Raw genomic sequence first — 57,008 nt, 5'->3', positions numbered from 1 at the left:
TCGATGATCTCTCCCGTCACAGGATCGATCATCACCCCTGTCATCTCGGTCGTGGACTCTGACACGGCCGTCTCCTTTCGGATCAGGCCGGACCCTCACACACCGTTTTTCTTACAGTCCCGGCGGTTTCGACGGTGTATTCTCCGGGCCCGATTCGGGTCACTCTGATGCCGTGATTATTGCAAGGGCGTCAGGGATGAGGCTTTCAACTGTTGAACTCAGTAAATCGTCAATCTCGGCGGCGTCTGTCGCTGCTACATGGAGGATGGTGTGAATCGCGTGAACCATTGCTCTTCCTCAAAGTGAAATGCGCGTAGGGCGGGTGCTGCCTATAGCTCCTTCAACAGGGGCCGGCGGGGCTATTAGTTCTGCATGAACACCCGTGCATGCAGTAAAGGGCGGGAGAAGGAGCTTCTCGCTGCTTCTTCATATCCCGCAGGTTGCACTGGGGAGCCAGCGGACTGACTTCGTCCTGGGTCGTCCGCTGGCTCTCACCTTATTGGCTAACCAACGCCCTAGCTGTGGTTGGTGTGGAATTGTTCGACGTTCTGGTTGGAAGCCTCTGTTGCTTCGTTATTGGCGGGGCCTGCGATGATCGAGTCCACTTCAACTTTTTCATTGGAGCCCCATGTTTCGCGCGTGGTCAGTACGCCGAGCAGCCCGATGACACCCACGAGGACGTACAGGGAGGCGCCGCCGGCCCATCCGAAGTTTGCTGCCAGGAGTACTGCGAGGAAGGGGGCAAGCCCTGAGATTGAGGCTGCTACCTGATAGCCGATGGAGGCGCCGGAGGTCCGTGTGTTGGTCCGGAAGAGTTCTGCGAACCAGGCTCCTTGCGTTCCAGTGAAGGTGGCGTGGATAAGGCCGATGCCTATGACGAAGGCGAGCACTATGAGAACGGGGTTGCCGGTGTTGCTAAGCATGAACATCGGGAAGCCGAAGATGATCACGGCGATTGCGCCGCCCAGGTAGAGCTTGCGGCGGCCGATGTGGTCGGTCAGGCTGCCTGCGAGCAGGGTTACGGGGATCGCGATGAGGCTGGCGACCACGATGCCCGTGAGGCCTACGGCGCGGTCAGCTGGGTTGTTTTGGGTGATGTAGGAAAGCAGGAACGTTGCGGTGACGTAGTAGGCGCAGCTCTCGACGATGCGCAGTGAGATCACGCGCAGGATGTTGCGCCAGTCGTTCTTGAATACTGTTGCCAAGGGATTCTTCACGATCGCGCCGTGGTGCTTGGCGTTGACGAATTCCGGGGATTCTTCGAGTTTCATCCGTACGACGAGCCCGACGACGATGAGGACGGCACTTGCCAGGAAGGGCAGCCGCCACGCCCAGTCGGTTTGCAGGGATGCGGAGAGCAGGAAGGCTGCATTGGCCAACGTGATGCCGAGCGGATTTCCGGCTTGAGGGATCGCGGCGAAGCGCCCCCTCTTCTTCCAAGGCGCGTGCTCGAACGTCATCATGACTGCTCCGCCCCACTCGGCGCCGAAGGCCAGCCCCTGGATCATTCGAATGATGATGAGCAGGATGGGAGCGAGAACGCCGACTTGGTCGTAGGTGGGAAGGCAGCCAATGAGCACGGTGGCGATGCCCATAGTCAGGAGCGCTCCTACGAGCACGGGTTTGCGTCCGTGCTTGTCACCGAGGTAGCCGCCGATGGCGCCGCCCAGGGGTCGCATGAAGAAGCCCACTGCGAGAGTGGCGAAGGCGAGCAGTGTCCCGACGACGGGGTCGGTGTTGGGGAAGAAAACCTTGCCGAAGTACAGTGCGGCAGCGGTGCCGTACGCGACGAAGTCGTAGTTCTCGACGCAGGTGCCGGCGGCGGACGCGATGGCCGTCTTGAATTTACCTGGGGACCCATGCGCGGCTTGCTGGGAGCGGTCGGAAAGTTGTGCCGTCATCGTGATATCTCCTTTGATATTTCCATTGTGTCTTTTGGGTTTGGGGTGTGCATGGTTAGATTTCGTGCGCCAGCTTCCTGGCTCCCAGGAGTTCGAGTTCCCGGAGTTTCGCTACCCGCCGTTTGGTGTCTTCGTCGTCGTCGAACTTCGCGACGAGGAACGCCTCGAGGACTTCCTTGGCTGTGGCGCGGCCGATGAGCCAGGCCCCCATGGCGATGACGTTCGCGTCGTCGTGCTCCACGGACTGATGCGCTGAGTAGACGTCGTGTCCCAACGCGCAACGTATGCCCGGGATCTTGTTGGCTGCCATGACTGCCCCCACGCCGGTTCCGCAAACCAGGACGGCTTTGTCGGCTTCGCCGGTCAGGACAAGGTCGCAGGTGGCGCGTGTGATGTCAGGAAAGTCGACGGGCGACTCGTCGGGTGCGCCGCGGTCAATGACGTCGTGGCCGAGGCCTTCCAGGACTGAGCGAACAAAGTCCTTCAGTGGGAAGCCAGCGTGGTCATTTCCGAGAGCGATTTTCATGTGACTCCTAAGGGTGGGAAAGAAAAGGGGCTGCGGATTGGGTGTCGTGGTCTTGCAGGGTTGGTAGTTCATGGCGCCAAGGAATGGATTCCACGGCCCCGGGACGGGTCACGGCGATGGACGCCGCGCGGCCGGCAATGGCCATCGCGGCAGGGAGTTCGCGATCAGCAGCCAGCGATGCGGCGAGATAACCGACGAACGTGTCGCCCGCGGCGGTCGTGTCCGCGACGGATACTTCAGGTGCCGATATATGGACAGGCCTACGGCCAAGGAAAGTGACGGCGCCTTGCGCTCCCGCTGTGCACAGCACTGCCGGGCCCAGAACGGACGGGAGGGTCTCCGTCAGCTCGGTGAGGTCGCCCGATGCATCGGCCAGACGGGCGAGGTCCTGGATCTCCTGCTCATTGACTACGAGCAGGTCAATGTCATCGAACAGCCCTTCAATCTCCAGTGGAGAGGGGGCAGCGTTGAGAATGACAAAGGCGCCGCAAAGCTTGGCTGCACGCGCGGCGTGCCGAACGATGTCCCGGGGAATTTCCAGTTGGAGAACCAGCACATCATTGGGGGTCAAAGTCGCCAGCCCCGCGTCTATATCGGCGAACGACAGTGCCGCGTTCGCACCGGGGCTGAGGATGATCTGGTTTTCACCCTGGTCATCTACGGCGATGACTGCAGTGCCAGTGGAAGCGGAATCTGTCAGCTTCACGTGGCTGCTGTCGATGTTGGACTCGGCCAGCACCTGCAGGATGGCCACCCCGTGGGCATCCTGACCAACACGTCCCACCAGCCTTACGGCGGCCCCCGCCCGGGAGGCCGCCACGGCCTGGTTGGCTCCCTTGCCGCCCGGGCTGAACGTTGCGTCCGATCCTCGGATTGTTTCACCGGCCCGCGGAAAGGACGGGACCCGGATGGTCTGGTCGATGTTCAGGCTTCCGACCACGAAGACCGTGTTCATAGCTTTGCTCCTTGCTGGCTTCAGGCGATTTACGACCAACAGCCTTGGAGGATGGTCGTTGCTGATGGAAAGGTTTCCATGGAAAGGTTTCCATGAGTATGCAGACACGTATTCTGAATGTCAACGGTGCCGTCTTGCCTGCAACCTTTTTGACGCGGCCAACCCCCTCTCGGCTCCTTGCCTTGGTTACCGCGCTCCCATTAGGGTTGAAACGTTTCCACAGGAGGTGAGCCAAGTAGCTACCATCAAAGACGTCGCAGAGCGCGCAGGTGTTGCCTTGGGCACGGCTTCGCGCGTGTTGAGCGGCAGTAGCCAGACTTCGCAGGATTCCCGCACGCGGGTCCTGGCAGCAGCTGCTGAACTCAAGTACATAGCTAATGGGCCGGCCAGGTCCTTGCGTCGCTCGAAGACGGACGTCATCGGCCTTCTTGTGTCCGACATTCGCAATCCGTTTTTCTCTGAGCTTGCCCACGCCGCTGAGCAGGAGGCGCGGAAGCGTGGCTACACAGTGCTTCTCGCGAATGCCAATGAAGATGCTGCCCAAGCCGACGAGTACCTTCGAATCTTTGCCGCTCAACGCATTGACGGGCTTCTCTTGGCCCCGCAGGGAGGTCGGTCCGGGCAGCTGGATGTCCTCTTAGCCTCGGGTCTTCCGGTTGTTCTGCTCAACAGAGAAATGGAGGGGGTGGACGCGCCGCTTTTTGCCACAGACAATGCCGGAGGCGTTGCTAGCGTCTTGAATTGGCTCCAAGCCAGGGGGCATCGTGACGTGGCATTCGTTGGTGGGCCGCAGGGGTTCTCGACCGGTTCCGAACGAAGGGCCGCGTATCTGGCTGGCCGTGAGGCGCATGGCATCAGCTTGGATGACCGATTGCTTGATGCCGGCGACTTCCTTGCTGATGGTTCTGAGGCGGCCATGTATCGAATTCTGGATCGGGGTGTCCGCCCGACAGCAGTTTTCGGTACGAACGGACCCACAACACTTGGCGCGATGCGGGCGCTGAGGCGGAGGCTCGGGCCAGAACAGGCATCACATATTGACATCGTCTCTTTTGACGATCTCGATTGGTTCGAGTTTGCCGTTCCCGCCGTCAGCGGGGTCCGCAACGATGCTGCCGCCATCGGGCGGCTAGGGGTCCAGGGACTTCTGGACCTGCTGGCCGGGCGTACCGTTGCTTCCCAGCGAGTAGCTACTTCGTTCGTTGACAGGGCAGGACCCCTCAAGGGGCCGTTCGAACCCGGACAAGCGCGATCCAGCACGCTACCCGCGCGCTAACACCAAACCGGCAACCCGAAGCACTCCTCAGCGCCTTTCCCGTAATTCGACGGTTTCAGAAGTAACTCAGGAACTTGCAGTGGTCGAGGCCTAAGAGCCAGCTCTGACACTCGAGAGCACACCCAGGGCGCACTACTTGTACTATAAGTTGCTAACTTGTATCCTAGGTGGGCGGGCGATGTTGCCCCTACTTCCAAGGAGAACCTATGAGTACCGTCGACCTCATCCGGCACGTCAAACTGTCCACCGCCCGCCTTCCGCTGGCCGTCCCGATCAGCGACGCCAAGGTGTTCACGGGCCGCCAGAAGCCGATGACGGAGGTCGTCTTCCTCTTCGCCGAGATCACCACTGAGCAGGGGCACACCGGCCTCGGCTTCAGCTACTCCAAGCGCGCAGGCGGCCCCGCCCAGTACGCGCACGCCAAGGAAGTTGCCGAAGGCATCATCGGCGAGGACCCCAACGACATCGGCAAGCTCTACACCAAGCTGCTCTGGGCCGGTGCCTCCGTGGGACGCTCCGGCGTCGCCACCCAGGCCCTTGCCGCCATCGACATCGCCCTGTACGACCTCAAGGCCAAGCGGGCCGGCCTCCCCCTGGCCAAGCTCCTGGGCTCCTACCGCGACTCCGTCCAGACCTACAACACCTCCGGCGGCTTCCTGAACGCCACCCTGGACGAGGTGAAGGCCCGCGCCACGCAGTCCGTCCAAGAGGGCATCGGCGGCATCAAAATCAAGGTCGGCCTTCCGGACAGCAAGGAAGACCTGCGCCGCGTGGCCGGCATCCGCGAGCACATCGGCTGGGATGTGCCGCTCATGGTGGACGCCAACCAGCAGTGGGACCGCGCCACGGCACTGCGGATGGGCCGTCAGCTCGAGGAATTCAACCTCATCTGGATCGAAGAGCCGCTGGACGCCTACGACTTCGAGGGCCACGCCCACCTCGCCCAGGTCCTGGACACCCCCATCGCCACCGGCGAAATGCTGGCCTCCGTGGCCGAGCACAAGGGCCTCATGGCCGCCAACGGCTGCGACATCATCCAGCCCGACGCCCCGCGCGTTGGCGGCATCACCCAGTTCCTCCGCCTGGCAGCCCTCGCCGACGAACGCGGCCTGGGCCTGGCCCCGCACTTCGCGATGGAAATCCACCTGCACCTGGCCGCCGCCTACCCCCGCGAACCGTGGGTGGAGCACTTCGACTGGCTGGACCCGCTGTTCAACGAGCGCCTCGAAACCAAGGACGGGCGCATGATCGTTCCGGACCGCCCGGGCCTAGGCGTCAGCCTCAGTGACCAGGCCCGCGCGTGGACCACCGAAACGGCGGAATTCGGCGCGTAACCTTGAATCCATGAGCCGGAACCTGACCGCGGACCTCGCCGCCGACCTTCGCACCCGCATTGTCGACGGCGTCATCCAGCCCGGTGAGAAGCTTCCGAGCGAAAACACCCTCATCGGCGAGTTCGGCGTCAGCCGGACGGTGGTCCGGTCCGCGCTCACCCGGCTCCAGGCCGAGGGACTCGTGGAAACCGAACGCGGGCGGGGCAGCTTTGCGCTGACCCCGCCCACTGGAAGTCCGACGTCGGGCCAGCCCACCAGGGCTGTGGTCACCGCCGAGGACAGGCTGCACCTGCTGGAATTCCGGATCGGCGTCGAAACCGAAGCGGCAGCGCTTGCCGCCGGGAACCGGACAGAGCGGCAACTGAACGCCATGCGGCAGGCGCTGGCGGAATTCACGGACAGCGGCGAGCACCCCGCACACGCGATGAAGGCGGACTTTGAGTTCCATAAAAGCATCGCCGCAGCTTCCGGAAACCCGTTTTACACGGACTGCCTAACCTCGCTGGGCCAGACGATGATCGCGATGCCGCGCACCCGGCTGATGACCGGCGTCGAGCATTATGCCCGGGACCACTTCGAACAGGTGGTGCACGAACACGGCTCCATCTTTGCCGCCATCGCGGACAGCGACAGCGCCGCGGCGTCCGCAGCGATGCGCAACCACTTGGCCAACTCGCGACGCAGGCTCCGGGCCGGACGCGAATAAGCGCCCGGCAGTGGTTCCCTGCGGGTATCACGCCATGCAATATGCGTGTTGGACGGGCATGAATCACAGTGTTTACAGTTAATACGTGCTGTGGCGAGGACCACAACGGCCTCCCCGTAGTCCCCACAGCGTGATCTTGCTGCTCTATCAAAGAGGATTCCCCCATGCAGTCTGTAGACACCGCTGTCACGGATCTGGCTTCGGCCACGAAGAAGTTTTTCCGGCGCGTGCTGCCCGTCATGCTGGTCATGCTCGTGTGCAACCAGCTGAACCGGTCCAACATCGGCTACGCCCAGGACCATCTGCAGGCTGACGTCGGCATCGGTGCCGCAGCCTACGGCTTCGGCGCCGGGCTGTTCTTCATCGCCTACGCCATTTTCGAGCTTCCGAGCAACGTCATGATGGAAAAATACGGCGCCAAGATCTGGCTGACCCGGATCATGGTCAGCTGGGGCATCGTGTCCTTCCTGATGGCCTTCGTTCAGAACGAGATGATGTTCTACGTTCTGCGGTTCCTGCTGGGTGCTGCCGAAGCCGGATTCTTCCCCGCCGTCATCTTCTACTTCGCCCGCTGGGTGCCCGCCGGCCAGCGTGGCAAGGCGACCGCTGTCTTCATTGCCGGATCCTCGGTGGCTGCTGCCCTGTCCGGCCCCATCGCGGGCCTGCTCCTGAGCCTGCACGACGTCCTCGGCCTGCGCGGATGGCAGTGGCTGTTCGGGTTCGAAGGCGTGCTCTCCGTCGTCGTCGGCATCACCGTGTTCTTCTTCCTCGACGCAAAGATCCAGGACGCCAAGTGGCTCACGGCCGGCGAGAAGTCGGCTCTGACCGCAACAATCGACCAGGAAGACGCGCAGCACACCAAGGCCGGCGACGGCAAGGTCAACCGCTGGAAGATGCTCCTGAACCCGCAGATTCTCCTGCTGTGCGGCATCTACTTCTCGGTGCAGCTCTCCATCTACGCGAACACGTTCTGGCTGCCGACCATCGTTAAGCAGATCCCCGGCACCACCGACCTGAGCGTCGGCTTCCTCTCTTCCATCCCCTGGGTGTGCGCCGTCTTCGCCATGTACTTCGCGGCCAAATGGCAGGACAAGGCAAAGTCCAAGCGCCCGCTGCTGGTCGCGGCACTCCTCGTGGCCGCCGTCGGCACCCTCGCGGCGGCCGTCGCCACTCCGGTCCTTGCCCTGGTATTCCTGGCCATCGCGGCCATGGGGTTCAAGAGTGCATCACCGCTGTTCTGGACCATCCCGCAGTCGGCACTGCACCCTCTGGTCCTGGCTCCAGCGATCGCCATCATCAACTCCCTGGGCAACCTCGGCGGCTTCGTGGCACCGTTCGGCTTCGGCATCATCAAGGAGCAGACCGGAAGCGTGGTGCCCGGCCTGTTCGCCCTGGCCGCAGCGTCGACGGTCGCTGCCATCCTGGTGTACTTCCTCAAGGAGCGGAAGCCGGCATCGGGCGTGGCAGAGAAGGCCTCCGCGCCAGCCGCACCGCGGATGGAACCATCAACGGCGAAGTAGTCTGACGATGCTGCGGGGCTCTGGTGTTGACCGGCCCGCCGTCGTACGCTCGAAGCAACCGTGCGGCTGGGGGAATCGGCACGGCCAACTTTCTCGTCACCGGTCCCCTGACTGGCGGTTTCCGGGATAAGCCCGCCACAACCCGCGGGTCAGCCGGCACAGGGAACGGGGATCCACTCATGCACCGAAGCATCGCGCCAATCTCCCTCGCCGCGGCAGCGGCCATCTTCCTCGCGGGCTGCAGCGGGCCGGCACCCTCAGGCACGGCGGCGCCGTCGGGCAGCACATCCGCTCCGGGCGACGCGGCGCCCTCCAGCGCCTCACCCGAAGCAAGTACGACGGCGGATCCCTCCTCCGCGTCCGCCGCACCGACGTCAGCGGCGAAGACCTACACCAACGAGGACCTCACCGCGATCGTTACAGAGCTCAAGGACGCGCAGGGACAGGCCCTGACCGTGGTTCCCGCCGCCCAGGTGGACCAGGGGCTCATCGTCGCCCGGGAACTGCTCAAGAACGCCGTCATCACGCCGAAGGCCTGTGGGGTGCTGGCGGACAACAACACCCAGGTTCCCGAAGGCAGCACCTACGCCGCGGGTGCAAGCCTGGCGGCAGAAGCCAAAACTGCAACGATCGTGACGGTATTCGCGGTCAAGGATCCCGCCCTCATGACAACCCAGTTCGACAAGAGCGCGGCAGCGGTCCGCGGCTGCTCAACTTATACGTTCGAATTGAAGGGGCAGAAAATCACGAGTGCAATGAAGCCGGTCGACGTCGCGGTGGAAGCTGACAAGTCGGTAAGCGCCCTGCAAACCCAAACCCTTCCGACGGGCCAGAAGCAAGCAGTGCTCACCGTTACGGGAGTTAAGGGCACGCTGGCAGCCACCGTGGTGAAAACCGGAGCCGCCGGGGCCGTCACCGCAAGTGCGGCGCCGGAACTCGCCAAGCTCGTCAACGCCGCGCTGGCCGCCGGCTGACGCTCTGGCCCCACGAGCCCGGCTGATCGCACATAGTCGTTGAAACAAGAAAGAACCCCGGGAAATCATCGATTTCCCGGGGTTCTGATGCGTGCGCGAGGGGGGATTTGAACCCCCACGCCCTTTCGGACACTGGCACCTGAAGCCAGCGCGTCTGCCGTTCCGCCACTCGCGCGCAACTTCTTCCACTTGGCCCTACCGGAATCCGGTTTGCGACCTTGTAAAAGCAGCGAGATCAAGCATAACGGACACTCGCCGCAAATTCCTAATCGAGGCATCGCAGGCACTTTGCCGCGTGATTTTCCCCGCCGCGGCCACAGATGCCAAGATCCCCAAAGACACGGCAGGGCGCAGTTTCCGGGCTGTGATCGCGCCCACATTCACTGGGGGAACGTGAACGAATCGGGTTTCCGGCGCGTTGTGGATTAAGGTCTTTCGCAGACGTGGCAAGTAGTATCGGATACATAGGGGCCCGCTTCCGGCGGGCACGGTGATTCGTTGTGACTGCGTTGCCAGAATGACTTCCACGGGACGTGCTGTCCCTCAGCAGCAAGGAAAGGAGAAGACCATGGGTTTGCTTGACAAGGTCGAACGCGGCATTGAAAAGGCCGTCCGCGGCGTCTTCTCCACCGGCTCCAAAGCCCAGGTTGAGCCCGTGGAAATCGCGAGCCGCCTCCGCCGCGAAGTGGACCACAAGGCCATCACCATCGCTGCCGGCCGCACCCTGGTGCCCAACGTTTTCGATGTCCTCCTGAGTGACGAGGATTTCCAGCGCGCCCAGGAATGGGGAACGCCGCTGGCCGAGGAACTCTGCGACGTCGTGATCAACCATGTCCGCAGCCAGGGGTACATCCTCCAGGGGCCGGTCCGCATTTCCTTCCGCCGGGACGAATCCCACCGGGCCGGCGACTTCGAGATCACCTCAAAGACCGAAAAGTCCTCCGGTTCGGCGCCGGCCGCCCCACGGTCAAACGTGCCCGCAGCGCCGAGCCGCCAACCAGTCCGGCTGCAGCCTGTCCTGGACATCGACGGACAGCGGTATTCACTCAATGCGCCCTCAGTCGTCCTTGGCCGTTCATCAGAGGCTGACATCCTGGTGGACGACACCGGAGTCTCCCGCCGGCATCTGGAAATCCAGACCCACGGCGGAACCACCACCGCCGTCGATCTGGGCTCTACCAACGGCAGCTACGTCAACGGACACAAAGTGGCCGGCAGCATGGAGCTCACCGACGGCTCCACCATCACGATGGGACGGACCAAAATCATCTTCCGCCTCCTGCCCGCCAACAATGGCGGCCGCCCATGAGCGAACTGACCATCACGGCCCTGCGCTTCGGCTTCCTGCTTCTTCTCTGGGTCCTCATCTTCAGCATCGTCTCCGCCATGCGGCGCGACCTCATGATCGGCCGCAAGGCCGCCACCGGGGCCCCCACGGCACGGCAGGTGCGGAAGAATCCCGAACTCGCCGAACCGGCCCCCGCGCCGGCCAAGCAGCAGGCCCGCCAACTGGTGGTCACCGAAGGCCCGCTCAAGGGCCGAACGGTCCCCCTCGCCGCCAGCCCAATCCTGCTGGGGCGCGCGCAGGAGGCCACGCTGGTACTCGAAGATGACTACGCTTCCGGCAGGCACGCCCGGCTCTTTCCACAGGGAAGCCGCTGGTTCATCGAGGACCTCGGCTCCACCAACGGCACCTATCTGGCCGACCAGCAGCTCACCAGGGCCCTGCCCGTGGACCTTGGTGTACCCGTGAGAATCGGCAAGACGGTCATTGAATTGAGGCCGTAGCCATGGCCGCTCCGGACATGCCCGCGGGCGAGGTACCAGCCTCGCCTCGGCCCCTCATCCTGCGCTATGCGGCGCGCTCCGACGTTGGCCGCATCCGCGCCAAGAACGACGACTCCGCCTACGTGGGCCGGCACCTTGCCGTCGTGGCGGACGGCATGGGCGGCCACGCCGGCGGCGATGTTGCTTCCGCCGCCACCGTCCTGGACATGATCCACCTGGACACCGACGAATACGACGACGACGCCGGCACCGTGCTGGCCGACGAAATCCAGACCGCCAACTCCCTGCTCTCGGAACTCGTCCACATTAATCCCAAGCTGGCCGGTATGGGCACCACCGTGACCGCCCTGCTGCTGGCCGGGGGCAAGCTGCATTTCGCCCACATTGGCGATTCCCGCGCCTACCGCCTGCGCGACGGCGAGTTCGAACAGATCAGCATTGACCACACGTTCGTTCAGCGCCTCATCGACGAGGGCCGGCTGCGCCCCGAAGAAGCGGAAACCCATCCGCACAAGAACGTCCTGATGCGCGTCCTCGGTGACGTCGATGCCAGCCCCGAACTGGACCTCGCCACGATCGATGTGCGGCCCGGAGAGCGCTGGCTGCTCTGCTCCGACGGTCTGAACTACGTCGCTGGCCACGTAGTGGAACGCACCGTGCGGGAAACGCCCGATCTCCGCGAATGCGTCGAGACACTCGTTGACCTCACCCTGCAGGCAGGCGCGCCGGACAACGTCACCGTTGTCATGGTGGAAATCGTGGAGGAAACGCCCGACGACGTCAGTACCGCCGCCGTCGACATCGTGCCTGACGCCGGACAGACGGAGGCGATCACCGGGACAAAGGCTGCGGCTCCGGCTGAATCTTCCGATGCCGCCAAGCCCGCCACCGGGGCACCGGGTGCTGCGCCGGGCGCCGTGCCAACAGCTTCGGGGCCAACAGCTTCGGGGCCGGCTGATTCAATGCCCGGCTCCACGCCCCCACCCGCCCCGCCGGCCGCAGCACCCGCGTCTGCCGGCTCCCTGCCTGACCTGGCATCCGGGCCGGAGGCGGCAGGAGAGGATGCCGGCAAGCCGTCTAAGGAACCGACGACCAGCACCGATCCCCATCTGGGCGAACATCTTTCCGCGGAGGTGCTGCGCGAGGAGCTTTCCTCCCGGCCGCACATCCTCGTCGGTGCAGCCGTCGCTGCAGCCGAGACCGGCTCCATCCCCACCATTGCCGGCCGGACCGTCGCGCGCCGCGCGGCCACAGTGCTGACCCACAAGTCGGACCAGGCCCGCGAGGAAGCAGAGGAGTTCACGACGGCGGGGCGTCCCCGCCGCTGGCTCACCCTGGGCATCGCCGGCGCCGCGCTCCTGGTTCTCGCCGTCGGTCTCTGGCTCGGTTATGCCTGGACCCAGACGCGCTACTACATTGGCGAGTTCGACCAGCGGGTGGCCATCTTCAACGGGGTATCCCAGCGCCTCGGGCCCATACAGCTCTCCACCCTGGAAGCGGTCACCGACATCAAGATGGACACGCTGCCCCAGTTCTCGCAGCAGCGGGTCCGCCAGACGGTCCCCGCGCGGGATCTCTACGATGCCCAGCGGATCGTCAAGAACCTCGAGCGCACGGGAAGCACCGCGCCTTCGGATGAGTGCCTGACACCATCGCCCACGGCAACGGCTTCGGCCACGCAGAAGGCGACAGCCACGGCCAAGGCCACTGCCACCCCGAAGCCAACGGCCACGGCCTCCCCGAAGGCGACCTCAACCGCCAAACCGACGGCTTCACCGACCGCAACAGCCGGAGCCTCGGCCGTACCCACCCCAACCGCAACCTGTGAGGGGGGCCAATGAGCCACGCCGACACCATGCCCAAACCCCGGCGCAACGTGGAACTGCTGTTGCTCGTGCTCGCCCTGTCGGTCAGCATCGGCGCCAACGCACTGATCAGCATTGATGAGCAGACGTCACTGGACACCGACTTCTGGTTCCAGTCCAGCCTGCTCGCCGCGGCATCCCTCGTGTTCCACATGGTCCTGCGGCTCCGGGCCAAATATGCCGATCCGGTAATACTTCCCCTGGTGGTTGCCCTCAACGGCCTCGGCCTGGCGATGATCCACCGCCTCGATGCCCCGGGCGACGACACCGGCAACAACCAGCTGCGCTGGACGGTCATCGCCATGGCCGTGGCCATCGCCGTGATCTGGTTCCTCAAGGACCACCGCGTCCTGCGGCGCTTCACTTACATTTCCCTGGCCGTCAGCGCCCTGCTCCTGATCCTGCCGCTGGTCCCCGGAATCTCCGCCGGCGAAATCCTCGGCGCCCGGGTCTGGATCCGGCTCGGTCCAATGACGTTCCAGCCGGGTGAGGTCGCCAAGATTACCCTCGCCATATTCTTTGCCGGGTATCTGTCCTCGAACCGCGACCTCATCATGCTGGCCGGACGCAAGATCGGCCCCATGCAGTTTCCGCGCTTCAAGGACATGGGACCCATGATCACCGCCTGGCTCGTGAGCATCGGCGTGTTGATCTTCCAGCGCGACCTCGGATCGTCCGTGCTGTTCTTCGGTCTGTTCATCGTGATGATCTACGTGGCCACCAGCCGCATCAGCTGGGTGGTCATCGGCCTCACCCTGATCCTCGGCGGCGGCTTCGTCGCGTCCAAGGTCTTCTCGCACGTTGCCCTGCGCATCGACAGCTGGCTCAATGCCTTCACCGAGGAAGTGTTCGGGCGCTCCCCCGGCGGCAGCGGCCAGATCGTGGAAGGCCTGTTCGGCATGGCCAGCGGCGGACTCGTGGGCACCGGCCTCGGACAGGGCCGGCCCAACCTGGTCCCGTTCGCCAACAGCGACATGATCATCGCCTCCTTCGGCGAGGAACTGGGCCTGATCGGCCTCTTCGCCATCGTCATGATGTACCTGCTGCTGTTCACCCGCGGTTTCCGCGCGGCGCTCGGCACCCGCGACGCCTTCGGAAAACTCCTGGCCTGCGGCCTGTCCTTCGCGGTGGCGCTGCAGTGCTTCGTGGTGATCGGCGGCGTCACGCGGCTGATCCCGCTGACCGGCCTCACCACGCCGTTCCTGGCGGCGGGTGGCTCCTCCTTGCTGGCCAACTGGATCATCGTGGGCCTGCTGCTGATGATCTCGCACACGGCCCGCGGCCCGGTGGACACCTCACCGATGCAGCCCGGCCGGACACCGGAGGCCCAGAAGCCGGCGCCCGCCGCAGGAAGCCGGCAGGACCGGAACGCCACCCAGACTCTCCCAGACGCTCCCACCGAGGCGGTGAAACACCTGTGAACCAGGCCATTCGACATTCATGGATCGCCGCGATCGCCATGTTCGCCCTGATTTTCGGTGCGATCAGCTACGTCCAGGTGGTAGGCGCGGACGAGCTCAAGGCCAACCCGTGGAACAGGCGGGCCATCCTGCAGAACTACTGCAATGACCGCGGTGCGATCCTCGTGGGCGGCTCCGCCATCGCCGAATCCGTGCCGGGCAATGAATCCTGCAAGTTCCAGCGCAAGTACAACCAGCCCGAGCTCTATGCCGGGCTGACCGGATACTTCTCCCGGAGCTACGGGGTCACCGGCCTCGAAGGCGCCATGGATGCCCAGCTGGCCGGAAGTTCGGACCAGTTGTTCTTCGACCGGATCGGGCAGCTCTTCCTGGGCAACCAGCCCAAGGGTGCCTCTGTTGAGCTGACCATTGACCCCAAGATCCAGAAGCTGGCGTACGACCTCATCCCGGACGGCCAGCGCGGCTCGATCGTGGTGACCGATCCCAAGACGGGCAACATCCTGGCCATGGTCAGCAAGCCGTCCTATGATCCCAACCTCATCGCCACCCAGGACGTCGCCAAGGAACAGGCTGCCTACAACGACGCCATCAAGATCCCAGGCGTCAACCTGAACCCCTCTGTCAGCGGCCCCACGGGCGCCCTGCTGGCACCGGGTTCGGTGTTCAAGCTGGTGGACACGGCAGCGGCACTGAACTCCGGCAAGTACAACGCCGACAGCGTGCTGCCCAACCCGGCCCAGATGAGCTTCCCGGGCATCCAGTACCAGCTGCCCAACTACGCCGGCGGCAACTGCTACACACGGAACACGGCCAGCTTCGCGTTCGCGCTGCAGCAGTCCTGCAACACGCCCTTCGCCAGTATTGCCCGCGACCTCGGGGAAAATGCGATCGCCCAGCAGGCCAGCAAGTTCGGCTTCGGCCAGGAGCTCGGCGACCAGCTCAAGCTGGACTACGCCAAGAGCGTCTTCCCGTCGGACCTCGACGCGGCCGGACTGGCACAGTCCGCCATCGGCCAGCGCGACGTCCGTGCGACGCCGCTCCAGATCGCACTGATGACCTCGGCCATTGCCAACAGCGGAGTACAGATGGCTCCGAACCTCATCAAGGCAGTCCGTTCCCCGGACCTGAGGGTCATCGACGAACCGAAGCCGGTGGCTTTGCGGACCTCGACGACGCCGGAGATCGCCGGACAGATCACCGAGTGGATGACCAGCGTGGTCAGCGAGGGCATCGCCTCGGGGGCCGGCGTTCCCGGTGTCCAGGTTGCCGGCAAGACCGGCACCGCCGAGCTCGGGGACGGCCTGAACAACTCTTGGTTTACGGGGTTCGCCCCGGCTAACGATCCGCAAGTGTCCGTCACCGTTGTTATGCAGGGCGTGGACATCACCACCGGAGCACAGCTAACCAGTCCGAACGCAAAGAAGATTTTTGAGGCGGTGTTGAATAAGTGAGGCCTACATCGGGAATCACCCTCGGCGGCAGATTCCAGTTGACCACGCGTATTGCGATCGGCGGCATGGGTGAAGTCTGGAAGGCCAAGGACCAAATCCTGGGCCGGATTGTGGCCATCAAGGTACTCAAAGAGGAGTACACGGGCGACCCCGGTTTCCTCCAGCGGTTCCGCGCTGAAGCCCGCCACACCGCTCTCCTCAACCACGTGGGCATCGCCAACGTCTTCGACTATGGCGAGGAGGAAGGCTCCGCCTACCTGGTCATGGAGCTGGTCCCCGGCCAGCCGCTGAGCAGCATCATCGAGCACGAGCAGGTTCTCTCACCGGACCGCACGCTGTCCATCATGGCGCAAACGGCGCGCGCACTGTCCGTGGCCCACGCCCAGGGACTGGTACACCGCGACATCAAGCCCGGAAACCTGCTGATCATGCCGGACGGGCGGGTCAAGGTCACCGACTTCGGCATCGCCCGCCTGGCGGACCAGGTGCCGCTGACCCAGACCGGGCAGGTCATGGGCACGGCCCAATACCTGGCCCCTGAACAGGCCACCGGCCAGACCGCCACCGGCGCCTCGGACATCTACTCGCTCGGCGTGATCGGCTACGAGTGCCTCACCGGACACCGGCCGTTCTCCGGCGAATCGCAGATCGCAATTGCCCTGGCCCAGGTCAACGACGCGCCGCCGCCCCTGCCGGAGTCGCTGCCCAAGCCGGTCCGTGCTCTCCTGATGTCCATGCTGGCCAAGGATCCGAAGAACCGTCCGGCCAACGCCATCAAGCTGTCCGAGGCAGCAGAGGCGATCCGCAACGGTGACATCTCCGCAGCCCACGCCGCCGTCCCGGGCATGCTCCTGTACGAAGGCGGCACCGGCGCCATGACGGCCCCGGTGAATATCGCCACCGCACCAACCGGCGTAATCGGCTCTGAGAAGAGTTCGACGACGGCAACCTCCGCTCTGCCTGTGCTTGGCGCAGCGGCTGCGGGTGCTGCTGCCGGCGGGGCCGCGGCTGCAGCCGCCGGAGACCAGGATGCCGCCCCCACGCGGGCGGGGAGCGCACTGTCGCGTGCCGATGCCCTGGCCGCCGAGCGCAGCTGGGACCAGGAAGAGGACCAGTACGTGGAGCCGTACGACGGCGAACCCGCCGATGAGCCCGAGCGGCGGAAACGCAGCCCGTGGACGTGGCCGCTGATCGCCCTGATCCTGCTGGTGCTGTTCGCCGTCGCCGGTATCCTCCTGAGCCAGGCGGGTTTCCTGTTCCCGGGCCAGAGCCCTGCCGCCACCACGTCGAGCACACCCAGCCGCAGCGTGAGCACCAGTTCCACGCCCACGCCGACCCAGACCTCGCAGACACCGACGCCGACCCCCACACCGACGCCCACGCAGTCGACCCCCGAGGCCATCAACGTGATTCCGGAGGCGTACCTCGGCAAGCAGTTCAGCGAGGTCCGCACCGAACTGATCGCCCTCGGCCTCAAGGTTGACGGCAAGGAAGTGTCCAACCCTGCCACTCCCGGCACGGTGACGGACCTCAACCCGTCGGGTCCGCTGCAGGCCGGCGACACCGTCACGGTCACGTACTCCAAGGGCCCGGAACAGATCAAGGTCCCGGACATCAGCACGGGCAGCAGTGAGGCCGAGGTCCAGTCAGCCATCGAGAAGGCAGGGCTGCGCTGGCAAAAGGGCGCCGACGAGGCCGGCGAACCCGGCCAGGACGCCGGAACGTTTGTCCGTTCCGAGCCCGACAGCGGCCGGGAAGTCGACGCCGGGTCGGTCGTGACCTACCACCTGTCCCAGGCGCTGATCCCCACCCCGTCAGCCACGCCAACTCCAAGCGGCTCGCCGACTGGAAGGTAAGCCGTGACCACGCCACGAACTCCGTCACACCGGGAAGACAGCATCCCGGTGACAAGTCAGCGCGTCCTCAGCGGACGCTATGAACTTGGCGAAGTCATCGGCCGCGGGGGCATGGCCGATGTGCACCGCGGCCTTGACAGCCGCCTGGGCCGGACGGTCGCGATCAAGCTGCTCCGCCCCGATTTGGCCCGGGACCCCCAGTTACAGGCCAGGTTCAAGCGCGAGGCCCAGGCCGTCGCGGCCTTGAACCATCCGTCAATCGTGGCCATTTACGACACGGGCGAGCACACCGTGCCGGGCGACGGGCACGACCAGGTCCGCGTTCCCTACATCGTCATGGAGTTCGTGGCCGGCAAGACCCTCCGCGACCTGATCAGGGCCAGTGACATCACCATTGACCAGGCGGTGGACTACACGCTGGGTGTCCTCTCTGCATTGGAATACAGCCACAAGGCCGGAATCGTGCACCGCGACATCAAGCCGGCGAACGTGATGTACTGCGAGAACTCGGACATGGTCAAGGTCATGGACTTCGGCATTGCCCGCGCGGTTGCCGATTCGTCCGCGACGATGACCCAGACCCAGGCCGTGGTGGGCACCGCCCAGTACCTCTCGCCGGAGCAGGCCCGCGGCGAGGCCGTTGATGCCCGCAGCGACCTGTACTCGGCAGGTTGCCTGCTGTACGAAACGCTGACCGGCCGTCCGCCGTTCGTGGGTGAGAGCCCCGTATCCGTGGCGTACCAGCATGTCCGCGAGAAGCCCGAACCACCCAGCACTTTCAATCCGGATATCTCCGAGGCGCTGGACAGCGTGCTGGAAAAGGCGCTGCAGAAGAACCGTGCGGACCGTTTCCAGGACGCTGCGGCTTTCCGCCGCGCGCTGCGGGCTGCGAAGAACGGGATCGCTGTTCCGGCGTTGTCGCCCAGCGAAGCGCCGACGGACCCGAATGACATTCCTGAGCCGCACCGCACGCCGGCCACGGAAGCGTTCTCCATGACCGGAGCCAGCTTCCTCGACGACGCTCCCGCTGGCCGGCTGCGCCGCACCCGGAACACTGACGATGATGAATCCGTGCTGCCGGCCGAGGCCGCCGCCGTCTACCAGACGGCCGAGCACGATGAACTTCCGCTGGGGCTTCCCCGCGAACGGGAGCGGTCGGGCTTACAGAAGTCCCGCCGTCGGGCCTGGATCACGACGTTCGTGATCTTTACCCTCCTGGTGCTGGCCGGTGGCGGCCTGTGGTTCTACAACTTCCTCAACCAGCCGCCTGCCGAACCGGCACGCGTCGCCATTCCCTCGGTGGAGAAGCTTTCCGAAACTGAGGCGCTGCAGACGCTCTACGACGCCAAGCTGCGGCCACAGATCAAGCGGGTGCAGCACGACTCGATCGCCAAGGGCACCGCCATTGGCACCGCGCCACCGGCGGGATCGTCGCTGGAACCGAACTCGGAGGTGGTCCTGAACATCTCGGCGGGCCCCAGTGCCGTGAAAATCCCGGAGACGCTGCCGGGACGGACGGAGGCGGCAGCCCGCGACATCCTGCGGCAGGCGGGACTGGTGGGCGCGCCGTCCACCACCATGGCCAACAGCGCCACTGTTCCGGCCGGCCTGGTGATCACCACCAAGCCCGCCCCGGGCCAGCAGGTGGCGGTAGGCAGCACCGTCGAGATCCTGGTGTCCACGGGCAAGGTGGCCATGCCGGAGCTTCGTGGCATGACCCGTGCCGAGGCCGAGGCGGCGCTCAAGGCACTCGGTCTGCTAGCCGTCATCCGTGAGGTCGAGAACTCCCAGGTCCAGCCCGGCAAGGTGACCGGCCAGAGCGATCCGCTGAATTCACTGGTGGAACAGGGCAAGGCCATCATCGTGACAGTGGCCACTGCGCCGGCTCCGGCTCCGGAGCCCACACCCACCCCGACGCCGACGCCGAGCCCCACCAAGGGCAAGTAGAGCCCGTCGACCGAACGAGGCTAGTGCTGGATGAGCGGGCTGAGCTTGGCGGCCCGCTCGGCCGCACCCTTCATGCCCAGCGACTCGAGCCAGTTGCCCAGCATCTGGTAGCCGCCCTCGGTCAGCACCGATTCGGGGTGGAACTGGACGCCGCACAGCGGCGCTGTGCGGTGCTGCAGCCCCATGACGACGCCGCTGGCGGTTTCCGCCGTCACCTCGAGGACCTCCGGAATCGTGTCGCGGACAGCCGCCAGGGAATGGTAGCGAGTGGCCGTCACGGGGGAGGGCAGGCCGGCAAAAACGCTGGTCCCGTCATGCTGGACAAGGGAGGTCTTGCCGTGCATGAGCTCCGGGGCGTGGGTCACCGTTCCGCCGTACGCCTCAGCCAGGGCCTGGTGCCCGAGGCAGACGCCGAACATCGGCTTGGTCTTCTCGCCGCACCAACGGATCAGTTCGATGCAGACTCCCGCTTCGGACGGCGAGCCCGGGCCGGGCGAGATGAGTACGCCGTCGCGCGTTTCCGCCATTTCGATCGCTTCGGCGAGGGTGACGTCATCGTTGCGGACCACTGTTGTCTCGGCGCCCAGCTCCTGGAGGTAGCCCACCAGGGTGTAGACGAAGCTGTCGTAGTTGTCCACGACGAGAATCTTTGCTGTGCTCATGGGTTTTTTGGCGCACCAATCGTTGAGTCGGTGAATTGGGTGAACTGGGACATCCAGGGGAAAAGGAACTCGACCATCAGGAACAGGGCACCGGCAACCAGCACCAGCGACGTGAGGACCCGAAGCCAGAGCGGGCCGGGGAGATGACGGAATATCCAGCCGTACATGCCTAGCCTTCCCCTCGTGCGCGGGCCACCTGGGCTGCGATCTCGGCCGGGGGCCCCGCCGAGGCCGGCTGCCAGTGGTCCAGCACCGAGTACGCGATGATCCGTTCCTCGGAGCCGAAGCGTGGATTGCAGCTGGTCATGGTGAGAAGTCTTTCGGTGGGGCGCACTCCGGGCTGGTTGGGCACCGGCAGGAGGACATCGGCTTCGGTCGGCAGAACGATCCGGTTGTTGCGGAAGACGTAGACGTAGTAGCCGTCCCGCGTCTGGACGTAGATCTTGTCCCCGGGGACCAGCGTGTGGATATTGTCCAGGACGGCCCCGTGCGTCTGCCGGTGGCCTGCCACGGCGAAGTTGCCCACGGCCCCGGGCATGGAGGTGTTGCCGTAGTGGCCGAGGCCCAAGGTGTCCAGGACGTCCGCGCTGGTGCCTTCGACGATGGGCCGGGTGTAGTTCTCGCCGAACCGGGGAATGTACATGATCCCGATGGTGCCGCCATGCCCGGGAGCCTCTCCCACAACTGGCGCTCCGTAGTCCTTGGGGCCGGCAGCGGCCGTGCCGCCTGTCGTAGTGGGCGCGGGCCCGGGTGTCACGGGTCCGCCCAATTCCCGGGCAAAGTCCTTGACCGCGGCGCTTTGCTTGGCATCGGACTCGACGTTGGTCCACCAGAGCTGCCAAGCGACAAACAAGAGCAGCACTATGCCGGCGGTGATGAGCAGCTCGCCGAGGATCTGGACGGCTTTCCGCAGGGTTACGACGCCGGTCGCCGGTTTGGCGGTGGCCGCCACCTTCTCCTGCACTACCACGCGATCTCCTCCAAGGCCGTTGCGGGGCACCGGTGCGGGCTGAACTACAGCTAGAATTGGCTGCTAGTAAGACTTCAGACCTGACCAAGAGTGTGCAGACCGCCGGCTATCCCCTCACAGCAGGATATCAAGCCCCGGTCCCTCTTCTTGATTCAGCCGCCAAGGAGGACATGTGCCCGAGTCAAAGCCACGTAAGAAGCCTGCCCGCCCGGCCGAGCCCGTTTCCACCGAGGCTTACAAGCCGAACCCCGTCTGGTTCAAGCCCGTCATGTTCGGCCTGATGATCATCGGCCTGCTCTGGATCATCACGTTCTACATCAGCGAGGGCCAGCTCCCTGTCCAGGCATGGGAGTCCTGGAACATCCTGGCCGGGTTTGGCATTGCGATCGTCGGCTTCCTGATGACCACGCGCTGGCGCTCCTGAGCCGACTCTCGTGAGTGCAGAAGGCATCATCATCGGCGAGGATGGCCTGGCCCGTCCGCTGTGGGCTTCCACGGATCCTCTTCTGCGCGAGTATTACGACACAGAGTGGGGCCTGCCCGTCAGGGACGAGCAGGGCCTTTACGAACGAATCAGCCTCGAGGCGTTCCAGGCGGGCCTGTCGTGGGCAACGATCCTGCGCAAACGCCCGGCCTTCCGCGCGGCCTTCGAGAACTTCCATCCCGAAACCGTGGCCACCTTTACCGAGGCCGACGTCGAGCGCCTCCTTCAGGATCCCGGCATCGTGCGCAACCGCCTCAAGATCCGTGCCGCGGTCACCAATGCCCGGGCCACCATCGCGTTGCGGGACGAGGGCGGCCTCGTTGACTTTGTCTGGAAGTTCCAGCCGACGTCCACCCCTGCCCCCGCCACTTACGCTGACGTGCCCACCACGTCCCCTGAGTCCATCGCCCTGTCCAAGGCATTGAGGAAGAAGGGCTTCGCCTTCGTGGGGCCGACCACCATGTTCGCCCTTATGGAAGCCATCGGCATGGTGGACACACATCTTGTGGACAGCCACCGCCGGGGAACCTCAGGCGTCTGGGCCTGACCGTGGCCGGGGACCCTGCGGCCCCCTACCCACCGGTCCACACGTGTTGGTAAAGATATCCACACTGTTGATAACTGCGCTGGTTGCCGGCCGCCGAAAAGGCACTGCGTGCCCGGCTGGCGCCCCGGACGGCTGAAACTTGCATCTTCCAAGTTATTAACAGTTGTGGAAATGACTGTGGAAAACCTCGGCGTTCAGCCCTTTTCACGCCGGACGGGATGCTGGCTGGTAATCGAGACGCGGTTGAAGGCATTCATCGCAATGGCCAGCCAACTCACCGCTGAGTACTGCTCGTCGGTAAGGTGCTGACGTGCATAAGCCTCTTCCAGGTCGCGCGTGCGGGCCTCCGGAAGAACCGTGACGCTCTCGGCCAGGGCCAGCGCGGCCCGCTCGTGGTCCTCGAACACCGCAGTGTCCCGCCAGGCTGGCAGGACGGCCAGGCGCTGTGTGGATTCCCCGCCCTTGACTGCATCCGTGACGTGCATGTCGAGGCAGTAGGCGCAGCCGTTGATCTGCGATATCCGGACGTTGAGCAGTTCAATGAGCTTCTCGTCCAGGCCGGCCCCAATCACCGCTTCCTTGGCCTTTAGCCCCAGCCCGTTCAGGGCCCGCCACGCTGCGGGGTGGTGCTTGTCCAGGAAGATGTGGCTGTGGGTACTCACGTCATTGCTCCTCGGGGGTCGGACGGGTTCACCTCGTGGCTGTCAGTCAGAGACTACACGGGGACGCTGTGGATAGATGGCGGGTTATCCACTTAGCAACAGGCGACTACCCACAAGTTATCCACAGGTGGGGAAAACTTGTGGGCATTGTCGGTATAAACAGCAGAATCTAGGCGTTACGGGGCCTTTGAACGGTGGAATGACACCGCTGTGAGTTATTAACAGTGTGAATAACCCTGTTGACAGGGCGCCCTCAGAACCCCGTCATTCGCGGTCAAGTGTCTGTTTACGCCTGGAACACCTGGCCACGGTGAAATTTAGGTGAAGTTGTCCACTTAACCACAGCTGCAGTCGCTAAAGTTATCCACAGATGTGGACGGAGGCGTGAACATTGAGCGGGAGTCGCCCATCATCCCCGTATTCCGGGGCCTGACCTGTGACTTACACCTGTGTAAGTTATTAACAGTGTGGATAACCGCTGTGGAAAACCCGCTGGACCGTGTGCGGTGCGAAGCCGTGGCTGAAACGGAACGGGTGGTACATGGCAGCTGCGTGCTGCTGACACGAAAATGCCCCCGCTTCGGAAAGCGGGGGCACTGCGGGGGAGAGGAGCGGGGGCCAGTGAGCTACTGAACCGGCCTTAGGACGCCACGAGCACCCGGTACCAGGAAGCAGCCACCAGCAGGGCCAGAACGAGCGCCAGCCCTCCGGCCTGCAGGATGTTGCGCCGCGGGCCGCGGGGGGCGTAGGCAATGGCAGCTGCACACAGAGCACCTGTGATGAAACCGCCCAGGTGGGCCTGCCAGGCTATCTGCGGCACCATAAAGCCGATGACGCCGTTGATTGCGATGAGTACCCAGAGCTGCCTCGTCTCACCGCCACGGTGCCGCTGCACCACGAGCATGGCACCGAACAGCCCGAAAATCGCGCCGGAAGCACCAACCAGGCCCACGGGGCCGCCCTCGGGCAGGATCGGTGTCAGAAGCAGGTATCCCACCGACCCGCCGATGGCGGACAGCAGGTACACGGCAAGGAAGCGGAGCCGGCCCAGCAGCGGTTCGAGCGCCTGGCCGAAAATCCACAGCGTGTACATGTTCAGGACGATGTGGAGCAGGAAGCCCTGGGAGTGCAAAAAGGCCGAGGTGAGCATGCGCCACGGCTGGAACACCCCGTACTCGGGCGTTGCGTAAACCGACGCATAGGCGAGGGTCCGGAACACCGCGTTGCCCGGAAGCACCCACTGCAGAACAAACAGCAGGGCACACACGGCGATGATTGCATACGTCACCACAGGCTTGCCGGACGCAACGGCACCGCCGTAAACGGTCCGTGCTGTCGGCGTCGTACGCCTTGCTTCGTTGACACAGTCAACGCACTGGAACCCGACGGCGGCCGCGCGCTGGCACTCGGGACATGCCGGCCGCCCGCAGCGCTGGCAGCTGACATACGAGGGCCGGTCCGGGTGCCTGGGGCACACCGGTGCCTGCGCTGACGGCTCCGCCGCCGGAGTTCCGTAGCTCATACGGCTAGAGCTGCTCGATGTCGATGCTGTTGATGGTCACATCTTCAACCGGGCGGTCGCCCATGCCAGTGCGGACACCTTCAATGGCGTCCACAACCTTCTTCGATTCCTCATCGGCAACTTCGCCGAAGATGCTGTGCTTGCCCTGCAGCCAGTCGGTGGGGATGGTGGTGATGAAGAACTGTGAACCGTTGGTTCCCTTGCCCATCTGGATGCCGGCGTTGGCCATGGCCAGCTTGTACGGAGCGCTGAAGCTCAGTTCGGGGTGGATCTCGTCATCGAAGCGGTAGCCCGGTCCGCCGGTGCCGCGGCCCAGCGGGTCGCCGGCCTGGATCATAAAGTCTTTGATGATGCGGTGGAAGATGGTCCCGTTGTAGAGCGGTGTACCGGTCTTGTCCTCGCCGGTCTCCGGGTGGGTCCAGGCCTGTTCGCCCGTGGCGAGTCCGACGAAGTTCTTAACAGTCTTGGGCGCGTGGTTGCCGAAGAGGTTCACAACGATGTCGCCGAGGCTGGTGTGGATGGTCGCTTTTGCAGTTGCTGAGGCAGTCATAGGGCCATTCTTTCACGGCGGGTCAACGCGAACGCGGGCGGAAAAGACAGTTCCGCGCTCGGTGAAATCCACCGTGAATCCGCCGGAACGATAGCAGCCCGGCTATTCGTACACGTAGGCTAACAACAGAACCGTCACATTAATCGGGAGGTAGTTGTGAAGAAATCGGATCGTATTGCCCGCGAACTGGAGTTGTCGGTCAGTTCTGCAGTCGAGAATGCAAAAGACCGTGTGGAAGCAGCGGTGGACTGGGCAGTTCCCCGCCTGCAGCACGGCATTGATACCGCCTCCCCCAGGATCCAGGAGGGGCTCAAGGTGGCGGCCCACAACCTTGCCGACGGCGTAGCGACGGTCACGCCGCGGCTCCAGGACGGACTGGCGCAGCTTGCCCCCAAAATCCACGACGTCGTGGAGGGCGCCCCGCCGCGGCTGCACGACGCCCTGGACAAGGCAACTCCCGTCATTGCCCAGGCCCGCGACCGTGTGGTGGTCGAATACCTGCCCCGCCTCTCGGACCAGATCGGAACCGCCTCCGAGGTAGTGCACCGCACGCTGGAGGGCGCTCCTGCCCGCGTTGACGCCGTGGCCCAGAAGCTCGGCGACGTCGGCATCATCCACACCATCCAGGAACAGGCTCAGGTGGCCGGCGGCCACCTGAAGTCAGCTGCGAACGAGGCCAGCCGTGCAGTGACGGGCAAGGCGCTGGTGGTGGAGCCCCAGAAGCCGAAGAAGCGCGGACTCCTCATTCTCGGTGTGATCACCGCGGCCGTGGCCGCCGGTGTTGCCGCGTGGAAGGCTTCAAAGCCGGTCGAGGACCCGTGGAAGACCCCCGCGCCTGTGACGCCCGCACCGTCGACCCCGGCTGCAACCACACCGGCAGCGTCCGCCACCGGTGTTGGATCGGCCGCCGCGACGCCAGCCCCGGTTCCGGCAGCAACCACGTCGACGTCCTTGGAAGAGCTGGCTTCCTTGGAAGAGGACAACGCCGAAGGCTCCGACAAGGCAAAGCACGTAGCCGAGGACGCGGATTCCGATGCAGGCACGGTCGCAACCGATGCTGACCCCGCCGCCAAGAAAATCGCGGCCGATATCGAGAACGATGCCGACAAGAAGGCTTAAGTAGGGCCCGTCAGGGCTGATACCGGGAGGGGTTCCGCTTCGGCGGGGCCCCTCCTGCCGTCTGTGCGATGCTAAGTTTGAGGGGATGTCGCCCGATAGATCCGCGGAGGATGCCTTGACTGACACTGAGCCGCGCGTATCAATTGTTATTCCGGCCTACAACGAGGAAAGTGTCATCCGCCAGTGCCTCATCGCGGCGGTGTACCAGTCGGTTCCGGCACACGAGATCATCGTGGTGGACAACATGTCCAAGGACCGCACGGCGTCGATCGTCAGGCAGATGCAGCAGGAGTATCCGGAGAGCCCCATCATCCTGCTCCGCCAGGACAGGGAGCAGGGACTAATCCCTACCCGCAATTTCGGCCTGGACAACGCCACCGGGGACATCCTGGGCCGGATCGACGCCGACTCCGTAGTTGAACCTGACTGGGTGGAGCAGGTGCAGAAAGCCTTCGAGGACCTGTCCACCTCGGCAGCCACCGGGCCCGTGGTCTACTACGACATGCCGATGCGGCGCTTCGGCCTCAAGGCAGATGACAAAATGCGCCAGCTGATGCTCAAGCTGGCCAAGCACCAGTACCACTTCCTGTTCGGCTCGAACATGGCGCTCCGCCGGTCAGCGTGGGAAACCATCCGCAGCGAAGCCTGCCGGGACGAAAAGGACGAGATGCACGAAGACATCGACCTGTCCCTGCATCTCGCGGACCACGACCTCAAGGTCCAGTACTGGCCACAGATGGTCTCCGGGATGTCGGCCCGCCGGCTTGAGGACTCACCCCGCGACTACAGGTACTACGTGACGCGCTTCGACCGCACCTACAAGGCCCACAACGTAAAGAAGATGGCCCTCAAAGCACCCATGGTGGTGTTCTTCTCGGTGTATTTCCCCGCCAAGCTCCTCCGCGCGATCCACACCGTTAACACCAGCCAGCCGGTCCGCCGCGGAGGCCAGTAGCCCCGCAGGGCGGCCGCCGTCGTCAGTCAGTCCCCAGCTCCGCCAAGGGGCGTTCCTCGGGCGGCTTGCTTCGCCCGCCTTTACCGTTCCGCTGTCCGGCCACCACGACGGCGAGGCCCACGAGGATGAGCGCCAGTCCGGCGTAGGTCCCTGCCGGCAATGTCTCGTTCAGGAACACGGCCGCCAGCAAGGCCGCACCCGGTATTTCAAGCAGGATGATCATGGACACCAGCAGCGGGCTCATGGTGGCCAGCAGGTGGTTGAATGCTGTATGTCCCACGAGCTGGGCGCACACGGTGATGGCCAGAATCCCCAGCCAGCCGCCGGCGTCGAACCCGGTAAGTGGCTGGCGGGCGAAGATTGCCAATACCGCTACCAGGACGGCACACATGCCGTAGCAGAGGGCCGTGTAGGTCCCGGTGGTCATGCTCTGCCGGGCCCGGCCCCCGGCCAGAGTGTAGATTCCCGCCAGGAGTCCGCCGGCCATGGCCAGGAGGTCACCCAGCAGGGCGTCGGGGGAGGTGCCCATGTCGAAACCCGTGATGGCCACTACGCCGCCGAAGGAGATACCCAGGCCCACCAGGACCTGCCAGCGGTGCCGCACGCCGCGGAACAGCTGAATGATGGCAATCCACGCGGACTGCAGGCAGACGAGGGCCGTGGCGGCAGCCACGGAAGTCAGCTGCAGGGATGTAATGAAACAGGCGAAGTGCAGGGCCAGGGCCACGGCCGCAACGAGCGACCAGCGGAACTCATAACGCCCGACGCGGCCGAACTGGCGCGGCTCCCGGATCAGGGTGGGGGTGGCCATGACGGCAGCGGCGATGGCATTGCGCCAGAAGGCAATGGCGAGGGCCGTGACAGTGGTGGCGCCGAGGGTGGCGGCAATGAGCGGTCCTGACGAGGCCACGCCCAGGACGCCCAAGGCTGCAATGAAGAGATTCACGCTCCCACAGTACTGGGCCGGGAACAGTGGGCCGGGCAAAGCAAAAGGTCCCGGCCGTTTCCGGCCGGGACCTTTCTTATGGTGGAGGCACGGGGACTCGAACCCCGAACCCCCTGCTTGCAAAGCAGGTGCGCTACCAATTGCGCCATGCCCCCATAAGAAGCAACCCGTCCATCATACCCTAGTTCCGGATGCTGGCTGACCAGCCTCCGTACCGGGACTCCGGGCTATTCAACCTTGTCGGTTGATTCGCTCCAGACTGTTTTCCGGGCTTCGGATTCCTGCACCTTTTTCTTGTAGAAGAGGACGCCTGCGACCGCAGCTGCAATAACCAGCAACTTCTTCACACGCACCCCGTTCCGGCTGGATCCCAATGGGATCCGACCTAAACCTCTAGTTGAACCTGTGCAGGTTCCGTGGGCGTACCAGGACTTGAACCTGGGACCTCTTCGTTATCAGCGAAGCGCTCTAACCGCCTGAGCTATACGCCCCGATGCCTCATCGGGCCGAGACAAGACTCTACAGCACATCCCGGCCCGATCTCAAATCGAGGCATTCCAGCGGGATTTTCCGCGGAAATACAGGGTTTTAGTCGTCTGTCAGGGTCACGCCGATGCCGCCAACAAGGGTTGCCGAAATGTTGTACAGCACGGCTGACAGCATGGACAGGGCGGTCAGCAGCACCACATTCACAACGGCAATGATCGTAGCGAACGATGCCACCTGGCCGAGCGAGGCGACCTTCTTCAGTTCGAAGCCGCCGCCCTCGGAACCAGCGAGTGTTCCCAGCAGGCTGTCCACCTGGTCGAAGATGCCGGTTAGGTCCAGCACGGTCCACAGCACAATGGCGGCCACTACCGTGACGATGCCCAGTGCAACGGACAGCAGGAACGCCATTTTCAGGACGGACCAGGGGTCAACCTTACTGACCAGGAGCCGGGCGCGGCGCACCTTGGCCTTGGGAGCGGGCTTGACCAGCCCGGGCGCACCCTGCGCGGCCTGGGGCCGCTGCCCGGGGGCTGCCGGGCGCTGTGCCGGCGCGGCCGGCCTCTGGCCCTGCGGGGGCTGTCCTGCGGGCGCCGGGCGCTGTCCCGCACCTGCAGGACGCTGTCCCGGAACGCCCGACGGCGCGGCCGGGCTTTGCTGTGGACGCACCGGGGCATTCACCCGGGGAGCGGATGCCGGCTGACGCATCCCGCCGGGACCATTACTGCTCGGCTTGGGAAATGAGTCGGAATTGCTCACTCGTTACCTCCGGTGTTGTCTTCGTTCGCCTCAGCATCGCCGGACGTTCCTTCTGCTTCATCGGCCAGTCCTGAAGCCGCCTCTGCGGATTCCTCGTCTGGTCCGGCATCTTCAGCCAACGTTACGTCATCAGCGGCGATAGCCAAGATTTCTGACGCAGTGGGTTCATCAGTGTGGTCGGCTTCGGCCTCGCGTTCGGCGCTGGCTTCAACTTCATCTTCGAGGCCGCGTTCGGTGTTGCGGGCAACCTCAATGATGCGGTCGTTCTTGTCCGGCTTGGCGAAGATGACGCCCATGGTGTCGCGGCCCTTGGCAGGGACGCCGGCCACGGATGACCGGACCACCTTGCCGCCGCCCATGACCACCAGGACCTCGTCTTCCTCCTGGACCACCAGGGCGCCAACAAGATCCCCGCGCTCCTCGGCGAGCTTGGCAACCTTGATGCCCAGACCGCCGCGGCCCTGCAGTCGGTATTCCTCGACGGCGGTGCGCTTGGCGTAGCCGCCTTCCGTCACGACGAACACATAGGAGCCCTCGGCCACCACGTTCATGGCGAGCAGTTCGTCGTCCTCGCGGAACTTCATGCCCGTCACGCCGGACGTGGCGCGGCCCATGGGGCGCAGCGCATCGTCGGTGGCCGTGAACCGGATCGACTGGCCCTTGCGGGACACCAGCATGAGGTCATCTGTCTCGGAAACCAGCTGCGCGGAGACCAGTTCGTCCTCGTCCCGGAGGTTGATGGCGATGACGCCGGCGGACCGGTTGGTGTCGTAGTCCTCCAGCCGGGTCTTCTTGACCAGGCCGCGCTTGGTGGCCAGCACCAGGTACGGCGCGTGCTGGTAGTCCTTCAGGTCCAGCACCTGGGCGATGTGCTCGTCCGGCTGGAAGGCCAGCAGGTTTGCCACATGCTGTCCCTTGGTGTCGCGGCCGCCCTCGGCAAGTTCGTAGGCCTTGGCCCGGTACACACGACCGAAGTTGGTGAAGAAGAGCAGCCAGTGGTGGGTGGTGGTGACGAAGAAATGTTCCACTACGTCATCGCCGCGCAGCTGGGCACCCTTGATGCCCTTGCCGCCGCGCTGCTGCGAACGGTAGTTGTCGCTCCGCGTGCGCTTGACGTAGCCGCCGCGGGTGATGGTGACCACCACTTCCTCTTCAGGAATGAGGTCCTCCATGGACATGTCGCCGTCGTAGCCCATTAGAATCTGCGTGCGGCGGTCGTCCCCGTGCTTGGCCACGATCTCGGCGAGTTCCTCGCTGATGATCGAGCGCTGGCGTTCCTCCGAGGCCAGGATCGCGTTGTATTCGGCGATCATCGCTTCGAGCTCGGCGTGGCGGTCCTGGATCTTCTGGCGTTCCAGGGCGGCGAGCCGGCGGAGCTGCATGTCCAGGATGGCGCGCGCCTGGATCTCGTCGATGTCCAGCAGCTGCATCAGGCCGTCGCGTGCTGCCTCGGTGGTGTTCGAGGCGCGGATCAGGGCGATGACCTCGTCCAGCATGTCCAGGGCCTTGAGGAGGGCACGCAGGATGTGCGCTTCTTCCTCGGCCTTGCGTAAGCGGTAGCGGGTGCGCCGGGCGATGACATCCAGCTGGTGGGTCACCCAGTGCCGGATGAAGGCATCGAGGCTGAGCGTGCGCGGCACTCCGTCCACGATCGCCAGCATGTTCGCGCCGAAGTTCTCCTGCAGCTGGGTGTGCTTGTAGAGGTTGTTCAGCACCACCTTGGCGACGGCGTCGCGCTTCAGGACGATGACCAGGCGCTGCCCGGTGCGTCCGGACGTCTCGTCGCGGAGGTCGGCGATGCCCTGGACCTTGCCGTCCTTGACCAGTTCGGCGATCTTGATGGCCAGGTTGTCCGGGTTCGCCTGGTAGGGCAGCTCGGTGACCACGAGGCAGGTCCGTCCCTGCAGCTCCTCGACATTCACCACGGCGCGCATGGTGATGGAGCCGCGGCCGGTGCGATAGGCGTCTTCAATGCCCTTGTGGCCCAAAATGGTGGCGCCAGTGGGGAAATCGGGTCCCTTGATGCGCTTGAGCAGTTCTTCGAGGAGCTGCTCGCGGCTGGCGGTCGGGTTGGACAGGTACCACTGGACACCGTCGGCCACCTCGCGGAGGTTGTGCGGCGGGATGTTGGTGGCCATGCCGACGGCGATGCCCGAGGAGCCGTTGACCAGCAGGTTGGGGAACCGCGCCGGGAGGATGGTGGGTTCCTGGTTCTTGCCGTCGTAGTTGTCCTGGAAATCGACGGTCTCCTCGTCGATGTCACGGACCATCTCCATGGCGAGCGGTGCCATCTTCGTTTCCGTGTACCGCGGCGCCGCGGCGCCGTCGTTGCCCGGTGAGCCGAAGTTGCCCTGGCCCAGCGCCAGCGGGTACCGCATGGTCCAGTCCTGGATCAGGCGCACCAGGGCATCGTAGATCGCCGTGTCGCCGTGCGGGTGGTACTGGCCCATGACCTCGCCCACCACACGGGCACACTTGTTGAAGGCGCGATCCGGGCGGTAGCCACCGTCGAACATCGCATACAGCACCCGGCGGTGGACGGGCTTCAGCCCGTCACGCACATCCGGCAGGGCACGGCCGACAATAACGGCCATCGCGTAGTCGAGGTAGGAGCGCTGCATCTCCGTCTGCAGGTCCACCTGCTCCACGCGGTCGACCAGCACGTCGCCCTCCAGCACCGGCTCCGTGCCGTCCGGAGACTCGGCCGGGACCTCGGGTGTTTCGTCGCTCATAGTCTGTATTTTCCGTTTCAGGTATATGTCAGTTCTGGAATATCAAAGGCGGAAACCTCTAGATATCGAGGAACCTGACGTCCTTGGCGTTCTGCTGAATGAAGTTTCGGCGGGACTCGACGTCCTCGCCCATCAGCACGGCGAAGATCTGGTCTGCGGCGGCTGCGTCCTCCATGGTCACCTGCAGGAGGGTGCGCCGGTCCGGGTCCATGGTGGTGTCCCAGAGTTCGGTGTAGTCCATCTCGCCGAGGCCCTTGTAGCGCTGGATGCCGTTTTCCTTCGGAATGCGGCGGCCCGCTGCCTGGCCGGAAACCAGGACGGCGTCGCGCTCACGGTCGCTGAAGACGTAGTCGTGCGGTGCGTTGGACCACTTGATCCGGTACAGCGGCGGCTGCGCGAGGTAGACGTAGCCGTTCTCGATCAGGGGTCGCATGTAACGGAACAGCAGCGTCATCAGCAGCGTGGTGATGTGCTGGCCGTCGACGTCGGCATCGGCCATCAGCACGATCTTGTGGTAGCGCAGCTTGCTGAGGTCGAAGTCCTCGCCAATGCCCGTGCCGAATGCGGTGATCATGGACTGGACTTCGTTGTTGCCAAGCGCTTTGTCCAGGCGGGCCCGCTCCACGTTCAGGATCTTGCCGCGGAGCGGAAGGATGGCCTGCGTTTCGGGGTTGCGCCCGCGCTTGGCCGAACCGCCTGCCGAATCACCCTCCACCAGGTAGACCTCGCACTTGGAGGGGTCCTTCGAGGAGCAGTCGGAGAGCTTGCCCGGCATGCCGAAGGACTCCAGCGGACTCTTCCGGCGCGCATTGTCACGGGCCTTGCGCGCGGCCATGCGGGCCTGCGCGGCTGAAATGGCTTTGCGGATGACGTCCTTGGCGGGGCCGGGGTTGCGCTCCAGCCAGTCGCCGAGCTGGTCGGTGACCACGCGCTGCACGAAGCCCTTGACCTCGGAGTTGCCGAGCTTGGTTTTGGTCTGGCCCTCGAACTGCGGCTCGGACAGCTTCACGGAGATGACGGCCGTCAGGCCCTCGCGGATGTCATCGCCGGTAAGGTTCTCGTCCTTTTCCTTGATGATGGTCTTCTCGCGCGCATAGCGGTTGATGAGCGACGTCATCGCGGCGCGGAACCCCTCTTCGTGGGTGCCGCCTTCGTGGGTGTTGATGGTGTTGGCGTAGGTGTGGACGCTTTCGGAGTAGGCCGTTGTCCACTGCATCGCCATCTCGACCGCGATATGCCGCTCGGTGTCCTCAGTTTCGAAGGCGATGACGTCCTCGTGGACAACATCCACCTTCTTGCTGGAGTTCAAGTGCTTGACGTAGTCGAGGAGGCCGTCGTTGTACTGGTAGACCACCGTGCGGTGCTCGGCGAGGACCTCGCCCTCGGTCAGCACGCCGTCCAGGTCCAGGTCGCCGGCGTCGTCCGTGCCGGCCGCGGTTTGGCGCTCGTCCGTCAGGGTGATTTTCAGCCCCTTGTTCAGGAAGGCCATCTGCTGGAAACGCGCGCGAAGCGTCTCAAAGTCGAACTCGGTGGATTCGAAGATGCTCGGATCCGGGTAGAAGGTCTGGGTGGTTCCGGTCTCGGCCGTCTCCTCGCCCTGGACCAGGGCACCCTGCGGCTTGCCCCCGTCGGCAAAGGACATGCGCCAAACGTGGCCCTGCCTCCGGACTTCCGTGTTCACACGGGTGGAGAGGGCGTTGACCACGGAAATGCCCACGCCGTGGAGGCCACCGGACACGGCGTAACCGCCGCCGCCGAACTTGCCGCCGGCGTGCAGGATGGTCATGACCACCTCGACCGTGGGCTTGCCCTCTGTGGGGTGGATATCCACCGGGATGCCGCGGCCGTCGTCGGATACCTTGACACCGCCATCTGCCTGCAGAACAACTTCGATATGCGTGCAGTACCCCGCCAGGGCCTCATCCACGGAGTTATCCACCACTTCGTAAACCAGGTGGTGCAGGCCGCGCAGACCGGTGGAACCGATGTACATGCCCGGCCGTTTCCGTACGGCCTCGAGGCCCTCAAGAACGGTGATGTCGCTGGCGCCGTACTCCCGCGGTGTGGCAGCCTCAGCGGGGGTACCGGACGTACGGGCAACCTCCGTTACAGGCTCCACTGCCTCGATATCTGCATTGTCGTTAGCCACAGGCGCTTTCGACTCCTCTTATGTTCGATGATGGCCGGCCTCCGCCGTCCGCCGGGGAAAGGGCGTCCGCCAAAAGGCACGTCACTGACAGCGCCAGCTGCTATGTTGACACGCGGAACCGTTCCCGCACGGAAAAGCGCGGGAAAACGGACTCAGTCAACGTTTCACCGGCGCCCAGTTATCTAGAGGAATTCTATCGTGAAACATGGTTGATCCCTGCATTGGCGGGGCACCGACGCGGCTCAATGTGCCTCTCGCTGGCCATTGGCTCCGCCTGCAAGGCTCCAGCAGTCCCCTTTTTGGACTCCTATACGGCCGACGGCGGTTTGAGCGCCCTGCACGCCGTTTGGGCTTTGTCCCCGGAAGGCGCAATAGGAAGGAGCCGCACCCGACGGATTCAGCCCCGGCTGTTCGCAGTTGTGCCGTTATCCGTAGGTGTCCCTGGGTCCGCGTCCGTTGACGGTGCGTCCGCCTTTGCGCCAGTTAGGTGCCGCCGGGCCCAGCACCTGGATGCTGGTGACCACGCCGTCACCGAGTTCGCTGCGGAACTTCTCGAGCAGGCTCATGCTGAGCAGCCGGAGCTGCGTCGCCCAGGCCGTGGAGTCGCACCTGACATGAAGCGTGGTGTCGGTGAAGCTTTCCGGGGTGCAGTGGGCAGAGATTTCTGGCCCCACAAGCGCCGGCCACTCGGCCATGACCGAGCCGACGGCCACCGGGGAGGTCCAGCCGCGCTCGGCGACCAGCCGTCCCACGACTTTTCCCAGTCCCAAGGGGTCGCGTCCGGTGGAGTGGAACTGGCTGAAGCCCCGCGTTCCCTGGGCTGCAGTACGCGGTTTTTGACCGGCGCCTGCACGCGGCGCCTTCCGGCGGACTTCCCCACGTGCTGCCGCTGCCTCACGCATCCTGTTCAGCGCCGCCTGGGCGGCATCGATTTCATCGGGATCGCGGCCTGGCTGCAGGCCGCCGTCCTTATCCCTGTTCATCGATTCCTCCCGGGATTACCTTCACCCGCCGGCCCGCAAGCTCGTCCGGAATATCGGCGTCGACGGCGGCGGTCACCAGCACCTGCTCGGCGCCGGCAACTATTGCGGCCAGTTTACGCCGCCGCTGGACATCAAGTTCAGCGAAAACGTCGTCCAGGATGAGGATCGGCGCTGAGCCTCCGGTGCGGGCGTCGTCGAGCATGACGTAGTAGGACGCCAGCCGCAGGGACAGGCACATAGACCACGTTTCACCGTGCGAGGCGTAGCCCTTGGCCGGGGCCTGCCCCAGCACGAGTTCCAGCTCGTCCCGGTGCGGACCCACCAGCGAGATGCCCCGTTCGAGTTCTTTGCGGCGGGACGCCGCGAAGGCCTGCACGTAGCGTTCGGCAAGTTCATCCACGGACAGCAAGCGGAGATCCTCCGCCGGGTTTCCCGACTCGGACGGTGCCGCCGAAGCGCTGGCCGGCTCGCCGTCGTCGTCCATCATGTTCTGCAAAGTTGAGCGGTAGACCGCATCCGCGGCCTTGGAGCCATCGGTGAGCTGAGCGTAGGCACTGTTGAGGTGCGGCCGCAGGCGCTCGACGAGTTCCAGCCTGGCGTGGAGCAGCTCCGCTCCGGCGCGCGCCATGTGCTGGTCCCAGACATCGAGGGTAGCTTCATGGCCGGGGGTGAACTTTCCGGCCCGTGCCGACTTCAGCAGTGCGTTGCGCTGTTTGAGTACGCGGTCATAGTCGCTGCGGGTGGCGGCATGCCGGGGAATCAGGCTCACCAGGAGCTCGTCCAGGAAGCGGCGGCGGTTCGACGGATCACCCTTGACAAGCGCCAGGTCCTCCGGAGCGAACAGGACCGTTTGGCAGATGCCCAGCAGGTCGCGCGCACGGACCGGGTTGCTGCGGTTGATGCGTCCCCGGTTGGCCCGGCCGCCGTTGATTTCCAGCTCCAGGATGGTGGATTGTTCACCCCGGACCAGCTTTGCCCGGATCAGGGCACGGTCGGTTCCAAAACGGAGCAACGGGCCGTCGGCACTGACCCGGTGCGAACTGAGGGTTGCCAGGTATCCGATGGCTTCCATCAGGTTGGTCTTGCCGATTCCGTTGGAACCGACCAGGACCGTGACGCCCGGGTCAAACCGGAGATCCACCTGGGCGTAACTGCGGAAGTCGGTCAGGGACAGGTGTTCTAGGTACACGCGATCTTCAAATTCTCGGGAACCGCCGGTCCGGACGCCGGCCGGAACCCGGAAACGGTTTTACTTTGCCGGACGGGTGGCATGTCCGCCGAACTGGTGGCGCAGCGCGGACACCATCTTCATCGCCGGCGAGTTGTCCTCGCGGGAGGCGAAACGCGCAAAAAGTGCTGCGGTAATGGCGGGGGCCGGCACCGCATTGGCGATGGCCTCCTCCACGGTCCAGCGGCCTTCACCGGAGTCCTCGACGTAGTCGTCGATCGAGGCCAGTCCGGGATCCTCGTCCAGGGCCTTCACCATGAGGTCCAGCAGCCAGGACCGGACAACGGTTCCCTTCTGCCAGGCGCGGAAGGTTCCAGGGAGGTCCGTAACGATTTCCTTGGCAGCGAGTAGTTCGTAGCCTTCCGCGTAAGCCTGCATCAGGCCGTACTCGATGCCGTTGTGCACCATCTTGGCGTAGTGGCCTGCGCCGACGCCGCCCACATGGACGAAGCTGTCCGCGCGGTCGCCTTCGGGACGGAGCGCATCAAAGACTGGAAGGGCACGCTCGATGTCCTCGGCGTCGCCGCCGGCCATGAGCCCGTAACCGTTCTGAAGGCCCCAGACTCCGCCGGAGACGCCGCAGTCTGCGAAGCGGATGCCCTTTTCGGCCAGGGCGGCGGCATGCTTTTGGTCCTCAGTGAAGCGGGAGTTGCCTCCGTCGATCACCATGTCGCCGGGCTGCAGCTTGGCGCCGAGCTCGGTGATGACAGCGTCTGTGATTTCGCCGGCCGGAACCATGACCCAGATGAGGCGGGGCGCAGGAAGTGCGGCGATGAGTTCGTCTGTGGTGGCCACATCGGTGACCTCGGGGTTGCGGTCGAAGCCAGTGACCTCGATCCCGCCCTTGCGCAGCCGTTCGCGCATGTTGAAACCCATTTTTCCAAGGCCGATCAGTCCGATATGCACCGTGAACTCTTTTCTGCGCGGATGGTTAGGGATGGCGGTCCACCCAACTGGGTAGCAGCTCGGGGCGTTCTGAAGGCTGAGAAGCCCCTCAGCTGCTACCTGGTTGGGTGTGGCTTAGTTGGGCAGGCGCACCGGCATCACGAGGTAGCGGTAGTCGTCCTGGTCCTCGCCGTCGACGTCGTTCTGCGCTGTGATCATGGCGGGCTTCGGTGCCGTGGTGAAGGAGAAGCGCACAAACTTGGTCTCAATCACGCTGAGGCCTTCAACCAGGTAATGCGGGTTGAAGGCAACAGTGATGTCATCGCCGGACAGCTGTGCTTCGAGCTCTTCGGAGGCCTGGGCGTCCTCGCCGGTGCCGGCGTCGAGGTGCAGCTGGCCCTGCGTGAACGCGAGCCGGACCGGGGTATTGCGTTCGGCCACGAGCGAGACGCGCCGGACGGCCTCCACCAGCTCCTGGGTCTGCACGGTGGCGTGAATCGGCGTGGAATCCGGGAACAGCGAGCGGATCTTGGGATAATCGCCGTCGACCAGCAACGACGTGGTGGTGCGGCCGCCGCTTTCAAAGCCGATGAGTCGGCTGTCGTCGTCGGCGATGGCGAGGTTGATGTCACCGCTGCCGCCCAAAGTCTTGGCAACCTCGTTCAGCGTCTTGGCCTTGACCAGTGCACTGGTGGAGATGCCCGGGGTAACTGGCTTCCAGGGGACTTCCCGCATGGCGAGCCGGTAACGGTCCGTGGCCAGGAGGGTGATGAGGTCGTCCTCGATCTCCATCCGCACGCCCGTGAGGATGGGAAGAGTGTCGTCCTTGCTCGCGGCGATGATCACCTGGGACACAGCCTGGGCAAACGCATCACCGGCGACAGTCCCGGTGATGGTGGGCAGCGCAGGCAGCGGCGGGTATTCAGCCTCGGGCATGGTGGCCAGGTGGAAGCTGCTTCGCCGGCAGGTGAGAGTCACTTTGTTGCCGTCGGTTTCGATGTCCACCGGCGCCGAGGGCAGGCTGCGGCAGATGTCCGCCAGGAGGCGGCCGGAGACCAGGATGGTGCCTTCCTCCCGGATGTCGGCAGGAATTTCAAGCCTTGCGGAGGTCTCGTAATCGAAGCTGGACAGGCTGACGGTACCGGATTCGGCCTTGAGAAGAAGGCCGGAGAGCACGGGTACGGGCGGCCGCGGAGACAACGACCGGGCTGTCCATGTGACGGCTTCTGCCAGGACGTCCCGTTCGACTCTGAACTTCACGGAAGGGTGCCGCCTTTCATTGCTGCTGCCATTTTTTGAACGGGAACTCTCAAGGAGCCCACAAGACCGTTGCCCCCAAGTCCCTGAACCTGCATGGTCCGCGCATGGCCGACCGCAAACAAACCCAGGGATGGGAGCGCTGCAGACAGCTTAGCCGGAACTACAAGGATTTCCCCATCCCCGTCAGTGACGCCGGCTCCGCCGGCGGCCAAGTGGCCGATGCTTTGGCCGGTGCGTGGAGGTCGGGGAAGGAGATTGTTGTTTGAGGGATTTCAATTTTTTGGGATTAGTAGTGTTAATAACTGCTGTGGAAACTGTGGATAACCCGGTTTCACGGCTCGGATCCGCGGTTAAGCCCTGTTCATGGACTGTGGGTTCGGCACGTTTTAAACAGGCTGTGGATGGGGACAACGTTTTGTGCCTGTTTCGGTGATCCACAGACGGCTTAAGGGTTTTAAGCCCATTAACCGCGGTTGTCCCCTTAACTGTCCACAGGGTTATCCACACGCACCTGTTAATAAGGTTAAGAACCGCGGATCAGGAGTCGCGCTGCTGCTGCTTGATCCGGTTGGTGAGCTCGGTGACCTGGTTGTAAATCACACGCCGCTCAGCCATGAGCTCACGGATCTTGCGGTCGGCGTGGATCACGGTGGTGTGGTCGCGGCCGCCGAGCTCCTGGCCGATCTTGGGCAGCGACATGTCGGTCAGCTCGCGGCACAGGTACATGGCGATCTGCCGTGCGGTCACCAGCGTCCGGGTCCGGGACTTGCTGCAGAGCTCTTCCATGCTGAGCTTGAAGTAGTCAGCCGTCTGCTGCAGGATCTGGCCCGACGTGATTTCCTGGGCGCCGTCGTCGGTGATGAGGTCCTTGAGCACCATCTCCGCGAGGGCCACGTCCACCGGCTGGCGGTTGAGGCTGGCGAACGCCGTCACCCGGATGAGGGCGCCTTCGAGTTCGCGGATGTTGCTGGCGATCTTCGAAGCGATGTACTCCAGGGCGTCGTCCGGGGCGGAAAGGCCTTCGCTGAGGGCCTTCTTCCGGAGGATGGCGATGCGGGTTTCCAGTTCGGGCGGCTGGATGTCCGTCAGCAGGCCCCACTCGAAGCGGGATTTCATCCGGTCCTCAAACCCTGCCAGCAGCTTGGGCGGCTGATCCGAGGTGATGACAACCTGCTTGTTGTTGTTGTGCAGCGAGTTGAACGTGTGGAAGAACTCCTCCAGCGTCCGGTCCTTGCCGGCCAGGAACTGGATGTCGTCGATCAGCAGGACGTCGACGTTGCGGTACGTCGTCTTGAAGCTGGCGCCTTCATCGTCACGGATCGAGTTGATGAAGTCGTTGGTGAATTCCTCGGAGTTGACGTACCTGACGCGGATCCCGCTGTAGAGGCGCCGGGCGTAGTGGCCGATGGCGTGCAGCAGGTGTGTCTTGCCCAGACCCGAGTCACCGTAAATGAACAGCGGGTTGTAGGCCTTGGCGGGGGCTTCTGCCACGGCAACGGCGGCGGCATGGGCAAACCGGTTGGAGGAGCCGATCACGAAGGTGTCGAAAACGTACTTGGGATTGAGGCGGCCGAATTCGTGCGAGGTGCTCGGCAGCATGGGCTGCGGCTTCTGCTCGATGGAGGGATCGTTCGCGAGGGAAAGCTCGACGGCGGGTTCCGGCTCCTCATGGATGGGCACCAGGTCGGTGTCGACATCGATCGCGCAACGGATGTCATCCGAGAAGACGTTGCGGAGCGCGTCGTCGAGAGCGTCCTTGACCTGCGTCTGGAGCACTTCCCGGGTCAGTTCGTTCGGCACCGCGACGAGAAGGGTGGAACCGATGAGGCCCTGGGCCTGCGCGAGGATGACAAAGCCGCGTTGCCGGGGCGAAACGCGGTCGTCCTGTTCGAGAAGATTCACCACGCGCCGCCAGGAACTTCCGACAGTGTTGGCGTGGTTGGCTTCGTCTACTGTCATCAAATTTGGTTCCTCAAAGCTTGCTGCCTGCATTACATGCAGCCGCAAGCCCGGAAACCAGGGTGCTGGCCCGGCTTAATCCACAGGGTTATGCACAGTCCGTGGATAATCGGCTACTGGGACACTCTAGGGGATGAAAAGCCTAGAAGATAGCTGGGAAGTGCCTTGTGGATAATTACACCGTTGTGGTTCGAAAACGGCGGTGGTGAGCCACTTCATCCACAGGTTCGGCACCCCGTTAGCCACAGCTGGGGAAACACGCCGGATGGCCTGCTGGTTTGACTCCCGGCGGCGTTTTGCCCTACCGTTGTGGAGTCCTTTGTGCCTGCTTTCTGAACCCATTTTGGACTTCCGGACGCTCAGCGTGTTCCGGGAAATCCAGGGGAAGCAGACACATACAAAACTTAGCGTCGGCCAGTTCTTCCCCTTTACTGATCGGGTGGGCGCACCTTTGATCCACTGGAGTAACTAACGTGAGCAAGCGGACTTTTCAGCCGAATAACCGCCGTCGGGCCAAGAAGCACGGCTTCCGCCTTCGTATGCGCACCCGTGCCGGCCGTGCCATTCTGGCCGCCCGCCGTGGCAAGGGCCGCACCGAACTGTCGGCCTAAATACTGACTTGTCGGTCTTCTTCCTTCTGCGAGATTAGCGGTGCTTGCCACCCGGAACCGCCTGAGGACTTCAACCGATTTTTCAACAACTGTACGTTCCGGCGTCCGCAATGGACGCCGGAACGTAGTGTTATATACGGCAACTATTGGAGCCGGCGAACCCAGCCGCATCGGGTTCATCGTTTCCAAAGCTGTCGGGAACGCTGTTGCCAGGAACCTCGTTAAGAGGAGACTTAGAGAAGCCGGCGCGGTCTCGTTGCACGAGTACGGCACCGGATTCGCTATTGTGGTGCGTGCTCTGCCCGCCTCCGCAACAGCCAGCTGGGATGAACTCCTGGCGGATTACAACGCCGCCTTGGAAAACACCATGAGGCGGCTGGCTGGCCGCCTTCCGGCGGTGACCGGAAAACGGCCAGCTGGAACGCCACCGGACGCAACAACACAGGAAGGGACACAGCGTGCTTGACCCGACTGCCGCCGTCGTCCGTTCCCTCAAGTCCGCGGCAGCGGCCGCGGGCAGCTTCATCTGGAACCTGCCCCGCAACATCCTCATTCTTCTGCTTCTGGCCTACCGCAAGGTGGTTTCGCCCTTGTACGGCCAGGTCTGCCGTTTCTTTCCCTCCTGCTCGGCCTACGCGCTTGAAGCAGTCACAGTCCACGGCGCCGTCAAGGGCAGTTGGCTCGCAGCCAGGCGCCTGGCACGCTGCCACCCGTGGAACGCCGGTGGCGTGGACCATGTCCCCGCCGGCCACCGGGAATGGCCTGAAAACCAGACCCCCACAATTGTTGTGCTGAATAACCCGGACAAGTACCTGGCTGCTCAGACTGATGAAGAAGGCCGCGCTGCGGCCTGACGAATAGGGAAATCGTATGGACTTCTTTGGAACAATCATGGCCCCGTTCAAGTGGCTGGTCTCAGTCATTATGGTCGGCTTCCATGACGGATTGAGCTTCATCGGCCTGCCGGCCGCGAACGGCTGGACCTGGACGCTGTCCATCATCGGCCTGGTGTTGGTCATCCGTGCCGCCCTGATCCCTGTGTTCGTCAAGCAGATCAAGGCCCAGCGCGGGATGCAGCTGCTGCAGCCCGACCTGAAGAAGATGCAGGACAAGTACAAGGGCAAGACCGATCAGCTTTCCCGCCAGGCCATGGCGCAGGAGCAGATGGCCCTGTACAAGAAGCACGGCACCAACCCGTTCTCGGCCTGCCTCCCGATGCTCATCCAGATGCCGTTCTTCTTTGCGCTGTTCCAGGTGCTCTCCGGCATCACCGGTGCCGCCAACAGCGGAGAGGGCATCGGCGCCATGAGCCATGATCAGGTGGTTCAGTTCGACAAGTCCAGCATCTTCGGGGCCCCGCTGTCAGCGACCCTCCTTCACGGCACGCCCCCGGGCGGCAACGTGGTTGCGGTGTGGATCCTCTCCATCGTGATGATCCTGGCCATGACGGCGTCGCAGTTCATCACGCAAAAGCAGATCATGGCGAAGAACATGTCCGAAGAGGCCATGGCCAGCCCCTTCATGCGCCAGCAGAAGATGATGCTGTACATCCTGCCCATCGTCTTCGGTGTGGGCGGCATCAACTTCCCCATCGGTGTCCTGATCTACTGGACTACCACCAACCTGTGGACCATGGGCCAGCAGTTCTTTGTCATCCGCCGCATGCCGACGCCGGGATCCCCCGCCGCTAAGGCCCTCGCCGAGCGCCGTGCCGCCAAGGGCCTTCCGGCCCTTCCCATCCTGGGCGGCAAGAAGGCCGACGCCGAAACCGAAGCAGCTGCCGCCGCTGCGGTTGCGCAGGCCCGGACGCAGCGCACTCAGCCACAACGTAAGAACAGGAAGAAGAAGTAATGTCTGTTGAGAGCTCTGAACACGCACTTTCCGCTGAGGCCAGCGAAGACCAGGACTCCGTTGCCGGCACCGTGAACGCGGGCAAGGGCACGTCGGCAAGCCGCCTGGAAGAAGAGGGCGACGTCGCCGCCGACTACCTTGAGGAACTGCTCGACATTGCCGACATCGACGGCGACATTGACATTGAGGTCCGGAACGGACGCACCTACATCTCGATCGTGACCGAGGAAGAGTCCGCCGGGCTCGAGAGCCTCGTGGGTCGCGACGGTGAGGTGCTGGAAGCCCTTCAGGAACTGACCCGGCTCTCCGTTCTTTCCGCAACGGAAAACCGCTCGCGCCTGGTGCTTGACATCAACGGCTACCGCAAGGAACGTGCGGGCCACCTGCAGAAGATCGCCGAGGACGCCGTCGCCAGCGTCAAGGAAACCGGCGAGGCCGTTGCGCTGGAGCCCATGAGCGCCTACGAGCGGAAGATCGTCCACGACGCCGTCGCCGACCTTGGATTCGTCAGCGAGTCCGAGGGCGAGGGTGCAGGCCGGCACATCGTCGTTTCCGCCGACTGAGCCGTTGGCTGACGTACTGATGGTTGAACTTACGGCTGCCGAGCGCCAGGCGGCGGAGAAGATCTTCGGCGACCGCCTGGGCTTGGCTGAACGGTATGTCGAACACCTGGCGACGTCCGGGACCGAGCGCGGACTGATTGGTCCGCGGGAAATCCCCAGGCTCTGGGGACGCCATGTCCTTAACTGTGCGGTGATCGAAAGTGAAATTGCCCAGGGCAGCCACGTGGCCGACGTCGGAAGCGGCGCCGGACTTCCGGGCCTCTGCCTGGCCATTGCCCGTCCTGACCTGGAACTGACCCTCATCGAACCGCTGGAACGCCGGGTGATCTGGCTGCAGGAAGTGGTTGACGACCTGGGTTTGAGTAACGTCACGGTTATGCGCACACGTGCCGAACTTGCCGTGGGGATGGTGACGGCCGACGTCGTGACCGCCCGGGCAGTGTCCGCGCTGAGTAACCTTGCAGGCCTCACCATTCCGCTGCTCGGCGGTGAGGGTGAAGTCGTGGCCATCAAGGGCCGCAGTGCCGCCGAGGAGATCGAGAAAGCAGCCAAGGCCATCCGCAAGCTTGGCGGCGTGGAGACTTCGGTGGTCACCGTTGGCCAGGACCTGCTCGAGGAACCCACGACGGTGGTCCGGATCGTAGTTAAGAAGACCCAAAAGAGCGCCTAGCCCCGCAAGGTGCCGCGGGTCCTTTGGGTGTAGCGGTTAGGCTAGAGAACGGCAGTGAAAGCCGAACGAGAGTGAGTGTGTCCCAGTGACCAGTAGCGAAACCTCCACGCAGCGGATCCCCCCGTTCGTGTCCCTGGGGTCGGCGCGTGCCTTTGGCGTATCACCGGTCGCTACAACGGCAAATCAATTCAATCCGGTTGCAGGCACGGGTGTTGCCAAGGTTTCACGTGAAACTGCGGCCCGTGGCAACGTCCTGGACACGCTCGACGACTCGAGCCCCATCGCCCGGGAACTCGCGCACGAGAACCGCCGGCGGGAGCGGCTCCTCGGCCGCAACCTGCCTAAACCGGAGAAGACACGAATCTTCACGGTTTCAAACCAAAAGGGTGGAGTGGGTAAAACCACTACCACGGTCAACATCGCTGCGGCCCTGGCGGCGGCCGGCCTGAACGTGCTGGTCATCGACATCGACCCGCAGGGCAACGCGTCCACAGCTCTGGGCATTGAGCACCATGCCGACGTCGACAGCATCTACGATGTGCTGATCAACGACATGGCGCTTGAGGATGTGGTGGCCCAGTGCCCGGACATCAGCAACCTCATCTGCGCGCCGGCAACCATCCACCTGGCCGGCGCCGAGATCGAACTGGTCTCGCTGGTGGCGCGGGAACAGCGCCTGCGCCGCGCCATCGACGTTTACGCCAAAGCCCGGCAGAAGAAGGGCGAGCAGCGGCTGGACTACATCTTCATTGACTGCCCGCCCAGCCTGGGACTGCTGACGGTCAACGCCTTCTGTGCGGCCGGCGAGGTACTCATTCCCATCCAGTGCGAGTACTACGCACTCGAGGGCCTGAGCCAGCTGCTGAAGAACATTGAGATGATCCAGAAGCACCTGAATGCGGATCTGGAAGTCTCCACCATCCTGCTGACCATGTACGACGGGCGGACCAACCTGGCCGCCCAGGTCGCAGCCGAAGTCCGGCAGCACTTCCCGGAGCAGGTCCTTGACGCCGTCGTCCCGCGCTCCGTGCGGATCTCCGAAGCGCCGAGCTACCAGCAGACTGTCATGACCTACGATCCATCCTCCAGCGGCGCGTTGTCCTACCTGGAAGCCGCAGCGGAAATCGCTGAGCGTTAGAATTTTCCAAACACAGCAACAGCCGGAGCCCGGCATAGCCGGGCTCTTCCGATGGAGGGAATCATCCATGAGCGATAAGCGACGCGGGCTCGGTCGCGGTCTTGGCGCACTCATTCCAAGTTCCGCTTCCGCAGGCGCTTCGGGTAACGGAGCAGCTCCGTCGCGCCCTGTGGATCTCTTCTTCCCGGAGGCGCGCAAGACGGCTGAACCCGTCCCTGCCGCAGAGCCGGACAAGTCTGTCCTCGACGAAGCGCCGGCAAGCCGGTCCGGCCGGAAGGCTCCGGTTGAAGCTGCCGAGTCGGCCGACGCGGATGCGAAGGATGCAACTCCTGCCAAGTCTGCGGCGAAGACCGCCGCTTCCCGGGGTGCGGCCAAGGGCGGCAAGGATGCTGAGAAGTCCGAGGCCGTTCGTCCGGACACATCCGCAGCGGACGAGCCTCAGGACGATGTTGCTTCAGCCCAGGTTGCCGCCGGCGGGCAGAAGGCAGACGCCGCTGCTGTCCTGGACGACGACGTCGAACTCGTCGAGGTGCCAGGCGTCCGGTTCGCCGAAATCCCGGTCACTGATATCCATCCCAACCGCAAACAGCCGCGTACCGTCTTCGATGAGGACGACATGGCGGAGCTTGTTCACTCTGTTCGGGAAATAGGCGTCCTCCAGCCAATTGTGGTGCGTACTTCAACCGAAGAGGGTGGAGAACCGTACGAACTGGTGATGGGTGAGCGTCGGTGGCGTGCAGTTCAGGCCGCCGGACTCCCCACGATCCCGGCTATTGTCCGTGACACGACGGATGATGACCTGCTTCGTGACGCGCTTTTGGAGAACCTGCACCGCAGCCAGCTGAATCCGCTCGAAGAGGCCGCCGCGTACCAGCAGCTGCTGGAGGACTTTGGTACGACACACGAGCAGCTGGCTGACCGGATCGGACGTTCGCGCCCACAGGTCTCCAACACTCTGCGGCTGTTGAAGCTCCCCCCGCTGGTCCAGCGTCGTGTAGCAGCCAATGTTCTCTCGGCCGGCCACGCCCGGGCTCTCCTCGCGCTTCCTGACGCAGCGTCCATGGAACGTCTGGCCCAGAAGATCGTGGCTGAAGGCATGTCGGTCCGTGCAACCGAGGAAGCCGTCACGCTCCATCGTGAACCCGCGACGCCCGCGAAGAACAACATCCCCCGCCCGGGCGCAAGACACGAGCGGCTGGATTACCTGGCCTCCTCGCTCTCCGACAGGCTCGACACCAACGTGAAGATCTCGCTCGGCGCGCGCAAGGGCCGCGTGAGTATCGAGTTCGCGAGTGTTGAAGACCTCAACCGCATCATGGACGTCCTCGCTCCGGGGGGCGAGAACTAAGGTATTCGTCGAAGATCAGGGTCCGTTCATATGAACGGGCCCTTTTCAATTCCTTTGTACCGATCCTGACGACGGGGGTTGGCGCCCCTTAATCGGTGATCGCAGCTCTGCCAATGATCGTGGCGCCAGGATGGATTGCAAGCCGGCTAGCGGGCTACTGGTCTGCTCCTCCGGGTGGTCAGTCCTCGTGTGTTGGTTGCATAAAGCCGTCGGTGAAGCCAACCTACGGTGGATAAAGCGCTCAACGGGCATCCATGGAAGTTGCTCCTCTTTCGAGCGCGGAACATCTAATGGCTGCCGGTGTGCCGAAGCAAAAGTTTGGTACCTTAGCGCCGATGCGGTCCTCTTCAACCCGCTTTACATGTAGAGTCCGCCGGATGATGGCCTCCCCGGACGGATAGCTCCACTGCATAGAGGGTCCGTGGAAGCCCCGGGGGTGCCGTACGGAGAGAACCGGAGTGCGCTGGGGCATTCACTGTGCCAGGGCTGTTCGCGTTCAGGTCGATGTCCGAGGCTTCCCGACGACCCCGGCGGGGCTCTCGACCGCTTTCGGCGCCTATTAGTGGGGTTTGCAGGCAGCCCGCGAGTTGCCCATCCTTGGACCGTAGCCCGTCTTATGCGCCCTCCATACGTCGGGACTGGAGGTCGACCGACTTTCGTCCGGTCGACTCGTCCCTAAAGCCCTCAGTGGTTCGCTGGAGCCGCCCTGACGTCGCGCAGCTCGCTTCCGTGCTCACCGCGGTGCTGGATGGCCAGGCGCTTTGCGGTTCATCCAGCGGTTGGATGGGCTTGGAGTCTGGCGTTGAGGGAAGATCGAAGACGGAATCGTGCGTGCCATATCGTCATGATGTGGAAATCCACGATTCTCGATGCGGCACGCTGCTGTGCTGCGCCGCAAAGTGGACTTTTTGGGTGTGGTGCACCAATGGTCTCATCCTGTTTCACGTGAAACAGGATAAGACCTGTGCGCCAGCGGCCTGATCGGCTCCAGATTTTGAGTGATTTCGCGGTGATTCTGCCTCTGATTCGCTGCTCATGTTGCAGTAACTGACGCTCTAGGCGCAGGCGAGCTCTCGGGCATCGCGTGTCCCACGCTGCAGCGGCGTCGCTGCAGCTTGGGCTGCGTCCCTGCATCCTGCTCACGTTTGGCCTCCAACGTCCAGTCCTTTGCGCGGCTGCCACTCGTCTCGTCGGGGAAGCGCTTCACATCGCCTGTAGTCTGCGAGTCTCCAGCGCGCAATCCGTAGCTGCAGGGGCTGCAAACCGTACAGCTCGCTGCGTACTGGTTCCGTGTCTGGTGGAGCGGGAAACCTCTTCTGCGTCGCCGTCACGTGCAGGTGCTTCGGCTTCGCGTCTCCTTCGTTTCACGTGAAACGTCAGGTGCCGTCATTGGCACCTAGGACGACAGGACCGTGCGGCCCGTCCTCGCGCGACGCGTGTTTCACGTGAAACAAGCGCCGCAAGCCTGTGAGCTCGGCCCTCCTGAGCCTCCAAACGTTGCCGCTAAGCCAATACACGCATGGAGTGGAGCTGGTCGTGCAGTGCGCAGGCGCGCCATGGCATGGTCCACCTCCCAGGGGCGTCTGAGAGGAGACGCAGGCGTGGGCCCGGCAAAGGGCGCGGAGGCCGACGTCCCGAATATCGGTGCTGCTGGGCTGACAGCGAGCTAGAGGGACGGACGGAGCTGCTGCGGGTGGGCTCGCAGTTCGTTGACTTGTGCGCGTTTCGTAGCTGGAAGTTTTGATATCCGGGATGCTCCAGGACAAGTTGGGCTTGGGGTCCGGTACTGCTACGGTCTGCCTTCCTCGTTTGGGCGATCGTGGCGTATCGGCAGGCTCGCGTTCGGTCGCTTCAAGGTCTTCGTGCCAGCTCCGCCGCTTGCCTTTCTGCCTCCCCATATCTGCGGCTACCGCGAGACCCGCTTGACGGCCCCCGGTCATTTCGAACATGCCTCCTCCAAGCATACTTTCCGCGTGATCAAGCGGCCGCTGCCTGCTGAAGGGGTCGCGTACATTGTGAGCGCCACATCGTTCCTTTAGCGTTGCTGGGCCAAGGCCGCGTTTCACGTGAAACACGTTGGCCGCATGTTCGGCGTCGTGCCAGCGAGTCGGACGCGCCGCACGTATGTTCCTCGGGCCCAATCCCCCGGCGCGCGTCCGCCGATGGACAGCAGTACGGCCAGGCTGCAATCGCCAGCTTGTTCCCGGCGTGAATGATGGCCCGTTCATGGAATCGGAGCCGGCCTGCGTCCGCCCTCGCGGATGGGAAGTCGTCACCAACGCGCTGGGCATTCGCCCCAGGCTCTAAGGAAATAGAGCCGGGCCCGAAATGATGGATCCGGGTGCCAGGCTGCCGATGTAACTGACCCCTCTCTCCCCGCCCAGGGGCCGCACTCGTTCTCAATTCGGGTACTCCACAGTCGCTGTCCCATCGCGCCAACCGGTGTCGTCCGCCAGCTAGTGAATCCAATATTTTAGGTGCTGGTCGAGTGCCGTGATGCTAGAGCGTGCCGTCCGAATGCTGCAGAATCACGGACCACAGACCCGGTTTTCTGACTCTTGCCGCTGGTGATAAGCCGGTGGATAAAGCTGTGGATAACTATGTGGATAAGGCTGGGGATATGACACAGCTCCCGGCGCCCACCGCTCGCGTCGGTGGATTCAGTCGGGCCCAGTCGCGTCGAGTCGCGTCGCCGTCCTATGGGAGTGTTTCACGTGAAACGCTGCATCAGCACTAGCCTGCTGGTGTGCTCCTGCATTTTGGGGCGTAACAGAGGACCATCATCGAATTAAATGGGTTTCTTACTCGGTGACTAGCAGCACAACTCCGTGGGATCTGCATCCGCACTTCCACACCAAATACTGCGGCGCAACTCTGCCGTGCGGGCGTCCGTAACAGGACGCGCTGTGATACTCCTCACGGTACGCTCCTGCTTCTCCACAGGAGTGAGCGACCGGCTGTGGATAACCGTGTGGATTCCGCTGTGGATAAGACTGTGAATAATGTCATGGTGAGTCTCACTACATAGCCACATGACGGGCGCTTGGCACGCCTCTTGATCTGTCATTCCTCGGTCCCCGAGTGGCCCTTCGGATCAGTTTTGGGAGCGGCCACACCGGAGGTCTCCGATCCCGACCGATCCCTCGTTGATGCCTGACCGAACGAGAAGGCACGACTCCGGAATAGCCATTCAAGCCCCGGCGCCGGGTGGCGAGGTCTCGACCAATGACGTTGATAGAGCTGCCGCGTAACCAGGTCGTGGCACACCTGCCGATTCTTGCTGGATAGGCTGATGGTATTCGTACGGTCGCCGTGAACCTTAGGGCCGTCCAGTGGCGCGTTAGCCACAGTACTAGGACGTGAAATTCGACGGTGTGGGCAGCGGCTCTGCCGGAGAAGAGCGCCATGCTCGGGTGCCTTACATTCGGGCGGCAGCAGGCGCCCCAAGTCTTCCACGTGCACAGCGCGCCATCCGGCGCATGCCTTGGCCTGAACGCCGTCGGGAAGAAATCCTGCTTGTGATGCGGCGCCGGGTGTTCTCTATGCTGCAATCGATACGGTACCTTCATGTAGTCCGACCGCCCCGGCGTTGGCGCCGTGGTCCGTTGATTGGTCTGTCGCCCTGGGCCGGTTCTGCTCTGGCAACGAGAACGGTACGGCGTGTCACAAATGTGCGTCTGTTGACGCTCTTGCCCTATCCCCGACTCGTCCACTTCTATCTTGTTTCGATGGTGCGGTTGCGAGGAGCCGGGCATCGTCGAGGTATGCGGGCAATCTTCCTTTTGCGTTCGAGGCCGCGTACCGAGCCGGCGTCAGATGATCAGTTTGATTCGCATTCCTTCGTGTGTGGTGAGCAGTGGCTCTGTCGGTATCCGCCTCCTGTCAGTGCGGCACCGACTGATGGCTATGAAGTCGCCCGTCTCACAGGACCGCGGCCGGCTGATGACTATGAATTCGGCCGTCTGTTGCTGACGTGGAAGGCCCAGCGGTCGTTAGAGGACGCGGTAGGAGACTTCTTTGAATGGACGTGCGGTGATCGAATCGAAGTCGTCGAGTGTAAGGAAACCTGCAGCGCAATGTTCGGTCCTCTGGGCCGCGATCCTGGTGACCCGAGGGGACAACGTGACTGAGGCGTCGTGTTCACAGCATCTGCTGGGGGCGTCCAGTGCGCGGTGAGCCCATCCGAGGGCTTGAGTACCTCAAGTCGGGCCGGGGGCTTGTCCTGTGGATTGCTGGCTCAAGGGCCTCTCATTCCTGTCGGCGCGTTTCACGTGAAACATTGGTGCGCACCAGGCCCTGAACCTTTCCAACTCAGAGTCAATTTCGGATGTCACTGGCTGCTGTACTGAACGAAGCGTCATTTGCGCTGATTGAAGCTTCACAGCAGGCAGTGCCCTCCGTGGTCGGCGGGACGCATTTTGGCTGAATGCGCCAGATGGCATCGGAGAGGTTCGCGCTCCGCGGAGGGCGTGCCGTGGAAGGCGCACCGCGGAATACGAATGCGGGTTGCACCTACGCTTGTACGAGCGGGTGGAAGTAGGCATCAAGCTTGTGGGGCGGAAGAGCGTTGATGATGCCAGCGAGGCTGCTTTGCGAACGCCTTGAGGGGCATGGCGACTTGTCTGTGTTCTGCCCAACTTCGAGCGGCACGACCCCGGCTGCAGTGTTTCACGTGAAACGCCCGCGAGGGTTCGATCTCGTGCCAGGAAGCCAGCGTCGTTCTCGCTGCCTGAAACCCTACCGGAGCGAGCACCACGCGTACGCTGCCAACGGAATATCGATGGAGCGTCGTGCATTCATTGTCCACGCTGACCTTGGAGTGCAGCATTCGAGTGCCAGTGTCCGTCGACGACGACTCGAAGCATCTCGACGGGTTCCGGCAAGAGCTGCATTGTTCCGGGCCGCATTCGTTGGTACACGCGTGCGATGGGGCTGCTTGCATGCTTCTTGGCAGGCGACTGTGGCGCTGTGCGGTGTGCTTTTCATTGACCGAACGCCACCAAGTACGAGTGTATGTTCCGGTAAGTGCCCTAGTCATTTGAGGGCGCAGTGAGTGCAGCCCAATTGAATCGGTGTCATCGGTGCACAGTATGGCGAATTTAGGTTCCTCGAAGATGGGTCATGCAGAGGAACTTCGAGTTTCCCGGAGCAGTCGGGTGTGAGCATGCGAGGCGTTTGCTCAGTTAGCCACTTTTATACGTTGGATACCGCCTCCGGTGGACGCTTCTGGTGGCCAGAGGTCGCTGTTCAAGATCATCTAATCCGGAAATGCGGGACATCGGAGACTAGCGAAATGTCGTTGGTCTTGTTGTTTCGCGACATGTCTTGTTCCGTGTCACTCGGGTCTAGGCGCGTCAAGCGGTGACAGCGACTTCTCACTCCCCAAAGGGCATGACTCGGAAGTCAGGGTTTGGGCGACGCAACACCGCGATAAGGGCGTGCGCTGAGAGCCGGCATGTTTCCGAGCTGATGAGAGCAGAGAAGGGGGCAGACTCCGTCTGTACGGCCTTGTACGTGGTGGATGTCGGAGTGGGCCGCCTGGGCGAGAGGAGAGGAACTTGGGGATGTGTACATGACCTTTCCCATAATGAAGGAGGCAGTCGGTGGTGGGCCGTGTGACTACGGTGGTGGGGCAGTCGTGTTTCACGTGAAACACTACGGTCCAATAGGTCTTCAGCGGAGTTCCCCGCCCGGCGATTCTGAGTCTCAGGGAGAGCACTCAGCCGCGCGTGGGGAGCCGCCGCCAGGTGCCGCGGTCCGGAGAGATGGGTCAAGATGGACTCCGCTGCAAGGGCGGCTGGGCTGATTGAACGCTTGGAATCCTGAATGGACCACGTGATGCGCGCCTGTCTCAGGGGAAGCTAGCCGGCGTTGCTAGTGATTCCCCGGTATGGTCTGGTCTCCTTTACGTGCTGCCCCCCGGCAGGGACTGGGAGGCAGCAAGAAGAAGACCGCGTAGATGCGCTGCTGCGGGCCCATTCGTGGCCAATGCTCTGCGAGGATGTACGGCATGTGCCAGTTTCGGCGCGATCATGGCCTGTCGTGTAGAAGGTCGATTTTGCTGTTTCGCGCGTTTGCATGGAAATGCCCATCGTGCAGTATGGGGCAGCGAATGCGCCAGCCTCGGGCTACTTGGGAGCCCATGAATAGCCAGCACATGGGCGGACGCAAGAACTAGGCCATGTGGGCAAGAAGGAAACTTTGTCACTAGCCCCAACCGGTCAGGCCGCTGGTTTCACGTGAAACATCGGCCTTGGGCGCGCTGCACGAATGAGCAGTTTCTCGGCTAAGGCGCACCAAGGCGAATGTACCCGCTCTGAAGAGGTCATGACTCCCTGACGCCCATCTGACGATTCCAGAGGGTGTGCAGGTCAGAGAGCAGCGTGCGCCACTACCAGTCGCTGTCCAGATGATCCTGGCGAATATACGCGCGGAATGAAACCCAGAGAGGTTCCTTTGGGGGAACAGCGCCCGGGTCTAGGTCAATTAGAGAGGCTGGCTGCGCCGGGGCTCCGACTCTCCTCGGGATCTTGTCTGCAGCACGGGGTATCGGCCTGAGCTGGACGGCGGAACGGGATGGGACGGCCGGACGGCCGGACGGCAGGAGTGGCTGGGCCGCTGTACCCAGGACGACGGCGTCGTTGCCGGGCTGCAGCTGTTCCATAGTGGGCGAGATCCAGCTGAGGAACAACCAGCTGATAGACAAAAAGGTGGCCACCACTCCCCTGGGAGTGATGGCCACCTTTGCATGCCCGTCGGCGGCGTTGCCTATCAGGTTTCCCGTCCAGGCCCGCTGCGACTAGGACAGAACGTCCGCGAATTCCTTCTCGAAGAACTGCTTCGGCTTGGCACCGATGACAGTGCTCTTCACTTCGCCGCCCTGGAACAGGTAGACGGCGGGAATGGAGGTGATGCCGTACTCCGCGGCGATGGCCGGGTTGTCATCGACATTTACCTTGACGACGTTGACCTTCTCGCCGTACTCCACCGAGATCTCATCCAGGATGGGGCCTAGCTTCCGGCAGGGACCGCACCATTCGGCCCAGAAGTCAACGATTACCGGCTTGTCAGCGGCGAGTACGTCAGTGCTGAAGCTTGCGTCAGTTACATCTTTTGCGTTGCTCATAACCCTTGTCTCTCTCTTCGAATGATTTTCAGCGCCGGTCAGGCGTGAAGGTCTGCGAGGTAGTGCTCGACGTCGATGGCTGCAACACAGCCGGAGCCGGATGCCGTGATCGCCTGGCGGTAGGTTGGGTCCACGACGTCGCCGGCGGCGAAGACGCCCTTGATGCTGGTGCGTGAGCTACGGCCTTCGACGGCGATGGTCCCGGCGTCCGTGATCTCCAGGCTGTCCTTGATGAGCTCGGTACGCGGATCGTTGCCGATCGCGACGAAGACGCCGGTCACGGCCAGTTCGGACTCGGTGCCGTCGACCAGGTTCTTCAGCTTCAGGCCAGTGACCTTGTCTCCACCCAGGACGTCCTCGACGGCGGTGTTCCACACGAAGTTGATCTTCTCGTGGGCCTGCGCACGCTCACCCATGATCTTGGACGCCTTCAGCGTGTCGCGGCGGTGCACCACAGTGACCGACTTGGCGAACTTGGTGAGGAAGAGTGCTTCCTCCATGGCAGAGTCACCGCCACCGATCACTGCGATGTCCTGGTCCTTGAAGAAGAAACCGTCGCAGGTTGCACACCAGCTGACACCGTGGCCGGAGAGCCGCTTTTCGTTGGCCAGGCCGAGCTCGCGATACGCGGAGCCGGTGGAAAGGATGATGGCACGGGCGCGGAAGGTCTCCCCCGTTGCGATCGTGACAGTCTTGATGTCGCCGTCGAGACCAAGGGCGGTGACGTCCTCGAACTGGATCTCGGTGCCGAAGCGGGCAGCCTGCTTTTCGAAGTTCTCCATCAGGTCCGGACCCATGATGCCCTCGGGGAAGCCCGGGTAGTTCTCGACATCCGTGGTGTTCATGAGCTCACCGCCCGCAGTAACCGAGCCAGCCAGCAGCAGCGGCTTCAGGTTTGCGCGGGCCGTGTACACGGCGGCCGTGTAGCCTGCGGGGCCGGAGCCGACGATGATGACATCACGTACTTCTGACGCGCTGTTTTCTGCGGTGCTCACTGAACGGTGAACCTCTTCCTTTGTCGATGCGCCAGCCTTCCGGCCGGCCACATGGCACAACTGATTGGCAGTGTGGAATATTCCAAACGTGCTTGGAGGCAGGCGAAAACACCCGTGCCTGCACGGAAACACCGCCACGGGACTTTCCACAAGGGTACCGCCTCCGGCAACCTCAGGGCATGCCGGTTACGACCGCGAGCAACGTGACTGCCGAACGGCTGCGTCCCTACTGGACCTTGACCTCTGCGAGCCGCAGGCCGTACCCAAAGCGGGTCTTCGGAGCTGCGAGCTTAGGCAGGTTCTTGATCGAAATAATGACGTACTGGGCAGTCACCGGTTCGGCCAGCGGCATGGTGAGATCAGGCGAGGTGAAGCTGTTGGTACCCACCTGCTTTGCACCGTCCAGCGCCGGGCGGTCGTTGGTGTAGACCGTGATGCTTCCGCCCGAGGCACCCAACTGGTTCAGGGTGATCGAGGAGACCTGGGAAGGGCTCTTGAGCTTGACCACCAGCGGGACACCCTCGGGAGCAAGGCCGCCCCAGTCCTCGGTGGCAAACTCCATGTCCGACCAGTAGCTGGCCGCATTTCCGTCGAACGCCTTGCCAAGGTCGTCGTCGTACGTCGCAGCGAAATCAAAGTTGCCCTGCCGGCTGATCCCCTCGATGGCCGGCGGCCCTGCCGCCGGAGCGGTGCTCTTGGTTGGGGTTCCGCTACTCGGCTGGGTGGCAGCCGACGGCGGTGCGGTGGCTCCGGGGGTGGCTTCCGTTTGCGGTGCACTCTTGAAGAGGCTGCCGAGGTTGGTCACGGCGAAGATGAGTCCGACGATCAGGACGGCCGCGAGAAGGCCACCGACAAGCCACCGCATGGAACGCGGTTCCTTCTGCGGCTCGTCGTCTTCATCGTCGTAATAATTGGCAGCCGGAGCGGCGCCAGCGCGGCCGGCGGCAGGGAAATTGCCAGCCCGGCGGTCCTGTTCTTGCGCGTTGCTGCCCTCGTCGTCGTACTCGTCTTCGGGGGCGTAGTCATAGTCGTTTTCAGACCACAGCGACACCTTGGAAGAGTTGTGGCCGTCACCGGAAGCGGCACCGGCGGCCGCCGCGCCCGCGCCTGCACCGGAGGCACCCCGTGCGGCGTTTCCGGAGCGGTTGCTGTCACGCTGCAGAAGTGCCTGCTCAACGTTGTCGTGCTGCACGGCGTCCTGCTCATAGCCCTTATCCGGCTGAATCGGCTGCGGTGCAGTGGTCTCCGGGACGCCCTGCCTGTTGCCCCGCGAACCAGCCGCGGCGGCACCTGCAGCCGCACCAGCAGCGGCTGCCCCAGCGGCACCGGCACCTGCGGCGGGACGGGCCGCTGGAAGCGGCGGCACGACAGGAGCCTTCCGGACCGGCGCAGTGGGTGCCTGCGCGGGAGCCTGCTGCCCGCGCCCCTGCGGAGCCGCTGCCCCGTGGCTGGAGCGGCTGGCGGCGGGCGCCGGCGCGGTGGCGGGGTACTGCCCGCCCGACTGGCCTTCGTTGTAGTTGATGTACCCGGCTTCGACCTCGTCGTCTTCGTCGTAGGCTTCGGGTTCGCGGGAGCGGGCCTGGCCGAAGATCTCGCTGCCCAGGGTGTCCGTGAAGAACGGCTCCACATAGGGCGGGTTGGAGGCAACCACAAGGTCCAGCAGGTCAGCGGCCGAGGTGTGGTTGGTGATCAGATACGTCGTGGCGTCGCTGACTCCAAGGTCCAGGATCTGCACGTTCCCGGGGCGCTCCCCCGTAGCCACTTCGCGGGCGCTCTGGGCCACCTGGTCGGCGTTGTACGGGCCGGCCACCAGGATGCTGACCGGACGGTTCAGCACCTGGTCCACACCGTCCAGCACCAGATCCTGGTCATGCGAACTCAGCACTGTGGCCGTGACCTTGTAGCGGCCGCCAAGTACTGATCCGACATCGATCGGGTGGGACACGTGTTCCTCCTAGCCTGTCCGGGAATTGCTTCTGGCCCTGGCGATGCATCGCCAGGGAAGGCCTCCGGCGTGCCGGCGGACCCTTGGTCTGCAACTGCCCTTGTTCCCCTCGATCCTAGCCGATGCTGTGCAACGGCCGCGGAAGACGGGGCTGGCCGGCTCCCGCCCGGGCTACTTTTTCTTCCGCCGCCGCGACGGGAAATGCGGGTTCTGGCCGGGGGTCCCCTGATAGGTCCGTCGGCCAGGGAGCGGGATTTCCCCGCGCAGAGCGTTCCCTCGAGCTGTCCCGGGGACGTCCTCCTCAGGAAGGTACGTGGCGCCGTCGTAATCTTCCGGTTCCGGCTGGGGTGCAGGCCCGGCACGGAAGGAGGCAGAATCGAACT

Annotated in this window: 47 protein-coding genes and 3 tRNA genes (1 of these 50 running past the window's edge); 24 read left to right on the top strand and 26 right to left on the bottom strand. The window is 63.8% G+C overall.

Annotation, left to right across the window (positions count from 1 at the left end; genetic code table 11):
• Positions 1-515: 515 nt before the first annotated feature.
• From AC57BR_RS02060 to AC57BR_RS02050, 3 genes are read right to left on the bottom strand one after another with little or no spacing between them, the layout of a single operon-like run.
• Entirely contained in the window at positions 516-1,901 is a 1,386-nt protein-coding gene (locus AC57BR_RS02060) for an MFS transporter (RefSeq protein WP_496358113.1), read from the bottom strand.
• Between the two features lie 55 nt (positions 1,902-1,956).
• Complete coding sequence (locus tag AC57BR_RS02055) at positions 1,957-2,427, bottom strand: RpiB/LacA/LacB family sugar-phosphate isomerase (protein ID WP_496358112.1); 471 nt, start codon at positions 2,425-2,427, stop codon at positions 1,957-1,959.
• A gap of 7 nt (positions 2,428-2,434) precedes the next feature.
• Positions 2,435-3,382: a ribokinase gene (locus AC57BR_RS02050; protein WP_496358111.1), complete on the bottom strand. Its 948-nt coding sequence runs from the start codon at positions 3,380-3,382 to the stop codon at positions 2,435-2,437.
• Positions 3,383-3,608: 226 nt separating this feature from the next.
• On the opposite strand from AC57BR_RS02050, the gene AC57BR_RS02045 reads away from it, so the two are divergent.
• From AC57BR_RS02045 to AC57BR_RS02025, 5 genes are all read left to right on the top strand, one after another.
• Complete coding sequence (locus AC57BR_RS02045) at positions 3,609-4,658, top strand: LacI family DNA-binding transcriptional regulator (protein ID WP_496358110.1); 1,050 nt, start codon at positions 3,609-3,611, stop codon at positions 4,656-4,658.
• Positions 4,659-4,864: 206 nt separating this feature from the next.
• Positions 4,865-5,992, top strand: coding sequence for an L-talarate/galactarate dehydratase (locus tag AC57BR_RS02040; RefSeq protein ID WP_496358109.1), 1,128 nt, complete (start codon positions 4,865-4,867; stop codon positions 5,990-5,992).
• Positions 5,993-6,002: 10 nt separating this feature from the next.
• On the top strand, positions 6,003-6,698 hold the full coding sequence (locus AC57BR_RS02035) for a FadR/GntR family transcriptional regulator (protein ID WP_496358108.1): 696 nt from the start codon (positions 6,003-6,005) through the stop codon (positions 6,696-6,698).
• Between the two features lie 164 nt (positions 6,699-6,862).
• Positions 6,863-8,218: an MFS transporter gene (locus tag AC57BR_RS02030; RefSeq protein WP_496358107.1), complete on the top strand. Its 1,356-nt coding sequence runs from the start codon at positions 6,863-6,865 to the stop codon at positions 8,216-8,218.
• 179 nt (positions 8,219-8,397) lie between these two features.
• On the top strand, positions 8,398-9,192 hold the full coding sequence (locus AC57BR_RS02025; RefSeq protein ID WP_496358106.1) for a hypothetical protein: 795 nt from the start codon (positions 8,398-8,400) through the stop codon (positions 9,190-9,192).
• A gap of 92 nt (positions 9,193-9,284) precedes the next feature.
• Here the strand turns inward: AC57BR_RS02025 and AC57BR_RS02020 are convergent.
• Positions 9,285-9,367, bottom strand: a tRNA-Leu gene (locus AC57BR_RS02020).
• Between the two features lie 393 nt (positions 9,368-9,760).
• Here AC57BR_RS02020 and AC57BR_RS02015 point away from each other — a divergent pair.
• The 7 genes from AC57BR_RS02015 to pknB are packed head-to-tail and all read left to right on the top strand — an operon-like array spanning position 9,761 to position 19,520.
• Positions 9,761-10,501 (top strand): FHA domain-containing protein, encoded by a 741-nt coding sequence (locus AC57BR_RS02015; RefSeq protein ID WP_496358105.1) that lies wholly within the window; start codon positions 9,761-9,763, stop codon positions 10,499-10,501.
• Positions 10,498-10,980: an FHA domain-containing protein FhaB/FipA gene (locus tag AC57BR_RS02010; RefSeq protein WP_003800263.1), complete on the top strand. Its 483-nt coding sequence runs from the start codon at positions 10,498-10,500 to the stop codon at positions 10,978-10,980. Before AC57BR_RS02015 ends, AC57BR_RS02010 begins: the two co-directional genes overlap by 4 nt.
• A 2-nt stretch (positions 10,981-10,982) precedes the next feature.
• Positions 10,983-12,821 carry a PP2C family protein-serine/threonine phosphatase gene (locus AC57BR_RS02005; RefSeq protein WP_496358103.1) on the top strand — a complete coding sequence of 613 codons (1,839 nt, stop codon included), beginning with the start codon at positions 10,983-10,985 and terminating at the stop codon, positions 12,819-12,821.
• On the top strand, positions 12,818-14,266 hold the full coding sequence (locus AC57BR_RS02000) for an FtsW/RodA/SpoVE family cell cycle protein (protein WP_496358102.1): 1,449 nt from the start codon (positions 12,818-12,820) through the stop codon (positions 14,264-14,266). The genes AC57BR_RS02005 and AC57BR_RS02000 overlap by 4 nt, the downstream gene beginning before the upstream one ends.
• Positions 14,263-15,717 (top strand): peptidoglycan D,D-transpeptidase FtsI family protein, encoded by a 1,455-nt coding sequence (locus AC57BR_RS01995; protein ID WP_496358101.1) that lies wholly within the window; start codon positions 14,263-14,265, stop codon positions 15,715-15,717. Before AC57BR_RS02000 ends, AC57BR_RS01995 begins: the two co-directional genes overlap by 4 nt.
• Positions 15,714-17,573: a protein kinase domain-containing protein gene (locus tag AC57BR_RS01990; RefSeq protein ID WP_496358100.1), complete on the top strand. Its 1,860-nt coding sequence runs from the start codon at positions 15,714-15,716 to the stop codon at positions 17,571-17,573. The genes AC57BR_RS01995 and AC57BR_RS01990 overlap by 4 nt, the downstream gene beginning before the upstream one ends.
• A gap of 3 nt (positions 17,574-17,576) precedes the next feature.
• The gene (pknB, locus tag AC57BR_RS01985) at positions 17,577-19,520 is read left to right on the top strand and encodes a Stk1 family PASTA domain-containing Ser/Thr kinase (RefSeq protein WP_496358099.1); all 1,944 of its coding nucleotides are present in this window, start codon (positions 17,577-17,579) and stop codon (positions 19,518-19,520) included.
• A 20-nt stretch (positions 19,521-19,540) separates the two neighbouring features.
• On the opposite strand, the gene AC57BR_RS01980 is transcribed toward pknB, so the two are convergent.
• The 3 genes from AC57BR_RS01980 to AC57BR_RS01970 are packed head-to-tail and all read right to left on the bottom strand — an operon-like array spanning position 19,541 to position 21,152.
• Complete coding sequence (locus AC57BR_RS01980; RefSeq protein WP_496358098.1) at positions 19,541-20,182, bottom strand: aminodeoxychorismate/anthranilate synthase component II; 642 nt, start codon at positions 20,180-20,182, stop codon at positions 19,541-19,543.
• Positions 20,179-20,349 carry a hypothetical protein gene (locus tag AC57BR_RS01975; protein WP_043418205.1) on the bottom strand — a complete coding sequence of 57 codons (171 nt, stop codon included), beginning with the start codon at positions 20,347-20,349 and terminating at the stop codon, positions 20,179-20,181. The genes AC57BR_RS01980 and AC57BR_RS01975 overlap by 4 nt, the downstream gene beginning before the upstream one ends.
• A 2-nt stretch (positions 20,350-20,351) precedes the next feature.
• On the bottom strand, positions 20,352-21,152 hold the full coding sequence (locus AC57BR_RS01970) for a class E sortase (protein ID WP_496358097.1): 801 nt from the start codon (positions 21,150-21,152) through the stop codon (positions 20,352-20,354).
• A gap of 172 nt (positions 21,153-21,324) precedes the next feature.
• On the opposite strand from AC57BR_RS01970, the gene AC57BR_RS01965 reads away from it, so the two are divergent.
• Positions 21,325-21,576, top strand: coding sequence for a cell division protein CrgA (locus AC57BR_RS01965; RefSeq protein ID WP_306920135.1), 252 nt, complete (start codon positions 21,325-21,327; stop codon positions 21,574-21,576).
• A gap of 10 nt (positions 21,577-21,586) precedes the next feature.
• Positions 21,587-22,183: a DNA-3-methyladenine glycosylase I gene (locus tag AC57BR_RS01960; RefSeq protein ID WP_496358096.1), complete on the top strand. Its 597-nt coding sequence runs from the start codon at positions 21,587-21,589 to the stop codon at positions 22,181-22,183.
• A 194-nt stretch (positions 22,184-22,377) separates the two neighbouring features.
• On the opposite strand, the gene AC57BR_RS01955 is transcribed toward AC57BR_RS01960, so the two are convergent.
• The 3 genes from AC57BR_RS01955 to AC57BR_RS01945 form a co-directional block, all read right to left on the bottom strand.
• Positions 22,378-22,845, bottom strand: a complete 468-nt coding sequence (locus AC57BR_RS01955; protein ID WP_496358095.1) for a carboxymuconolactone decarboxylase family protein — start codon at positions 22,843-22,845, stop codon at positions 22,378-22,380.
• Between the two features lie 640 nt (positions 22,846-23,485).
• Complete coding sequence (locus tag AC57BR_RS01950; RefSeq protein WP_496358094.1) at positions 23,486-24,367, bottom strand: rhomboid family intramembrane serine protease; 882 nt, start codon at positions 24,365-24,367, stop codon at positions 23,486-23,488.
• Positions 24,368-24,371: 4 nt separating this feature from the next.
• Positions 24,372-24,917, bottom strand: coding sequence for a peptidylprolyl isomerase (locus AC57BR_RS01945; RefSeq protein ID WP_496358093.1), 546 nt, complete (start codon positions 24,915-24,917; stop codon positions 24,372-24,374).
• A 156-nt stretch (positions 24,918-25,073) separates the two neighbouring features.
• On the opposite strand from AC57BR_RS01945, the gene AC57BR_RS01940 reads away from it, so the two are divergent.
• On the top strand, positions 25,074-26,036 hold the full coding sequence (locus AC57BR_RS01940; RefSeq protein WP_496358092.1) for a hypothetical protein: 963 nt from the start codon (positions 25,074-25,076) through the stop codon (positions 26,034-26,036).
• An 85-nt stretch (positions 26,037-26,121) separates the two neighbouring features.
• Positions 26,122-26,991, top strand: a complete 870-nt coding sequence (locus AC57BR_RS01935; protein WP_496358091.1) for a glycosyltransferase family 2 protein — start codon at positions 26,122-26,124, stop codon at positions 26,989-26,991.
• A gap of 22 nt (positions 26,992-27,013) precedes the next feature.
• On the opposite strand, the gene AC57BR_RS01930 is transcribed toward AC57BR_RS01935, so the two are convergent.
• The 12 genes from AC57BR_RS01930 to dnaA all read right to left on the bottom strand — a co-directional run bounded on the left by AC57BR_RS01930 (position 27,014) and on the right by dnaA (position 40,378).
• Positions 27,014-27,937 (bottom strand): DMT family transporter, encoded by a 924-nt coding sequence (locus tag AC57BR_RS01930; RefSeq protein WP_496358090.1) that lies wholly within the window; start codon positions 27,935-27,937, stop codon positions 27,014-27,016.
• A gap of 79 nt (positions 27,938-28,016) precedes the next feature.
• A tRNA-Ala gene (locus AC57BR_RS01925) sits at positions 28,017-28,092 on the bottom strand.
• 72 nt (positions 28,093-28,164) lie between these two features.
• Positions 28,165-28,284 (bottom strand): DLW-39 family protein, encoded by a 120-nt coding sequence (locus AC57BR_RS01920; protein WP_217491532.1) that lies wholly within the window; start codon positions 28,282-28,284, stop codon positions 28,165-28,167.
• Between the two features lie 70 nt (positions 28,285-28,354).
• A tRNA-Ile gene (locus AC57BR_RS01915) sits at positions 28,355-28,428 on the bottom strand.
• Between the two features lie 97 nt (positions 28,429-28,525).
• Positions 28,526-29,182 (bottom strand): DUF3566 domain-containing protein, encoded by a 657-nt coding sequence (locus AC57BR_RS01910; protein WP_496358089.1) that lies wholly within the window; start codon positions 29,180-29,182, stop codon positions 28,526-28,528.
• On the bottom strand, positions 29,179-31,914 hold the full coding sequence (gyrA, locus tag AC57BR_RS01905; RefSeq protein ID WP_496358088.1) for a DNA gyrase subunit A: 2,736 nt from the start codon (positions 31,912-31,914) through the stop codon (positions 29,179-29,181). Before gyrA ends, AC57BR_RS01910 begins: the two co-directional genes overlap by 4 nt.
• Before the next feature lie 58 nt (positions 31,915-31,972).
• Positions 31,973-34,063 (bottom strand): DNA topoisomerase (ATP-hydrolyzing) subunit B, encoded by a 2,091-nt coding sequence (gyrB, locus tag AC57BR_RS01900; protein WP_496358087.1) that lies wholly within the window; start codon positions 34,061-34,063, stop codon positions 31,973-31,975.
• 425 nt (positions 34,064-34,488) lie between these two features.
• Positions 34,489-35,046, bottom strand: coding sequence for a DciA family protein (locus tag AC57BR_RS01895; protein WP_496358086.1), 558 nt, complete (start codon positions 35,044-35,046; stop codon positions 34,489-34,491).
• Complete coding sequence (gene recF / locus AC57BR_RS01890) at positions 35,033-36,235, bottom strand: DNA replication/repair protein RecF (protein WP_496358085.1); 1,203 nt, start codon at positions 36,233-36,235, stop codon at positions 35,033-35,035. The genes AC57BR_RS01895 and recF overlap by 14 nt, the downstream gene beginning before the upstream one ends.
• A 60-nt stretch (positions 36,236-36,295) precedes the next feature.
• Positions 36,296-37,180 carry a phosphogluconate dehydrogenase (NAD(+)-dependent, decarboxylating) gene (gnd, locus tag AC57BR_RS01885; protein ID WP_496358084.1) on the bottom strand — a complete coding sequence of 295 codons (885 nt, stop codon included), beginning with the start codon at positions 37,178-37,180 and terminating at the stop codon, positions 36,296-36,298.
• Positions 37,181-37,294: 114 nt separating this feature from the next.
• The gene (dnaN, locus tag AC57BR_RS01880) at positions 37,295-38,419 is read right to left on the bottom strand and encodes a DNA polymerase III subunit beta (RefSeq protein WP_306920122.1); all 1,125 of its coding nucleotides are present in this window, start codon (positions 38,417-38,419) and stop codon (positions 37,295-37,297) included.
• 537 nt (positions 38,420-38,956) lie between these two features.
• The gene (gene dnaA, locus AC57BR_RS01875; protein WP_377994851.1) at positions 38,957-40,378 is read right to left on the bottom strand and encodes a chromosomal replication initiator protein DnaA; all 1,422 of its coding nucleotides are present in this window, start codon (positions 40,376-40,378) and stop codon (positions 38,957-38,959) included.
• Positions 40,379-40,851: 473 nt separating this feature from the next.
• Between dnaA and rpmH the strand changes: the two genes are divergently transcribed.
• The 8 genes from rpmH (at position 40,852) to AC57BR_RS01835 (ending at position 46,559) form a co-directional block, all read left to right on the top strand.
• Positions 40,852-40,989 carry a 50S ribosomal protein L34 gene (rpmH, locus tag AC57BR_RS01870; RefSeq protein WP_003800212.1) on the top strand — a complete coding sequence of 46 codons (138 nt, stop codon included), beginning with the start codon at positions 40,852-40,854 and terminating at the stop codon, positions 40,987-40,989.
• A 40-nt stretch (positions 40,990-41,029) separates the two neighbouring features.
• Entirely contained in the window at positions 41,030-41,455 is a 426-nt protein-coding gene (rnpA, locus tag AC57BR_RS01865; RefSeq protein ID WP_496358083.1) for a ribonuclease P protein component, read from the top strand.
• A complete protein-coding gene (yidD, locus tag AC57BR_RS01860) occupies positions 41,448-41,843 on the top strand; it encodes a membrane protein insertion efficiency factor YidD (RefSeq protein ID WP_496358082.1) in 396 nt (131 codons plus the stop codon). Before rnpA ends, yidD begins: the two co-directional genes overlap by 8 nt.
• A 16-nt stretch (positions 41,844-41,859) precedes the next feature.
• Positions 41,860-42,840: a membrane protein insertase YidC gene (gene yidC, locus AC57BR_RS01855; protein ID WP_496358081.1), complete on the top strand. Its 981-nt coding sequence runs from the start codon at positions 41,860-41,862 to the stop codon at positions 42,838-42,840.
• On the top strand, positions 42,840-43,403 hold the full coding sequence (locus tag AC57BR_RS01850) for a Jag family protein (protein ID WP_314192243.1): 564 nt from the start codon (positions 42,840-42,842) through the stop codon (positions 43,401-43,403). Before yidC ends, AC57BR_RS01850 begins: the two co-directional genes overlap by 1 nt.
• Positions 43,404-43,422: 19 nt before the next feature.
• Complete coding sequence (rsmG, locus tag AC57BR_RS01845) at positions 43,423-44,073, top strand: 16S rRNA (guanine(527)-N(7))-methyltransferase RsmG (RefSeq protein WP_496358118.1); 651 nt, start codon at positions 43,423-43,425, stop codon at positions 44,071-44,073.
• Between the two features lie 85 nt (positions 44,074-44,158).
• Entirely contained in the window at positions 44,159-45,211 is a 1,053-nt protein-coding gene (locus tag AC57BR_RS01840) for a ParA family protein (protein WP_496358080.1), read from the top strand.
• A gap of 67 nt (positions 45,212-45,278) precedes the next feature.
• On the top strand, positions 45,279-46,559 hold the full coding sequence (locus tag AC57BR_RS01835) for a ParB/RepB/Spo0J family partition protein (RefSeq protein WP_496358079.1): 1,281 nt from the start codon (positions 45,279-45,281) through the stop codon (positions 46,557-46,559).
• Between the two features lie 6,799 nt (positions 46,560-53,358).
• Here AC57BR_RS01835 and trxA read toward each other — a convergent pair.
• From trxA to murJ, 4 genes are all read right to left on the bottom strand, one after another.
• Positions 53,359-53,685 carry a thioredoxin gene (gene trxA / locus AC57BR_RS01830; protein ID WP_003800194.1) on the bottom strand — a complete coding sequence of 109 codons (327 nt, stop codon included), beginning with the start codon at positions 53,683-53,685 and terminating at the stop codon, positions 53,359-53,361.
• Between the two features lie 38 nt (positions 53,686-53,723).
• Positions 53,724-54,680 (bottom strand): thioredoxin-disulfide reductase, encoded by a 957-nt coding sequence (trxB, locus tag AC57BR_RS01825; RefSeq protein ID WP_496358078.1) that lies wholly within the window; start codon positions 54,678-54,680, stop codon positions 53,724-53,726.
• Positions 54,681-54,906: 226 nt separating this feature from the next.
• Positions 54,907-56,625, bottom strand: a complete 1,719-nt coding sequence (locus tag AC57BR_RS01820; protein WP_496358077.1) for an ABC transporter substrate-binding protein — start codon at positions 56,623-56,625, stop codon at positions 54,907-54,909.
• 171 nt (positions 56,626-56,796) lie between these two features.
• A protein-coding gene (gene murJ / locus AC57BR_RS01815) for a murein biosynthesis integral membrane protein MurJ (protein WP_496358076.1) crosses the window boundary here: on the bottom strand, positions 56,797-57,008 show its 3' portion. 1,903 nt of this gene lie beyond the right edge of the window; only the last 212 of its 2,115 coding nucleotides appear in the window; the start codon falls outside the window, past its right edge — the gene reads right to left on this strand; it ends in the stop codon at positions 56,797-56,799.

The organism is Arthrobacter sp. BGA-UO-ETr-C19 (genome assembly GCF_059568005.1).
This window is presented reverse-complemented; position numbering and strand designations above follow the sequence as displayed.

Bases quoted from the DNA above. Each gene is read 5' to 3' on its own strand.
- AC57BR_RS02005 (WP_496358103.1), top strand. From the start codon at position 10,983: ATGGCCGCTCCGGACATGCCCGCGGGCGAGGTACCAGCCTCGCCTCGG.
- AC57BR_RS01895 (WP_496358086.1), bottom strand. From the start codon at position 35,046: ATGAACAGGGATAAGGACGGCGGCCTGCAGCCAGGCCGCGATCCCGAT.
- AC57BR_RS02060 (WP_496358113.1), bottom strand. From the start codon at position 1,901: ATGACGGCACAACTTTCCGACCGCTCCCAGCAAGCCGCGCATGGGTCC.
- yidC (WP_496358081.1), top strand. From the start codon at position 41,860: ATGGACTTCTTTGGAACAATCATGGCCCCGTTCAAGTGGCTGGTCTCA.
- rsmG (WP_496358118.1), top strand. From the start codon at position 43,423: ATGGTTGAACTTACGGCTGCCGAGCGCCAGGCGGCGGAGAAGATCTTC.
- AC57BR_RS01945 (WP_496358093.1), bottom strand. From the start codon at position 24,917: ATGACTGCCTCAGCAACTGCAAAAGCGACCATCCACACCAGCCTCGGC.
- AC57BR_RS01980 (WP_496358098.1), bottom strand. From the start codon at position 20,182: ATGAGCACAGCAAAGATTCTCGTCGTGGACAACTACGACAGCTTCGTC.
- AC57BR_RS01950 (WP_496358094.1), bottom strand. From the start codon at position 24,367: ATGAGCTACGGAACTCCGGCGGCGGAGCCGTCAGCGCAGGCACCGGTG.
- AC57BR_RS02040 (WP_496358109.1), top strand. From the start codon at position 4,865: ATGAGTACCGTCGACCTCATCCGGCACGTCAAACTGTCCACCGCCCGC.
- AC57BR_RS02030 (WP_496358107.1), top strand. From the start codon at position 6,863: ATGCAGTCTGTAGACACCGCTGTCACGGATCTGGCTTCGGCCACGAAG.
- AC57BR_RS02010 (WP_003800263.1), top strand. From the start codon at position 10,498: ATGAGCGAACTGACCATCACGGCCCTGCGCTTCGGCTTCCTGCTTCTT.
- AC57BR_RS01935 (WP_496358091.1), top strand. From the start codon at position 26,122: ATGTCGCCCGATAGATCCGCGGAGGATGCCTTGACTGACACTGAGCCG.
- AC57BR_RS02055 (WP_496358112.1), bottom strand. From the start codon at position 2,427: ATGAAAATCGCTCTCGGAAATGACCACGCTGGCTTCCCACTGAAGGAC.
- gyrA (WP_496358088.1), bottom strand. From the start codon at position 31,914: ATGAGCGACGAAACACCCGAGGTCCCGGCCGAGTCTCCGGACGGCACG.
- AC57BR_RS02000 (WP_496358102.1), top strand. From the start codon at position 12,818: ATGAGCCACGCCGACACCATGCCCAAACCCCGGCGCAACGTGGAACTG.
- AC57BR_RS02015 (WP_496358105.1), top strand. From the start codon at position 9,761: ATGGGTTTGCTTGACAAGGTCGAACGCGGCATTGAAAAGGCCGTCCGC.
- AC57BR_RS02025 (WP_496358106.1), top strand. From the start codon at position 8,398: ATGCACCGAAGCATCGCGCCAATCTCCCTCGCCGCGGCAGCGGCCATC.
- AC57BR_RS02035 (WP_496358108.1), top strand. From the start codon at position 6,003: ATGAGCCGGAACCTGACCGCGGACCTCGCCGCCGACCTTCGCACCCGC.
- AC57BR_RS01835 (WP_496358079.1), top strand. From the start codon at position 45,279: ATGAGCGATAAGCGACGCGGGCTCGGTCGCGGTCTTGGCGCACTCATT.
- AC57BR_RS01850 (WP_314192243.1), top strand. From the start codon at position 42,840: ATGTCTGTTGAGAGCTCTGAACACGCACTTTCCGCTGAGGCCAGCGAA.
- trxA (WP_003800194.1), bottom strand. From the start codon at position 53,685: ATGAGCAACGCAAAAGATGTAACTGACGCAAGCTTCAGCACTGACGTA.
- AC57BR_RS01975 (WP_043418205.1), bottom strand. From the start codon at position 20,349: ATGTACGGCTGGATATTCCGTCATCTCCCCGGCCCGCTCTGGCTTCGG.
- AC57BR_RS02050 (WP_496358111.1), bottom strand. From the start codon at position 3,382: ATGAACACGGTCTTCGTGGTCGGAAGCCTGAACATCGACCAGACCATC.
- dnaA (WP_377994851.1), bottom strand. From the start codon at position 40,378: ATGACAGTAGACGAAGCCAACCACGCCAACACTGTCGGAAGTTCCTGG.